General features: G+C 70.1%; 69 protein-coding genes and 1 pseudogene (2 of these 70 only partly in view). 12 read left to right on the forward strand and 58 right to left on the reverse strand.

What is annotated here, in order from left to right; genetic code table 11:
* A protein-coding gene (locus ACIRDU_RS17005) for an ester cyclase (RefSeq protein WP_403579906.1) crosses the window boundary here: on the forward strand, nt 1-534 show its 3' portion. Its footprint begins 174 nt before the window's first position; only the last 534 of its 708 coding nucleotides appear in the window; the start codon falls outside the window, past its left edge; it ends in the stop codon at nt 532-534.
* A gap of 72 nt (nt 535-606) precedes the next feature.
* On the opposite strand, the gene groL is transcribed toward ACIRDU_RS17005, so the two are convergent.
* The 4 genes from groL to ACIRDU_RS17025 all read right to left on the reverse strand — a co-directional run bounded on the left by groL (nt 607) and on the right by ACIRDU_RS17025 (nt 4511).
* Entirely contained in the window at nt 607-2232 is a 1626-nt protein-coding gene (gene groL / locus ACIRDU_RS17010) for a chaperonin GroEL (RefSeq protein ID WP_403579909.1), read from the reverse strand.
* Between the two features lie 116 nt (nt 2233-2348).
* Nucleotides 2349-2657, reverse strand: coding sequence for a co-chaperone GroES (groES, locus tag ACIRDU_RS17015; RefSeq protein WP_003974211.1), 309 nt, complete (start codon nt 2655-2657; stop codon nt 2349-2351).
* A 169-nt stretch (nt 2658-2826) separates the two neighbouring features.
* Nucleotides 2827-3576 carry a polysaccharide deacetylase family protein gene (locus ACIRDU_RS17020; protein WP_403579912.1) on the reverse strand — a complete coding sequence of 250 codons (750 nt, stop codon included), beginning with the start codon at nt 3574-3576 and terminating at the stop codon, nt 2827-2829.
* Nucleotides 3573-4511, reverse strand: a complete 939-nt coding sequence (locus tag ACIRDU_RS17025; protein WP_403579915.1) for a polysaccharide deacetylase family protein — start codon at nt 4509-4511, stop codon at nt 3573-3575. Before ACIRDU_RS17025 ends, ACIRDU_RS17020 begins: the two co-directional genes overlap by 4 nt.
* 118 nt (nt 4512-4629) lie before the next feature.
* Between ACIRDU_RS17025 and ACIRDU_RS17030 the strand changes: the two genes are divergently transcribed.
* The gene (locus ACIRDU_RS17030) at nt 4630-5793 is read left to right on the forward strand and encodes a methyltransferase domain-containing protein (protein WP_403579917.1); all 1164 of its coding nucleotides are present in this window, start codon (nt 4630-4632) and stop codon (nt 5791-5793) included.
* A gap of 3 nt (nt 5794-5796) precedes the next feature.
* Here ACIRDU_RS17030 and ACIRDU_RS17035 read toward each other — a convergent pair whose 3' ends face one another.
* The 5 genes and pseudogenes from ACIRDU_RS17035 to ACIRDU_RS17055 all read right to left on the reverse strand — a co-directional run bounded on the left by ACIRDU_RS17035 (nt 5797) and on the right by ACIRDU_RS17055 (nt 10400).
* On the reverse strand, nt 5797-7089 hold the full coding sequence (locus ACIRDU_RS17035) for an RNA polymerase sigma factor (RefSeq protein WP_403579920.1): 1293 nt from the start codon (nt 7087-7089) through the stop codon (nt 5797-5799).
* 47 nt (nt 7090-7136) lie between these two features.
* Nucleotides 7137-7493: a YciI family protein gene (locus ACIRDU_RS17040; protein ID WP_161369460.1), complete on the reverse strand. Its 357-nt coding sequence runs from the start codon at nt 7491-7493 to the stop codon at nt 7137-7139.
* 128 nt (nt 7494-7621) lie between these two features.
* Nucleotides 7622-8671: an LCP family protein gene (locus ACIRDU_RS17045; RefSeq protein ID WP_403579922.1), complete on the reverse strand. Its 1050-nt coding sequence runs from the start codon at nt 8669-8671 to the stop codon at nt 7622-7624.
* 73 nt (nt 8672-8744) lie between these two features.
* A pseudogene (locus ACIRDU_RS17050) lies at nt 8745-9216 on the reverse strand (endo-1,4-beta-xylanase); the annotation flags it as partial.
* A 119-nt stretch (nt 9217-9335) separates the two neighbouring features.
* Nucleotides 9336-10400: a LacI family DNA-binding transcriptional regulator gene (locus ACIRDU_RS17055; RefSeq protein ID WP_403579925.1), complete on the reverse strand. Its 1065-nt coding sequence runs from the start codon at nt 10398-10400 to the stop codon at nt 9336-9338.
* 172 nt (nt 10401-10572) lie between these two features.
* Between ACIRDU_RS17055 and ACIRDU_RS17060 the strand changes: the two genes are divergently transcribed.
* Both ACIRDU_RS17060 and ACIRDU_RS17065 read left to right on the forward strand, forming a co-directional pair.
* Nucleotides 10573-12891: a glycoside hydrolase family 3 N-terminal domain-containing protein gene (locus ACIRDU_RS17060; protein WP_403579928.1), complete on the forward strand. Its 2319-nt coding sequence runs from the start codon at nt 10573-10575 to the stop codon at nt 12889-12891.
* Nucleotides 12892-12923: 32 nt separating this feature from the next.
* Nucleotides 12924-13454, forward strand: a complete 531-nt coding sequence (locus tag ACIRDU_RS17065; protein WP_403579931.1) for a hypothetical protein — start codon at nt 12924-12926, stop codon at nt 13452-13454.
* Here the strand turns inward: ACIRDU_RS17065 and ACIRDU_RS17070 are convergent.
* The 4 genes from ACIRDU_RS17070 to tsaB are packed head-to-tail and all read right to left on the reverse strand — an operon-like array spanning nt 13405 to nt 15896.
* Nucleotides 13405-13662 (reverse strand): hypothetical protein, encoded by a 258-nt coding sequence (locus tag ACIRDU_RS17070; RefSeq protein ID WP_403579934.1) that lies wholly within the window; start codon nt 13660-13662, stop codon nt 13405-13407. The genes ACIRDU_RS17065 and ACIRDU_RS17070 overlap by 50 nt on opposite strands.
* On the reverse strand, nt 13659-14747 hold the full coding sequence (gene tsaD, locus ACIRDU_RS17075) for a tRNA (adenosine(37)-N6)-threonylcarbamoyltransferase complex transferase subunit TsaD (RefSeq protein ID WP_403579937.1): 1089 nt from the start codon (nt 14745-14747) through the stop codon (nt 13659-13661). Before tsaD ends, ACIRDU_RS17070 begins: the two co-directional genes overlap by 4 nt.
* Entirely contained in the window at nt 14740-15246 is a 507-nt protein-coding gene (gene rimI, locus ACIRDU_RS17080; protein ID WP_229856459.1) for a ribosomal protein S18-alanine N-acetyltransferase, read from the reverse strand. The genes tsaD and rimI overlap by 8 nt, the downstream gene beginning before the upstream one ends.
* Nucleotides 15243-15896 carry a tRNA (adenosine(37)-N6)-threonylcarbamoyltransferase complex dimerization subunit type 1 TsaB gene (gene tsaB / locus ACIRDU_RS17085; RefSeq protein WP_403579940.1) on the reverse strand — a complete coding sequence of 218 codons (654 nt, stop codon included), beginning with the start codon at nt 15894-15896 and terminating at the stop codon, nt 15243-15245. The genes rimI and tsaB overlap by 4 nt, the downstream gene beginning before the upstream one ends.
* Before the next feature lie 113 nt (nt 15897-16009).
* Here tsaB and ACIRDU_RS17090 point away from each other — a divergent pair, with 113 nt between their 5' ends.
* Nucleotides 16010-16570 (forward strand): hypothetical protein, encoded by a 561-nt coding sequence (locus ACIRDU_RS17090; protein ID WP_403579942.1) that lies wholly within the window; start codon nt 16010-16012, stop codon nt 16568-16570.
* Nucleotides 16571-16593: 23 nt separating this feature from the next.
* Here the strand turns inward: ACIRDU_RS17090 and ACIRDU_RS17095 are convergent, their stop codons facing one another.
* The 4 genes from ACIRDU_RS17095 to alr all read right to left on the reverse strand — a co-directional run bounded on the left by ACIRDU_RS17095 (nt 16594) and on the right by alr (nt 19944).
* Entirely contained in the window at nt 16594-16761 is a 168-nt protein-coding gene (locus ACIRDU_RS17095) for a hypothetical protein (protein WP_403579945.1), read from the reverse strand.
* 144 nt (nt 16762-16905) lie between these two features.
* The gene (tsaE, locus tag ACIRDU_RS17100) at nt 16906-17424 is read right to left on the reverse strand and encodes a tRNA (adenosine(37)-N6)-threonylcarbamoyltransferase complex ATPase subunit type 1 TsaE (protein WP_403579947.1); all 519 of its coding nucleotides are present in this window, start codon (nt 17422-17424) and stop codon (nt 16906-16908) included.
* On the reverse strand, nt 17393-18652 hold the full coding sequence (locus tag ACIRDU_RS17105) for an alpha/beta fold hydrolase (protein ID WP_403579950.1): 1260 nt from the start codon (nt 18650-18652) through the stop codon (nt 17393-17395). The genes tsaE and ACIRDU_RS17105 overlap by 32 nt, the downstream gene beginning before the upstream one ends.
* Before the next feature lie 125 nt (nt 18653-18777).
* Complete coding sequence (gene alr / locus ACIRDU_RS17110; protein ID WP_403579952.1) at nt 18778-19944, reverse strand: alanine racemase; 1167 nt, start codon at nt 19942-19944, stop codon at nt 18778-18780.
* Between the two features lie 86 nt (nt 19945-20030).
* Here alr and ACIRDU_RS17115 point away from each other — a divergent pair, with 86 nt between their 5' ends.
* Nucleotides 20031-20279 carry a hypothetical protein gene (locus ACIRDU_RS17115; RefSeq protein WP_403579955.1) on the forward strand — a complete coding sequence of 83 codons (249 nt, stop codon included), beginning with the start codon at nt 20031-20033 and terminating at the stop codon, nt 20277-20279.
* 154 nt (nt 20280-20433) lie between these two features.
* Here ACIRDU_RS17115 and ACIRDU_RS17120 read toward each other — a convergent pair whose 3' ends face one another.
* Nucleotides 20434-21864 (reverse strand): NAD(P)H-hydrate dehydratase, encoded by a 1431-nt coding sequence (locus ACIRDU_RS17120; RefSeq protein ID WP_403579958.1) that lies wholly within the window; start codon nt 21862-21864, stop codon nt 20434-20436.
* A 167-nt stretch (nt 21865-22031) separates the two neighbouring features.
* Between ACIRDU_RS17120 and ACIRDU_RS17125 the strand changes: the two genes are divergently transcribed.
* The gene (locus tag ACIRDU_RS17125; RefSeq protein WP_403579961.1) at nt 22032-23186 is read left to right on the forward strand and encodes a hypothetical protein; all 1155 of its coding nucleotides are present in this window, start codon (nt 22032-22034) and stop codon (nt 23184-23186) included.
* A gap of 100 nt (nt 23187-23286) precedes the next feature.
* A complete protein-coding gene (locus ACIRDU_RS17130) occupies nt 23287-23472 on the forward strand; it encodes a hypothetical protein (protein ID WP_403579963.1) in 186 nt (61 codons plus the stop codon).
* A 25-nt stretch (nt 23473-23497) separates the two neighbouring features.
* On the opposite strand, the gene ACIRDU_RS17135 is transcribed toward ACIRDU_RS17130, so the two are convergent.
* Entirely contained in the window at nt 23498-23869 is a 372-nt protein-coding gene (locus ACIRDU_RS17135; RefSeq protein WP_403579966.1) for a holo-ACP synthase, read from the reverse strand.
* A gap of 155 nt (nt 23870-24024) precedes the next feature.
* On the opposite strand from ACIRDU_RS17135, the gene ACIRDU_RS17140 reads away from it, so the two are divergent.
* Nucleotides 24025-24384, forward strand: coding sequence for a hypothetical protein (locus ACIRDU_RS17140; protein ID WP_403579968.1), 360 nt, complete (start codon nt 24025-24027; stop codon nt 24382-24384).
* A gap of 106 nt (nt 24385-24490) precedes the next feature.
* On the opposite strand, the gene glmS is transcribed toward ACIRDU_RS17140, so the two are convergent.
* The 3 genes from glmS to ACIRDU_RS17155 form a co-directional block, all read right to left on the reverse strand.
* Nucleotides 24491-26338, reverse strand: coding sequence for a glutamine--fructose-6-phosphate transaminase (isomerizing) (gene glmS, locus ACIRDU_RS17145; protein WP_403579971.1), 1848 nt, complete (start codon nt 26336-26338; stop codon nt 24491-24493).
* Nucleotides 26339-26435: 97 nt separating this feature from the next.
* Nucleotides 26436-27245: an ABC transporter permease gene (locus ACIRDU_RS17150; protein ID WP_403579974.1), complete on the reverse strand. Its 810-nt coding sequence runs from the start codon at nt 27243-27245 to the stop codon at nt 26436-26438.
* Nucleotides 27242-28249, reverse strand: coding sequence for an ATP-binding cassette domain-containing protein (locus tag ACIRDU_RS17155; RefSeq protein WP_403579977.1), 1008 nt, complete (start codon nt 28247-28249; stop codon nt 27242-27244). Before ACIRDU_RS17155 ends, ACIRDU_RS17150 begins: the two co-directional genes overlap by 4 nt.
* A 194-nt stretch (nt 28250-28443) precedes the next feature.
* Here ACIRDU_RS17155 and coaA point away from each other — a divergent pair, with 194 nt between their 5' ends.
* Nucleotides 28444-29412, forward strand: a complete 969-nt coding sequence (gene coaA, locus ACIRDU_RS17160) for a type I pantothenate kinase (protein WP_403579980.1) — start codon at nt 28444-28446, stop codon at nt 29410-29412.
* Between the two features lie 32 nt (nt 29413-29444).
* Nucleotides 29445-30365 carry a DUF389 domain-containing protein gene (locus ACIRDU_RS17165; protein WP_403579982.1) on the forward strand — a complete coding sequence of 307 codons (921 nt, stop codon included), beginning with the start codon at nt 29445-29447 and terminating at the stop codon, nt 30363-30365.
* Nucleotides 30366-30444: 79 nt separating this feature from the next.
* On the opposite strand, the gene glmM is transcribed toward ACIRDU_RS17165, so the two are convergent.
* The 4 genes from glmM to ACIRDU_RS17185 form a co-directional block, all read right to left on the reverse strand.
* Complete coding sequence (gene glmM, locus ACIRDU_RS17170) at nt 30445-31803, reverse strand: phosphoglucosamine mutase (RefSeq protein ID WP_403579985.1); 1359 nt, start codon at nt 31801-31803, stop codon at nt 30445-30447.
* A 165-nt stretch (nt 31804-31968) separates the two neighbouring features.
* A complete protein-coding gene (gene rpsI / locus ACIRDU_RS17175; protein WP_030854572.1) occupies nt 31969-32481 on the reverse strand; it encodes a 30S ribosomal protein S9 in 513 nt (170 codons plus the stop codon).
* 42 nt (nt 32482-32523) lie between these two features.
* The gene (rplM, locus tag ACIRDU_RS17180) at nt 32524-32967 is read right to left on the reverse strand and encodes a 50S ribosomal protein L13 (RefSeq protein ID WP_010036634.1); all 444 of its coding nucleotides are present in this window, start codon (nt 32965-32967) and stop codon (nt 32524-32526) included.
* A 217-nt stretch (nt 32968-33184) separates the two neighbouring features.
* Nucleotides 33185-33496: a hypothetical protein gene (locus ACIRDU_RS17185; protein ID WP_403579989.1), complete on the reverse strand. Its 312-nt coding sequence runs from the start codon at nt 33494-33496 to the stop codon at nt 33185-33187.
* A gap of 74 nt (nt 33497-33570) precedes the next feature.
* Between ACIRDU_RS17185 and ACIRDU_RS17190 the strand changes: the two genes are divergently transcribed.
* A complete protein-coding gene (locus ACIRDU_RS17190) occupies nt 33571-34440 on the forward strand; it encodes a hypothetical protein (protein WP_403579992.1) in 870 nt (289 codons plus the stop codon).
* Nucleotides 34441-34447: 7 nt separating this feature from the next.
* Here ACIRDU_RS17190 and truA read toward each other — a convergent pair whose 3' ends face one another.
* The 32 genes from truA to ACIRDU_RS17350 form a co-directional block, all read right to left on the reverse strand.
* Entirely contained in the window at nt 34448-35302 is an 855-nt protein-coding gene (truA, locus tag ACIRDU_RS17195; RefSeq protein WP_403579995.1) for a tRNA pseudouridine(38-40) synthase TruA, read from the reverse strand.
* Nucleotides 35303-35445: 143 nt separating this feature from the next.
* The gene (gene rplQ / locus ACIRDU_RS17200) at nt 35446-35934 is read right to left on the reverse strand and encodes a 50S ribosomal protein L17 (RefSeq protein WP_403579999.1); all 489 of its coding nucleotides are present in this window, start codon (nt 35932-35934) and stop codon (nt 35446-35448) included.
* Nucleotides 35935-36119: 185 nt separating this feature from the next.
* The gene (locus ACIRDU_RS17205; RefSeq protein ID WP_003966937.1) at nt 36120-37142 is read right to left on the reverse strand and encodes a DNA-directed RNA polymerase subunit alpha; all 1023 of its coding nucleotides are present in this window, start codon (nt 37140-37142) and stop codon (nt 36120-36122) included.
* 157 nt (nt 37143-37299) lie between these two features.
* Nucleotides 37300-37704, reverse strand: a complete 405-nt coding sequence (gene rpsK, locus ACIRDU_RS17210) for a 30S ribosomal protein S11 (RefSeq protein ID WP_003956432.1) — start codon at nt 37702-37704, stop codon at nt 37300-37302.
* Between the two features lie 64 nt (nt 37705-37768).
* Nucleotides 37769-38149, reverse strand: coding sequence for a 30S ribosomal protein S13 (gene rpsM / locus ACIRDU_RS17215; RefSeq protein ID WP_004984507.1), 381 nt, complete (start codon nt 38147-38149; stop codon nt 37769-37771).
* 192 nt (nt 38150-38341) lie between these two features.
* Nucleotides 38342-38455, reverse strand: a complete 114-nt coding sequence (rpmJ, locus tag ACIRDU_RS17220; protein WP_003974245.1) for a 50S ribosomal protein L36 — start codon at nt 38453-38455, stop codon at nt 38342-38344.
* A 64-nt stretch (nt 38456-38519) separates the two neighbouring features.
* On the reverse strand, nt 38520-38741 hold the full coding sequence (gene infA, locus ACIRDU_RS17225) for a translation initiation factor IF-1 (RefSeq protein ID WP_003948620.1): 222 nt from the start codon (nt 38739-38741) through the stop codon (nt 38520-38522).
* Nucleotides 38742-38982: 241 nt separating this feature from the next.
* Complete coding sequence (map, locus tag ACIRDU_RS17230; RefSeq protein ID WP_403580002.1) at nt 38983-39819, reverse strand: type I methionyl aminopeptidase; 837 nt, start codon at nt 39817-39819, stop codon at nt 38983-38985.
* Nucleotides 39820-39950: 131 nt separating this feature from the next.
* On the reverse strand, nt 39951-40613 hold the full coding sequence (locus ACIRDU_RS17235; protein ID WP_403580005.1) for an adenylate kinase: 663 nt from the start codon (nt 40611-40613) through the stop codon (nt 39951-39953).
* The gene (gene secY / locus ACIRDU_RS17240; protein WP_403580008.1) at nt 40613-41926 is read right to left on the reverse strand and encodes a preprotein translocase subunit SecY; all 1314 of its coding nucleotides are present in this window, start codon (nt 41924-41926) and stop codon (nt 40613-40615) included. The genes ACIRDU_RS17235 and secY overlap by 1 nt, the downstream gene beginning before the upstream one ends.
* A 235-nt stretch (nt 41927-42161) precedes the next feature.
* Nucleotides 42162-42617, reverse strand: coding sequence for a 50S ribosomal protein L15 (gene rplO, locus ACIRDU_RS17245; RefSeq protein ID WP_003974249.1), 456 nt, complete (start codon nt 42615-42617; stop codon nt 42162-42164).
* Between the two features lie 2 nt (nt 42618-42619).
* Nucleotides 42620-42802: a 50S ribosomal protein L30 gene (rpmD, locus tag ACIRDU_RS17250; RefSeq protein ID WP_003974250.1), complete on the reverse strand. Its 183-nt coding sequence runs from the start codon at nt 42800-42802 to the stop codon at nt 42620-42622.
* 2 nt (nt 42803-42804) lie between these two features.
* Entirely contained in the window at nt 42805-43410 is a 606-nt protein-coding gene (gene rpsE / locus ACIRDU_RS17255) for a 30S ribosomal protein S5 (protein WP_009190144.1), read from the reverse strand.
* A 43-nt stretch (nt 43411-43453) separates the two neighbouring features.
* The gene (gene rplR / locus ACIRDU_RS17260; RefSeq protein WP_403580011.1) at nt 43454-43837 is read right to left on the reverse strand and encodes a 50S ribosomal protein L18; all 384 of its coding nucleotides are present in this window, start codon (nt 43835-43837) and stop codon (nt 43454-43456) included.
* Nucleotides 43838-43840: 3 nt separating this feature from the next.
* Nucleotides 43841-44380: a 50S ribosomal protein L6 gene (gene rplF / locus ACIRDU_RS17265; protein ID WP_003992368.1), complete on the reverse strand. Its 540-nt coding sequence runs from the start codon at nt 44378-44380 to the stop codon at nt 43841-43843.
* A gap of 24 nt (nt 44381-44404) precedes the next feature.
* The gene (gene rpsH, locus ACIRDU_RS17270; RefSeq protein WP_030839654.1) at nt 44405-44803 is read right to left on the reverse strand and encodes a 30S ribosomal protein S8; all 399 of its coding nucleotides are present in this window, start codon (nt 44801-44803) and stop codon (nt 44405-44407) included.
* A gap of 213 nt (nt 44804-45016) precedes the next feature.
* Nucleotides 45017-45202: a type Z 30S ribosomal protein S14 gene (locus tag ACIRDU_RS17275; protein ID WP_003948630.1), complete on the reverse strand. Its 186-nt coding sequence runs from the start codon at nt 45200-45202 to the stop codon at nt 45017-45019.
* A gap of 5 nt (nt 45203-45207) precedes the next feature.
* Nucleotides 45208-45765, reverse strand: a complete 558-nt coding sequence (rplE, locus tag ACIRDU_RS17280; RefSeq protein ID WP_030839657.1) for a 50S ribosomal protein L5 — start codon at nt 45763-45765, stop codon at nt 45208-45210.
* Complete coding sequence (gene rplX / locus ACIRDU_RS17285; RefSeq protein WP_003992365.1) at nt 45765-46088, reverse strand: 50S ribosomal protein L24; 324 nt, start codon at nt 46086-46088, stop codon at nt 45765-45767. Before rplX ends, rplE begins: the two co-directional genes overlap by 1 nt.
* 2 nt (nt 46089-46090) lie before the next feature.
* Nucleotides 46091-46459, reverse strand: a complete 369-nt coding sequence (gene rplN / locus ACIRDU_RS17290) for a 50S ribosomal protein L14 (RefSeq protein ID WP_003992364.1) — start codon at nt 46457-46459, stop codon at nt 46091-46093.
* Between the two features lie 101 nt (nt 46460-46560).
* Entirely contained in the window at nt 46561-46848 is a 288-nt protein-coding gene (rpsQ, locus tag ACIRDU_RS17295; RefSeq protein ID WP_010036717.1) for a 30S ribosomal protein S17, read from the reverse strand.
* Entirely contained in the window at nt 46845-47069 is a 225-nt protein-coding gene (rpmC, locus tag ACIRDU_RS17300; protein WP_010036720.1) for a 50S ribosomal protein L29, read from the reverse strand. Before rpmC ends, rpsQ begins: the two co-directional genes overlap by 4 nt.
* The gene (rplP, locus tag ACIRDU_RS17305) at nt 47069-47488 is read right to left on the reverse strand and encodes a 50S ribosomal protein L16 (protein WP_062928590.1); all 420 of its coding nucleotides are present in this window, start codon (nt 47486-47488) and stop codon (nt 47069-47071) included. The genes rpmC and rplP overlap by 1 nt, the downstream gene beginning before the upstream one ends.
* 5 nt (nt 47489-47493) lie before the next feature.
* The gene (gene rpsC, locus ACIRDU_RS17310) at nt 47494-48324 is read right to left on the reverse strand and encodes a 30S ribosomal protein S3 (RefSeq protein ID WP_030317320.1); all 831 of its coding nucleotides are present in this window, start codon (nt 48322-48324) and stop codon (nt 47494-47496) included.
* On the reverse strand, nt 48324-48671 hold the full coding sequence (rplV, locus tag ACIRDU_RS17315) for a 50S ribosomal protein L22 (protein ID WP_010036727.1): 348 nt from the start codon (nt 48669-48671) through the stop codon (nt 48324-48326). The genes rpsC and rplV overlap by 1 nt, the downstream gene beginning before the upstream one ends.
* A gap of 42 nt (nt 48672-48713) precedes the next feature.
* A complete protein-coding gene (gene rpsS, locus ACIRDU_RS17320) occupies nt 48714-48995 on the reverse strand; it encodes a 30S ribosomal protein S19 (RefSeq protein ID WP_003992359.1) in 282 nt (93 codons plus the stop codon).
* A 12-nt stretch (nt 48996-49007) separates the two neighbouring features.
* A complete protein-coding gene (gene rplB / locus ACIRDU_RS17325) occupies nt 49008-49844 on the reverse strand; it encodes a 50S ribosomal protein L2 (RefSeq protein ID WP_031141294.1) in 837 nt (278 codons plus the stop codon).
* A gap of 40 nt (nt 49845-49884) precedes the next feature.
* Nucleotides 49885-50304, reverse strand: a complete 420-nt coding sequence (rplW, locus tag ACIRDU_RS17330; RefSeq protein WP_031105224.1) for a 50S ribosomal protein L23 — start codon at nt 50302-50304, stop codon at nt 49885-49887.
* Nucleotides 50304-50960: a 50S ribosomal protein L4 gene (gene rplD, locus ACIRDU_RS17335; RefSeq protein ID WP_403580019.1), complete on the reverse strand. Its 657-nt coding sequence runs from the start codon at nt 50958-50960 to the stop codon at nt 50304-50306. The genes rplW and rplD overlap by 1 nt, the downstream gene beginning before the upstream one ends.
* A gap of 7 nt (nt 50961-50967) precedes the next feature.
* Complete coding sequence (gene rplC / locus ACIRDU_RS17340; RefSeq protein WP_033308969.1) at nt 50968-51612, reverse strand: 50S ribosomal protein L3; 645 nt, start codon at nt 51610-51612, stop codon at nt 50968-50970.
* A 17-nt stretch (nt 51613-51629) separates the two neighbouring features.
* The gene (gene rpsJ, locus ACIRDU_RS17345; protein ID WP_003948644.1) at nt 51630-51938 is read right to left on the reverse strand and encodes a 30S ribosomal protein S10; all 309 of its coding nucleotides are present in this window, start codon (nt 51936-51938) and stop codon (nt 51630-51632) included.
* 649 nt (nt 51939-52587) lie between these two features.
* Nucleotides 52588-52607 carry the end of an SMI1/KNR4 family protein gene (locus tag ACIRDU_RS17350; RefSeq protein WP_403580022.1) on the reverse strand. The gene runs 517 nt beyond the window's last position, so the window shows 20 of its 537 coding nt (coding positions 518-537); its start codon lies off the right edge, out of view; its stop codon occupies nt 52588-52590.

Here is a 52607-nt window from a genome sequence, read left to right on the forward strand (position 1 = left end):
GAGGAGGCGATGCGGAACTCCGGGCTGCCGGAGACCGACCGGATCTTCCAGGACATGGTGGCGCTCTGCGACGAGACGCCGACCTTCACGGACCTGGACGTGGTGCGGGACGAGCAGCTCTACGCGGCCACGGCGCGCAGGTTCTTCGAGCTCGCGCCCGGCCAGGGGGACGCGCCACCGTTCAACGACGTGTTCATCGAGGACTACCACGACCACGATCCCGCCAATGTGCAGGACGTCATCGGGCTGGACGCGGTCCGGCGCGAGGTGGAGGTGTGGCGGGGCGGGTTCGACTTCTCGTTCACCATCGAGGACCAGATGGCGCAGGGGGACCGGGTGTGCACCCGGTGGACCTTCCACGGGCGCCACACGGGCGACTTCCTCGGGATCCCGCCGACCGGGCAGGACGTCACCGTGACCGGGACGACCGTCCACCGCTGCACACCCGACGGGAAGATCGCCGAGGGCTGGTGGCAGTACGACCGGCTGGGGCTGATGCAGCAGCTCGGGGTGCTCGATCCGCTGGAGTTGTGACAGCGGCCGGGAACGCGGGAAGCCCCCGTGCCGCGCGAGGCGGTACGGGGGCTTCCGTGCGAGGTCGGTGCCTCAGTGGGAGTGGCCGTGGCCGTGGCCCGCGGCGGCCGGCTCCTCCTCTTCCTTCTTCTCGACGACCAGGGTCTCGGTCGTGAGGAGGAGGGAGGCGATGGAGGCGGCGTTCTCCAGGGCGGAACGGGTGACCTTGACCGGGTCGATGACGCCGGCCTTGACCAGGTCGCCGTACTCGCCGGTGGCGGCGTTGAAGCCCTGGCCCTTGTCGAGCTCGGCGACCTTGGAGGTGATGACGTAGCCCTCGAGGCCGGCGTTCTCGGCGATCCAGCGCAGCGGCTCGACGGCGGCCTTGCGGACGACCGCGACACCCGTGGCCTCGTCGCCGGTCTTGCCGAGGTTGCCCTCGAGGACCTTGACGGCGTGGACGAGCGCGGAGCCACCACCGGAGACGATGCCCTCCTCGACCGCGGCGCGGGTCGCGGAGATGGCGTCCTCCAGACGGTGCTTGCGCTCCTTCAGCTCGACCTCGGTGGCGGCACCCACGCGGATGACGCACACGCCGCCGGCCAGCTTCGCGAGGCGCTCCTGGAGCTTCTCGCGGTCCCAGTCGGAGTCGGTGGTCTCGATCTCGGCCTTGATCTGGGCGACGCGGCCCTGCACGTCGTCCTTGTTGCCGGCGCCGTCGACGACCGTGGTGTCGTCCTTGGTGACGGTGACGCGGCGGGCGGAGCCGAGGACGTCCAGGCCGACCTGGTCGAGCTTGAGGCCGACCTCCTCGGAGACGACCGTGGCGCCGGTGAGGATCGCCAGGTCCTGCAGCATCGCCTTGCGACGGTCGCCGAAGCCGGGGGCCTTCACGGCGACGGCGTTGAAGGTGCCGCGGATCTTGTTCACGACGAGGGTCGACAGGGCCTCGCCCTCGACGTCCTCGGCGATGATCAGCAGCGGCTTGGAGGCGTTGGACTGGATGACCTTCTCCAGCAGCGGCAGCAGGTCCGCGATGGCGGAGATCTTGCCCTGCGTGATGAGGATGTACGGGTCGTCCAGGACGGCTTCCATGCGCTCCTGGTCCGTCACGAAGTACGGCGACAGGTAGCCCTTGTCGAAGGCCATGCCCTCGGTGAAGTCCAGCTCCAGGCCGAAGGTGTTGGACTCCTCGACGGTGATGACACCGTCCTTGCCGACCTTGTCCATGGCCTCGGCGATGAGCTCGCCGACCTGCGTGTCCTGGGCGGACAGACCGGCGACGGCGGCGATGTCGGACTTCTCGTCGATCGGCCGGGCGGTCGCGAGGAGCTCCTCGGAGACCGCGGCGACGGCGGCGTCGATGCCCTTCTTCAGGGCGGCCGGGGAGGCACCGGCGGCGACGTTCTTCAGGCCCTCGCGCACGAGCGCCTGGGCGAGCACGGTCGCGGTGGTCGTACCGTCACCCGCGATGTCGTTGGTCTTGGTCGCCACCTCCTTGACCAGCTGGGCACCGAGGTTCTCGAACGGGTCCTCGACCTCGACCTCGCGGGCGATGGTCACACCGTCGTTGGTGATGGTGGGAGCGCCGAACTTCTTGTCGATGACGACGTTGCGGCCCTTGGGGCCGATCGTCACCTTGACCGTGTCGGCAAGCTTGTTGACGCCGCGCTCGAGGGCGCGACGGGCGTCCTCGTCGAACTTCAGGATCTTCGCCATGGGAGCGTGAGCCCTCTTCCGGAATCAGGGGTAACGGCAACTGCGCCCCGGGCGCCCGGCTCAATAGCGATCGCGGGGGCCAGGGGCGCAGTTCAAAGCAATGTGCTTGGGGTGAATTACTTCTCGACGATCGCGAGCACGTCGCGGGCCGAGAGGACGAGGTACTCCTCGCCGTTGTACTTCACCTCGGTGCCGCCGTACTTGCTGTAGAGCACGACGTCGCCGACGGAGACGTCGAGCGGAAGACGGTTACCGTCCTCGAAGCGGCCCGGGCCCACGGCCAGGACGACGCCCTCCTGGGGCTTCTCCTTGGCGGTGTCCGGGATGACCAGGCCAGAGGCGGTGGTCTGCTCGGCGTCGAGCGGCTGGACCACGATGCGGTCCTCGAGCGGCTTGATGGCAACCTTGGAGCTGGTGGTCGTCACGATCCGACCTCCCCCTTCGGAGATCTCACGGGGTTAACTGTCTGAGGTGGCGACCAGGTGGATCCGTCGTCGCGGGTGCCGGACCTGCCCGTCGCTGTGTTGGCACTCTCCAGGGGGGAGTGCCAGAGCCGAGACTATGACTGCGATTAGCACTCGGTCAAGCGGACTGCTAATCGGCCGCGTCGCGTCGGCCGGGTGCTCTCTCCAGGTAGTCCTCCAGCCGCCCCACCCGCAGCCCCCTCCGCTCGATCTCCCGCAGCAGCCGCACGGTCCGTTCCGTCAGGGTCGGGGAGGCCGTCTCACCCGACGGCACCGAGACGATGTCGCCGGCCCGCAGGCCCGAGCGGCCGCGGGTGTACGTCAGGTCGCCCTCGGCGGTCAGGGACGCCCGCCACAGGACGACCGCCCGGATGCCGCAGTCGGCGGCGGCGCGCAGGGTCACCCGGTCGTAGGTGCCGTAGGGCGGGCGGAAGAGGCGAGGGCTGATGCCGAAGCGGGAGCGGAGTTTGTGCTGCTGCCCGCAGATCTCGGCGCGCTGGCCGGCATAGGGCAGGCCGCGCAGGGCGGGGTGGTCGAGCGTGTGGTTCTGGATGGACGCGCCGACCGCGCGCAGCCGGGCGAAGTGGCCGTAGCCGGGGCCCACGACACTGTCCGTGAGGAACATGCTGACCGGGAGCCGCCGTTCGCGCACGAGGCCGACGAAGCGGGGGTCGCGTTCGGCGCCGTCGTCGTAGGTGAGGAAGACGACCGGGTCGCGGGTGGGGACGTGGTCCACCACGGGCGGCAGGTGGCGGGTGTCGCTCACCGGGCGTGTCGGGTTCCGGGCCCGGCCGTCGGCGCTGCCCGGCCGTTCCCCCGCCGCCCCGGCGCAGCCGGCCAGCAGGGCCGCGCACAGCAGGGCGGCGGCCTGGCGCCTCACAGGTAGTCCTCCAGCCGCCCGACCGCGTACCCCTGGGCCGTGACCTTGTTCAGGAAGCGGCGGATCATGTCGGTCATCGTGCCCTTCCACTGGTCGCGGCCCCGGAAGTGCGTGAGCACGATGTCGCCCGGGCTCAGCTTCCCGTCCGAGTCGCGGTACTCCCAGTGGTCGACGAAGACCTCCGCGTTCCACAGGGGCGCGTACGCGATGCCGCAGGCCTTGGCGGCGCGCAGGGTCGCCCGGTCGTAGCTGCCGAAGGGCGGGCGGAAGAGGGCGGGGCGTTTGCCGAAGCGCCTCTCCATGTAGCGCTGCATGCCGCAGATCTCGCGCTTCTGCGCGCGGTACGACAGGCCCCGCAGGTCGGGGTGGTGGAGGGTGTGGTTGTTCAGGACCACGCCCCGGGACTGCATCCTGCGGAAGTAGCGGGTGTCGTCCTTGACGAGGTAGCCGCTGAGGAAGGCGCTGTACGGGACGTCCAGGTCGCTCATCATCCGCAGGAACGCCGGGTCCTTCTCGACACCGTCGTCGATGGTGAGGAAGACGACCTTGTCCCGGGTGGGGACCGTGGTGAAGACGGGCGGGAGATTCCGCTCCCGGTGGCCGTCCACCTCGAAGCCCTTGCGGGTCCTGATCCTCGGCTTGTCCGCGGGAGGCGGCGGGGCGGCCAGTGGGACCTTGCGCAGACCCCAGCGGTGCGCGGCGGCGACCCGGGCGGCGTGCACGGCGTGCAGCCTGGTGGCGTAGGAGTCGAGCGCGCGGGCCGGGGGCGCGTCGAGGGGCTGCTGGCCGCCGGCCGGGGTGACCTGGTCGTCGGCGCCGCCCTGCGCGCAGCCGGAGGCGATGGCGGCGAGGACGAGCACGGCCAGGACGATCCGTACGCCGGCGGACGCCCGCCCCGACGCCCGACTTTTGTCATTTTGTACGACTGCTCGCATGATGCCGGATCCTCGCAGCCCACCCCCGTGAACCCGCCCCGACACCGCGGCCGGCGCCCCACCGTCCACCGACTGGCCCACACACCTCCCGCCTGCCGCCGTGGCCGACAATGATCCCGTGAACGACCTCGCTCCCCTCCTCACCCCCGAAGGCCGCGCCCTCCTCGACGAGGTGCGGGACACCGACCCGGCGCAGGAGCTGGCCGTCGCGACCCGGCTGCGCCGCGAGCATCCCGCCGAACTGGTGTCGGCGGCGCTGGGCCAGGCGCGACTGCGGCAGCGGGCGGCGGTGAAGTTCGGGGCCGAGGACGCGGGCCGGATGTTCTTCACGCCGAACGGGGTCGAGCAGTCGACCCGGGCGAGCGTGGCGGCCTACCGGGCCCGGCGCATGGCCGGCCTGGGCATCACGTCGGTCGCCGACCTGTGCTGCGGCATCGGCGGCGACGCGATCGCGCTGGCCCGCGCCGGGATCCGGGTGCTGGCCGTGGACCGGGACCCGCGGACGGCCGCGGCGGCGCGGGCCAACGCCGACGCGCTGGGCCTGGCCGACCTCGTCGAGGTACGCGAGGCGGACGTCACGGACGTGGACACGGCCGGATTCGACGCCGTGTTCGTCGACCCCGCCCGGCGCGGCGGCCGCGGCCGGATCTTCGACCCCGAGGCCTACTCACCGCCCCTGTCCTGGGCGGTCTCCGCCGCCCGCCGGGCCCCCCGGGCCGCCGCGCTGAAGATCGCCCCCGGCATCCCGCACGAGGCGGTCCCCGAGGACGCCGAGGCCGAGTGGATCTCCGACGGCGGGGACGTCAAGGAGGCGGTGCTGTGGTTCGGCACCGAGCCCGGGGCGGTCCGGGCGACGCTGCTGCCGGGCCCCCGCACCCTGCTCTCCCGCGGCCTGCCCGACCCGGAGGTCCGCCCGCCCGGCCGGTACCTGTACGAGCCCGACGGCGCCGTCATCCGGGCCCACCTGGTCGCGGAGGTGGCCGACCGGGTCGACGGCGGGCTGCTCGACGCGACCATCGCGTACGTCACGGCCGACGCCCTGCACCCGACCCCGTACGCCACGGCCTACGAGATCACCGACCATCTGCCCTTCAACCTCAAGAAGCTGAAGGCACTGCTGCGGGAGCGGCGGGTCGGCACGCTGACCGTCAAGAAGCGGGGCTCGGCGGTGGAGCCGGAGGAGCTCCGCAGGAAGGTCAAGCCGCAGGGCCCGCACGCGGCCACGGTGTTCCTGACCCGGGTCGCGGGGGCACCGGCGATGCTCATCGGGCACCCGGCCTGACCGCTACGGCTGTTCCGCGGCGCGGCGCAGCAGCAGCTCCCGTTCCCGCTCGTTCCGGGTCAGGGCCGCCGCCCGTTCGAACTCGGCCCGGGCCTGAGCCGTACGGCCGAGGCGGGCGAGGAGGTCGCCGCGGACGCTGGGCAGCAGGTGGTAGTCCCGCAGCACGGGGTCGCCGGCCAGGGCGTCGACGAGGGCGAGGGCCGGGCCCGGGCCCTCGGACATCGAGACGGCCACCGCGCGGTTCAGCTCCACGACCGGGGACGGGGAGCGGGCGGCCAGGAGGCCGTAGAGGGTGGCGATGCGGGACCAGTCGGTCTCCTCGTACGTGTACGCGTGCGCATGGCAGGCGGCGATGGCCGCCTGGAGGGTGTACGGGCCCGGGGCGCCGCAGGAGGTGGCCCCGGCCCGGCCCAGCGCCGCGATGCCGCGGGCGATGAGCATGCGGTTCCAGCGGGAGCGGTTCTGGTCCTCGAGGAGGACCGGTTCGCCGGAGGGGCCGGTGCGGGCCGCCGTACGGGAGGCCTGCAGCTCCAGGAGCGCGGTCAGGCCGTGCACCTCGGGTTCCTTCGGCATCAGGGCCGAGAGCACGCGGGCCAGGCGCAGGGCGTCCTCGCACAGCGACGGGCGGAGCCAGTCGTCACCGGCCGTGGCGGCGTACCCCTCGTTGAAGATCAGGTAGATGACGTCGAGGACCGAGCCGAGGCGGGCCTCGCGGTCGGGGCCGTGGGGCACCTCGAAGGCGATGTCCTTCGTCGCGAGGGTGCGTTTGGCGCGGACGATGCGCTGCGCGACCGTCGGCTCGGGGACCAGGAAGGCGCGGGCGATCTCGGCCGTGGTCAGGCCTCCGAGGAGGCGCAGGGTGAGGGCGGTGCGGGCCTCGGTGGACAGGACCGGGTGGCAGGCCGTGAAGACCAGGCGGAGCAGGTCGTCGTCGATGTCCTCGGGGTCGGCGGGCTCCTCCGGCGGGGCCGCGTCCGGCAGGGTCCGGCCGATCTCCGCCAGCTTGCGGGCGTAGTTCTCGCGGCGGCGGACCAGGTCGACGGCACGGTGGCGGGCGGTGGTCATGAGCCAGGCGCCCGGGTTGTCGGGCACGCCGTCCCGCGGCCACTGCTCCAGCGCGGCGACCAGCGCGTCCTGCGCGAGTTCCTCGGCGATGCCGACGTCCCGGACGATGCGGGTGACACCGGCGATGATCCGGGGCGACTCCATGCGGAAGACGGTCTCGATGGCCTCGTCGGTCCGGTCGGGCCGGGGCGCCGGGGCGGGCTGCGAGGCCGGAGTGGGCTGCGGGGTCACAGCCCACCATCAGACACCCGTGGCGCCGCCCGGCCAAGCCGGACCGGTCAGTCCTCGGCGATCTGCCGGACCTCGGCGGTGATCGTCCAGTAGTCCTCGTGCAGGGACAGGAACCGCTTGGTCCACTCGATCGCCTCGGCCTTGTCCTTGCACTGGCTGATCGAGTAGCCGCCGATGACCTCCTTGGACTCGGTGAACGGCCCGTCGGTGACGGACAGCTGCCCGCCCTCCCAGGTCACCCGGCTGCCGTCCGAGGTCGGCGTGAGCCCGGCCGTGTCGAGCATGACCCCGGCCTTGGTGATCTCCTCCAGCAGCTTGCCCATCCGCTCCATGAGCTCCGGGCTCGGTCCTTCGGCGGGGGCGTTCTTCTCGTCGACGCGGATCAGGGTGAGAAAGCGCGGCATGGTGACTCCTCGGGCTCTGCGGAGCGGGACTCCTCCCCGCTCTCACCCGTGCGTCGATCGGGCAATCGCCGGATCGACACGCTCGCCGGATTTCTTCGAAGATTTTTTCCGAGGCGTGTTGTTGCAGGTCAGCGCAGGGACTTCCACAGCTTCCCCGCCTCCGGTTCCTCGGCCACCACCCGGTTGGGGTCCGACGGCGCCCGCACGACGGGCATCATCACCGTCCGCACCCCGCTCGCCGAGAGGCCCTTCAGGCTCTGTCCGAGCCGGGTCAGTTCGGCGAGGGAGTCCAGGCCCGTGTCGGTGGTGAGGCCCGCGGTCACCGCGTCCGCGACGCGGTAGAGCTTGGCCGGGTCGGTCAGCAGGTCCTGGGAGGCGATCTGCTCCAGCAGCGCCTTCACCAGCTTCTGCTGGAGGCCTATGCGGCCGAGGTCGCTGCCGTCGCCTATGCCGTGCCGCGTGCGGGCCAGGGCGAGGGCCTGGGTGCCGTCCAGGTGGTGGGTGCCCGCCTTCAGCCGCAGATGGCTGTCCTCGTCGGCGATGTCCTCGTCCGTCGTGACGGTGACGCCGCCGAGCGCGTCCACGAGCTTGGCGAAGCCGGAGAAGTCGATCTCGAGGTAGTGGTCCATACGGATGCCGGTGAGCGACTCGACCGTCTTCACCGCGCACACCGGACCGCCCACCTCGTACGCGCTGTTGAACATGGAGTGGTGGGCGACCGCCGTGGAGCCACCGGACGGGCGCGGGCAGGACGGGCGGGTGACCAGGGTGTCGCGCGGGATGCTCACCACCGTCGCACCGGTCCGCCCGGCGTCGAGATGGACGACCATCGCCGTGTCGGAACGGGCGCCGGAGCTGTCCCCGCCGCCGAGCCTGCGGTTCTCCGCGCCGCTGCGCGAGTCCGAGCCGAGGACCAGGATGGTGAGGGGCTCGCTCGGCGGGGCCGGGGCCGAGGATGCCGGTGTCGTCACCGGCTTCGGCGGCCGGTCGTCGCCCAGCGCGTTGTCGATGTCGACGCTGTTGATGTTGTCGTTGAGATGCCAGTAGGCCCAGCCCGCCGCTCCGGCGCCCAGGACCAGTGTCCCTGCCAGGGTGAGGCCGGCGATCTTCAGCGCTCTCGACCGCCGGCCCGCTTCTTTGCCCTCGTCCCCGTCGTGTCCCGTCACGAGCAGGAACATAAGTCCGAATTATTACGGGCAGGGAGTTCAGGACGCGCTTTCTTCGGAAATTCTCAGATTTCGGGGCCCGGGCTCACCCCAGGGTCACCACCGGCACCGGATTGCTCCGCTCCACGAGCCGTTGAACCCGAACGTCAGCGAACCGCCGTCCGGTACGGAGCCGTTGCAGGGGGCGTTCGCGCAACTGGCCGTCGCGCCCGACTGCGTGCAGTTCGCGTTCCAGGCCTGGGTGATCCGCTGCCCGGCGCCGAACGTCCAGTTCGCCTTCCAGGCCGACAGCGAAGCGCCCGAGCAGTCGGTGAAGCCCCGGACAGTGACGCCGGTGCAACGCGCCACCGCGGCACAGGCGTTCACGACGGCCGTGTAGTCGGCGGCCTGCCGGGTCAGCTTCGCCTGGGTCGCCGGCAGTTGCATCCGGATGTCCAGCTCGGTGATCGCCACGTCGACGCCCAGGTCGGCGAAGCGCTGGATGTTCTGCCGCAGCGTCGAGGGCAGCCGACGACGAGATGGGCCTGGAGCCCGACCCCGTCGATGGGAACCCCGCGCTTGTCGGGTAAGCCCGATCTCGGGGACCTCATGGCGGGTGCCTCCGAAAGTTTCGGTGGTGCAACCGACTGGCTTCGGCGCAGTGTGGAGGCGTCCGGAACACCCGTCAATACAGCACCTACATCCCCGCAGGTCCCGCCGTGCTGCTGCGCACCACCAGGCTCGTCGCCAGTTCCACGCGGGTCGCCGCCGGAGTCCCCTCGTCCCGCCCGAGGTCGAGGACCAGCTTGGCCGCCGCCTCGGCCATCTCCGTCAGCGGCTGCCGTACGGTCGTCAGCGGCGGCCCGACCCAGGGCGCCACCGGCAGATCGTCGAACCCGACCACGCTCAGGTCCTCGGGGATGCGCAGCCCCAGTTCACGCGCGGCCTCGTACAGCCCGAGCGCCTGGAGGTCGTTCCCGGCGAAGACGGCGGTCGGCCGGTCCGGGCGGCGCAGCAGCTCCAGGCCTCTCCGGTAGCCGGCCTCGTGGTGGAAGTCGCCGGTCGCGATCAGTGCGGGATCCACGGGCAGCCCGGCCGTCTCCAGCGCGGCCCGGTAGCCGTCGATCCGGGCCCGGCTGCACATCATCTGCGAGGGCCCGCTGATCGCACCGATCCTGCGGTGCCCCAGCTCGACCAGATGCCGGGTGGCCGCGAGACCGCCCTGCCAGTTGGTCGCGCCGATCGACGGCACGTCGGCGCCCGGGTCGCCGGCCGGGTCCATCACCACGAACGGGATGGAGCGGCTGGTCAGCAGGGCCCGCTGCGACTCGTCGAGCCCGGACAGGACGAGGATCACGCCGTGCGGCCGGCGCGCGGCCACCTGGTCGGCCCAGGTCCGCCCGGGGGTGAGCCGCCCCGCGCTCTCGGACAGCACGACACTGAGCCCGGCGTCCCGGGCCACGTTCTCCACGCCCCGGATGACCTCCATCGCCCAGGCGCTCTCCAGCTCGTGGAAGACCAGGTCGATCAGGGGCGAGCGGGTCGCCTCGGCACGGCGGCGCCGGTAGCCGTGGGCGCGCAGCAGGTCCTCGACGCGGGACCGGGTGGCCGGGGCGACGTCGGCCCGGCCGTTGAGGACCTTCGAAACAGTCGGTGCCGACACACCCGCCTCACGGGCGATCTCGGCGAGCGTCGCGGTCTGCGCGGTGCGCCCCTGCGTCCGGGTCTGCGTCCGGCTTTCAACGGGCTCCGGGGATGTCATGGCGGCGATCGTAACCCTCCGGGCCCCCTTGACGAAGTCCTCATGGCGCCATAGGTTCCCGGAACATTCGACGTGCATATCGAAACATTCGTAGAAGCGGGCGCGGGAACCGATCGGCAGGAGCTTCCACGCGCTCGTGAGAGGGCCGTCCCGTCCATCCGACAGGAGCTTCATGACCACCGCGCCCTGGCGTGACCCCGCGCTGCCCGCCGCCGCCCGCGTCGACGACCTGCTTGCGCGGATGACCCTGGAGGAGAAGACCGCCCAGTTGTACGGCGTGTGGGTGGGTGCCGCGACGGACGGCGACGGAGTCGCTCCGCACCAGCACGACATGACCGCGGAGCCCTCCGACGAGGAATGGGCCGAGCTGATCACCCACGGCCTGGGCCAGCTCACCCGCTCCTTCGGCACCGCACCCGTGGACCCGGCGCTCGGTGCGCAGGCCCTGGCCCGCGCCCAGCGCCGTATCGCCGAGGCCGGCCGCTTCGGCATCCCGGCGATCGCGCACGAGGAATGCCTGGCCGGCTTCACCGCCTGGCAGGCCACGGCCTATCCGGTCCCGCTCGCCTGGGGCGCGACCTGGGATCCGCCGCTGGTCGAGGAGATGGCCCGCCGCATCGGCGACGACCTGCGCTCGGCCGGCGTCCACCAGGGTCTCGCGCCCGTGCTGGACGTCGTCCGCGATCCACGCTGGGGCCGCGTGGAGGAGACGATCGGCGAGGACCCGTACCTGGTCGGCACGGTCGGCACCGCGTATGTGCGCGGCCTGGAGTCGGCCGGTGTCATCGCCACGCTCAAGCACTTCGCCGGGTACGCCGCCTCGGCCGGCGCCCGCAACCTCGCCCCGGTGCGGGCCGGCGTCCGCGAGTTCGCCGACGTCACCCTCCCGCCCTTCGAGATGGCCCTGCGCGAGGGCGGCGCCCGTTCGGTGATGGCCGCCTACACCGAGACGGACGGCGTCCCGGCCTCCGCGGACCCCGGGCTGCTGACCCGTCTCCTGCGCGAGGAATGGGGCTTCACCGGCACGGTCGTCGCCGACTACTTCGGCATCGGCTTCCTCCAGACCCTCCACCGCGTCGCCGGTACCCCCGCCGAAGCGGCCCACGCGGCCCTCACCGCCGGCATCGACGTCGAACTCCCCACCGTCAGGTGCTACGGCCGGCCGCTGCTGGAGGCGGTCCGCTCGGGCGAGGTCCCCGAGGAGCTCGTGGACCGCGCGGCCCGCCACGTCCTGCTCCAGAAGTGCGAACTGGGCCTGCTGGACGAGGACTGGACCCCCGAGCCGGCCACCGGGATCGACCTCGACTCGACGGGCAACCGCGTCCTGGCCCGCCGTATGGCCGAGGAATCGGTGGTCCTGCTCGACAACCCCGACGGCCTGCTCCCGCTGGCCCCCGGCACCCGCATCGCGGTGGTCGGGCCCCGGGCGGCCGACGCCCTGGCCATGCTGGGCTGCTACTCCTTCCCGTCCCACGTCCTCACCCACCACCCCGAGGTGCCGGCCGGCATCGACATCCCGACCGTCCTGGACGCCCTGCGCACCGAACTCCCCGACGCCAAGGTGACCTTCGCGCAGGGCTGCGACGTGACGGACCCGGACACCACGGGCTTCGAGGAGGCGATCGCCCGCACCGCCGAGGCGGACGTGTGCGTGGCGGTCCTCGGCGACCGGGCGGGCCTGTTCGGCCGCGGCACCTCGGGCGAGGGCTGCGACGCCACGGACCTCGGCCTGCCGGGCGCCCAGGGCGAGCTGCTGGACGCGCTGGTCGCCACCGGCGTCCCCGTGGTGCTGGTGCTGCTGACCGGCCGCCCCTACGCCCTGGGCCGCTGGCACGGCCGCCTCGGCGCGGTCGTCCAGGCGTTCTTCCCGGGTGAGGAGGGCGGCCCCGCGGTCGCGGGCGTCCTGTCGGGCCGCGTGAACCCCACGGGCCGCCTCCCCGTGAGCGTCCCGCAGGTCCCTGGCGGGCAGCCCTGGACCTACCTCCAGCCGCCCCTGGGCCTCGCGGGCGAGGTCAGCAACCTCGACCCGACCCCGCTGTACGCCTTCGGCCACGGCCGCTCGTACACGTCGTTCGCCTGGGAGGACTGCTCCGCGACCGAACCGGCCGAGCTCGGCACGGACGACTCCTACGAGGTGTCGGTGACCGTCCGGAACACGGGCGAGCGCGAGGGTGCCGAGGTCGTGCAGCTGTACCTGCACGACCCGGTGGCCTCGGTGACCCGCCCCGACGTCCGGCTGATCGGCTACCAGCGGGTGGAGCTGGCCCCGGGCGAGGCGGCCCGGGTGACCTTCCGTTTCCACACGGACCTTTCGGCGTTCACCGACCGTTCGGGGCGCAGGGTGGTCGAACCGGGCGCCCTGGAACTACGGTTGGCGGCGTCCAGCACGGACGTACGCCACACGGCGCACCTCACACTCACGGGTCCGGTCCGCGAGGCGGGAGCCGACCGGCGGCTGCGGTGCGAGACGGAGGTGTCGGGGGTGGGGTGACCCTCCGTGCGAGGCGCTACCGGGGGGTCGCGATGGACAGGCTGGTGCACCACGAGCTGCGGGCCGCCGTGTCGGTCCTGGCCGCCACGGCCGTCGCCCTGACGACCGCGGGCCTGCTCCACGGCTTCTCCGCGCCGTCCGAACCCGGCCGGCTCGGCATGTACATCGCCGGCGTGCTCGCCTTCCTGCTGCTGTGGACGCTCCTCAAGGCGACCAGGCTCGAGTGGGTCGGCGAGGTACGGGACTACGAGAAGGCGATCCCCGTCGCGGACACCGGCCCGGCCCTGCACGCCGAACGCTTCCTGCGCGACCAGCCGTTCAGCCCGCGGCTCTTCGTGCTGTACCTGCTGTTCACGGTGCCCTTGTCCGTGTGGGAACCATGGGCAGCCGTACTGCCCCTGTGGTCGGCTCTCGACTGGCTGGGCCAGGCCGCGATCGCCGCCCGCTGGGAGCGCAGGCACGGCGTGCTGTTGTGGCGGGGACGGGTCGAGAGCAGGCCCTGGGAGCTTTCGGTCAGCCGTCGCCCACCGACTCGAACCGCCACCGGTGCACAGCCCGCGTGACCAGGTCCCCGTCCGGCTCCGGCAGTTCGGGCAGCTCGGCGTCGTAGGGGGCGTCCCACCAGGTGATGACGAGGACCCGGTCCTGGGGTGCCCGGAAGGTCTCCCGGCGCAGGGGCTCACGGGGAAGCTCCTGGGCGCGCGCCCAGGCCAGCAGCTCCTCGCCCCGCCCGTCGGACGCCCGGGCCTCCCACATCAACGCGACCGTCACGAGTAGAGGTTCTCCTTGCTGACCTCGTGCACATGGTCGTGGTTGCCCGGGACGTGCGGTTCCGTCACCGGCAGGGACGAGTCGGCCGACAGGTCCCAGGACGAGGCCGCCCGGCCCCGGGCGACCATCTCGGCGCCGAGGGCGGCGACCATCGCGCCGTTGTCCGTGCACAGCTTGGGCCGCGGCACGCGCAGCCGGATCCCGGCGGCCTCGCAGCGCTCCTGGGCGAGGACGCGCAGCCGGGAGTTGGCGGCCACGCCACCGCCGATCATCAGGTGGTCGACGCCCTCGTCCTTGCAGGCCCGCACGGCCTTGCGGGTCAGCACGTCCACGACCGCCTCCTGGAAGGAGGCCGCCACGTCCCGCACCGGGACCTCCTCCCCCGCCGCCCGCTTGGCCTCGATCCAGCGCGCCACGGCGGTCTTCAGCCCCGAGAAGGAGAAGTCGTAGGCCGGGTCGCGCGGGCCGGTCAGACCGCGGGGGAAGGCGATCGCGTCCGGGTCGCCCTCCTTCGCGTACCGGTCGATGACCGGGCCGCCCGGGAAGCCGAGGTTCAGCACGCGGGCGATCTTGTCGAAGGCCTCGCCGGCCGCGTCGTCGATGGTGGCGCCCATCGGGCGGACGTCGGAGGTGATGTCCGAGGACAGCAGCAGCGAGGAGTGGCCGCCGGAGACCAGCAGGGCCATGGTCGGCTCGGGCAGCGCTCCGTGCTCCAGCTGGTCCACGCAGATGTGCGAGGCGAGGTGGTTGACGCCGTAGAGGGGCTTGCCGAGTGCGTACGCGTAGGCCTTCGCCGCGGAGACGCCGACCAGCAGGGCACCGGCGAGACCGGGCCCGGCGGTGACGGCGATGCCGTCGAGGTCGCGGGCGCTGACGCCCGCCTCCTTCAGGGCGCGGTCGATGGTGGGGACCATCGCCTCCAGGTGGGCGCGGCTCGCCACCTCCGGGACGACGCCGCCGAAGCGGGCGTGCTCGTCGACGCTGGAGGCGACGGCGTCGGCCAGCAGGGTGGTGCCCCGGACGATGCCGACGCCGGTCTCGTCGCAGGAGGTCTCGATTCCCAGTACGAGCGGTTCGTCAGCCATTGATCTCAGTTCCTTGTACGGAGTTCTCGGGGGCGGTCAGGCGCATCACCAGGGCGTCCACGTTTCCCGGCTGGTAGTAGCCGCGCCGGAAACCGATGGGCTCGAAGCCGAAGCGCTCGTACAGCTTCTGTGCGCGGACGTTGTCGACCCGGCACTCCAGCAGCACCTCGGCGCACTCGAAGGTGGTGGCCGCCCTCAGCAGTTCGGCCAGCAGCCGTCCGCCGAGGCCGGTGCCCCACAGCTCGCGGGAGACGGCGATGGTCTGGACGTCGGCCTGCTCACCGGTGGCGACCAGACCGGCGTACCCGACGATCCGGGAGCCGGCCTCGGCGACCACGTACCGGCGGTTGGCCTCGGGCCCCCGGGCATGGGCGAGTTCGGACCAGAACATGCCCCGGGACCAGGCGTCCTCGGGGAACAGGTCCCGCTCCAGTTCCAGCACGGCGTCGATGTCCCACCAGCGCATCTCGCGCAGCGCGCACGTCACGGGTTCGGTCACTTGGGGGTGACCACCTTGTAGTTCTTGGGGACCTGGGCGTCGGGGCGGCGCAGGTACAGCGGCCGGGGCGCGGGGAGTTCCTCGCCGGCCGCCAGCCTCTCGGCGGCCAGCCGGGCGAGGGCGGCGGCGGACACGTGCTCCGGCTCGTGCGCCTTGGGGAAGGTGTCGGGGTACAGCAGCGCGCCCGCGCCGACCGCGGGCAGGCCGTTGACCTGGTCGGCGATGTCGGCGGGCCGGTCGACGGCCGGGTCGGTGACCCGGGTGCGGGAGTCGCCGTAGCGGGCCCAGTACACCTCCTTGCGGCGGGCGTCGGTCGCGACGACGAACGGTCCCTCCAGGTCGGAGGCGTAGGCGAGGCCGTCCAGCGTGCACACGCCGTGCACGGGGACACCGAGCGCGAGCCCGAAGGTTTCCGCGGTCATCAGGCCGACGCGCAGCCCGGTGTACGGTCCCGGACCGATCCCGGCGACGACCCCGGTGACGGCGTCGAGCCGCAGACCGGCCTCGGCGAGCACCCGGTCGATCGCCGGCAGCAGCAGTTCCCCGTGCCGCCGCGCGTCCACCTGACTCGACGAGGCGATGACATCGCGTCCGTCGTGCAGCGCGACGGTGACAGCGGGCGTGGCGGTATCCAGAGCGAGCAAGAGCACGCAAACAGCCTACGGCTCTCCGGGGCCCGGCACGGTCGCGCCTGTCGGGTCGTCACGTGCTGCTACCGTCACCTACCGTCACGACAGGGACGTACGACGTGAGGTGGACGCCGGTGGCAGCTAGCAGCTCGGGAATCGTGGCCGGGCTCACCGCCGCGGCCCTCGCGACGGTCGGCTACCTCGCCCACGAGGCGGCCCGGACCGTGCCGGCCGGACTGGGCAGGGCGGCGCAGCCCGGCGCCGCACCGGCGGCCGGCACGTCGAAGGCGCCCCCGGTCAGGAAGGACCCCGCCGCGCTGCCCGACGGCTCCGGCAAGGGCGCCCGGGTCGTGTACTCACTGCGCCGCGACCGGGTGTGGCTGGTCGCCGCCGACGAGGCGATCAGCCGTACGTTCAAGGTCGAGCCGAGCGCGGTGGACCCGGCCCCGGGCAGCTACTCGGTAACGTCCCGCTCGAACGCGGTCACCGGCTCCGACGGCGTCCCCGTCGAGCACGTGGTGCGCTTCGCCACCGTGGACGGCGTGGTCATCGGCTTCAGCGCGGCCGTGGGCGGCCCGACCGCCCCGGCCCCCGACCCGAAGGTCCGCACGGGCGGCATCCGCGAGTCCCGCGTGGACGGCGACGCGATGTGGACGTTCGCGACCATCGGCCGCAGGGTCGTGGTCGTCCGCTGAGGCCGCATGCGAACGACGGCTCTCTAGGCCGCCTCGCGGTGTGCGGGGGCCCGCTCGGAGAGCTCCGGGTCGGGGGCGCGCGGGGGCGTGGAGATCAGCGCCGCCGCCTCACCGGCCGCCAGCAGGTCACGCATGGACACCCCGGCGACCGCGAACCGCTGCGGCTGCCCCTTGCTCTCTGTAGTCGACATGGACGCCTCCCGAAGGGCCGGGGCAAACGAAGTTAGGTACACCTAACTACGGACTGGATACCATGTGACCACGCACAAGACGCCGAACGCAACATCTTGCCGACGTCTTGTCGGAACGTCCATCGAATGCCCGCACACCAAGGCTCACGCGGCGAGCACGCTCAGGTCCGCCGAGGCCCAGCGTTCCCCCACACCGGTGACGGTCATCTGACGGACCTCGTCGGTCGTGTCGCCCACCGCCCGGTGGATCACGACCTGGAGCCGGTCCTCGGTCAGCTCCTCGACCTTGCCCTCGCCCCACTCCACGACGACCACGGACTCGGGCAGCGAGACGTCGAGGTCGAGGTCCTCCATCTCGTCGAGACCTCCGGAGAGCCGGTAGGCGTCGACATGGACGAGCGGCGGCCCGGCGCCCAGCGCGGGGTGCACCCGGGCGATCACGAACGTCGGCGAGGTGACGGCTCCGCGCACGCCGAGCCCCTCGCCCAGGCCGCGGGTCAGCGTCGTCTTGCCCGCGCCGAGCTCCCCGCTGAGCATCACCAGGTCACCCGCGCGGAGCAGTTTCGCGAGCCGGCGGCCCAGCTCCCGCATCTGCTCGGGGGACGTGACGACGATCTGGACGGATCCGGGCTCAGCCGGGCTGTGCGGTGCTGGTGCTTCCATAGCCCTTCACGGTAGCCCCTGCCGGCACGGCACCCGTGCGGGTGAGCAGGTCGGCGAGGCGGTCGGTGACCACTTCCGGGTGTTCCAGCATCACCAGGTGCCCCGCGTCCGGCACCAGCACCAGCTCGGCTTCCGGCAGCAGATCGGCGATCGCCTCACTGTGCTCACTCGGCGTGACCAGGTCCTGCACTCCGGCCAGGACGAGCACCGGCAGGTCGGCGAAGTGGACGAGCGCCTCGGTCTTGTCGTGGTCGTTGAACGCCGGGTAGTACTCGGCGACCACGTCGATCGGCGTGCTCTCGATCATCCGCTCGGCGAACCGGGCGACGGCCGGGTCGACGTCCCGGGACGCGAACGAGTACCGCTTGATGATCCCGGCGAACAGGTCGGCCGTGGCCCGGCGCCCCTTCTCCACCAGCTCGGCCCGCTGCCCCAGGACCTTCAGCACCCCGGGCAGCACCCGCCGCACCGCGTTGACGCCGGCGACGGGCAGGCCGTAGTTGACCTCGCCGAGCCGCCCCGACGACGTCCCCACGAAGGCGACCCCGACGACCCGCTCGCGGACCAGCTCCGGGTACTGGTCGGCCAGCGCCATCACCGTCATGCCGCCCATGGAGTGCCCCACGAGCACGAGCGGCCCCTCGGGGGCGGCCGCGTCTATGACGGCCTTCAGGTCCCGGCCCAGCTGCTCGATGGTGACCGGCTCGTCGTCCCGCGTCTGGGCCACGCCCCGCCCGGACCGGCCGTGGCTGCGCTGGTCCCAGTGCACGGTCCGTACGACGCCCCGCAGGGCCGCCCGCTGGAAGTGCCAGGAGTCCTGGCTGAGGCAGTAGCCGTGGCTGAAGACGACCGTGACGGGGGCGGGGGACTTGCGGCCGAAGAGCCTGCGGCGGCGCGGGCCGATGGCCGCCGGGGCGGCCTCCGAATCGACGTCGTCGACCTCGTAGTACAGCTCCGTGCCGTCGTCCGCGAACGCCTTGCCGGGCATGCCGCGCAGCGAGCCGTAGGGTCCCGCGGAGTCCAGGGCGAGCCGGGCCTTCTGCCGCATGCCGCGGCCGACCGTCATCCGCTCCAGGGCGACACCGGCGGCCGCGCCCGCGGCCACCACGCCTATCGCCACGCCGGCGAGACCGGTCGCCCGGCGCCAGCTTCCCGCCGCCCCCGCGGCGGAGGCCGCGACGGCCGCGGAGGCGACGTCCGCGACGACCTCCGCACTGCTCTCGCTCACGTACCGCTCCTCTTCGCCGGGCTGCTGATCGGAGGACTCACCGGATCGGGTGAATCACTGGGCCGGATGATGCTGCTGTTGTCAGGGTGCCTGTTGTTCCTCGCGTGACGGGTTACCTGTGCGAGTTACCCGTCCTGTTCCTCATTCACATAGACGCGAGGAACACGCGTTCCGATCCGGGTCACGATCTCGTAGGCGATGGTTCCGGCCGCCTGGGCCCAGTCCTCCGCGGTGGGTTCGCCGCGGTCCCCCGGGCCGAAGAGGAGCGCCTCGGCCCCCGCCGCGGGCTCGTCGCCGCCCAGATCCACCACGAACTGGTCCATGGCGACCCGCCCGGCGACCGTGCGCCACTTGCCCTCGACCAGGACCGGCCCGGCCGAGGAGGCGTGCCGCGGGATGCCGTCCGCGTAGCCCAGCGGAACCAGGCCGAGAGTGGTGTCCCCGAGGGTCACGTACCGGTGGCCGTAGCTGACGCCGTGCCCGCCCGGGACCTGCTTGACCAGGGCCAGCGAGGCGGACAGCGTCATGACGGGGCGCAGCCCGAAGTCGGCCGGGGTGCCGAGCTCGGGGCTGGGCGAGATGCCGTAGGTGGCGATGCCGGTGCGGACCAGGTCGAAGTGGCTCTCGGGGAGCGTGAGGGTGGCCGGCGAGTTGGCGATGTGCCGGACCTCGGGCCGTACGCCCTGCGCCTCGGCGTACGCGACCATCTCGCGGAACACGCCGAGCTGGGCGGCGATGGAGGGATGCCCGGGCTCGTCGGCGCAGGCGAAGTGCGACCACAGGCCCGTGACGCGCAGCAGCCCCTCGGCCTCGGCCCGCAGCGCCTCGCGGACCAGCGCGGCCCAGTCGTCCCCGGGCGGGCAGCCGTTGCGCCCCAGCCCGGTGTCGGCCTTGAGCTGCACACGAGCGGGCCGGTCGGCTCCCCTGGCCGCCTCGACGGCCTCCTTCAGGGCCCACATCCCGCTGACGGACACGTCCAGCTCGGCCTCGATCGCCTCGCGCCAGGGCCCGCCCGGCGTCCACAGCCAGCACAGGATGCGGCCCGGCAGCCCGGCGGCCCGCAGGGCGAGGGCCTCCTCGGGCGTGGCCGTGCCCAGCCAGCTCGCCCCCGCGGCGACGGCCGCGCGGGCGCACGGCACAGCCCCGTGGCCGTACGCCTCGGACTTCACCACGGTCATCACGGCCGCGCCCGGCGCATGGGCACGCAGGGCCCGCACATTGGCCCGCAGGGCGGCCAGATCGATCTCGGCACGGGCCCGCAGGGGCGCGGTCGGGGCTGTTCTCTCGCTCATCGCGCCCAGTGTCTCAGAGGGCCGCAGCGGCAGGTCGGCTACGTCCCCGGCCGTCACGGCGTGGGCGTGTTGTGCGGCGTCGGCCCGTGCCTGCCGCTGATACGGCCCCGTCCTTCGCGGTGCGGCTCACCTGCGCCACCGCCTCCTCCGACGGCACGCACTCGACGCGCGCGTACGTCCCGGCCACCGCACCCCACGGCTCGACGGCGTCCTCGTCGCGGGACGGCGGGTACTCCACGGGGTGGCAGAGCCTGGTCGGGCCTGTTGAGCGACCGGGGCCGCGCGGGCCCGGCGACGCCCTCGGGCAGCAGGGTCACCACGAGCGGCCGGGGTGACCCGGAGCCACGAGCGGCGCACTCGATGACACCGTTCAGCCACGCGTCAGCCCGTCCGGGCGCTCGTCGAGGGGGGACGAGGCCGTCCCGCCCCCACGCAACCCCACCGACCCGCACTTTCACCCAGTCCTCACCCCGGCCCGGCACCCGGCCCTCAGTCCAGAACGTTCCGCCAGGCCTCCGGAACCGCCGCGGCCACATCATGCGCCCCGACCGGCGCCCCCTCCGCCGCCAGCCGCCCGGCCAGCCCGTGCACGTACGCCCCCACACTCCCCGCATCCACCGCGGACAGCCCTGCCGCCAGCAACGACCCGGCCAGCCCCGACAGCACGTCCCCGCTCCCGGCCGTGGCCAGCCACCCCGTGCCCGTCGGATTCACCCGCACCGCCCCGCCCCCCGAGTCGGCCACCAAGGTCGTGGACCCCTTCAGCAGCACGGTCGCCCCGTACCGCCGTGCCAGCTCCCGCACCGCGGCCAACCGGCCCCCCTCGACCTCCCCCCGATCCACCCCCAGCAGCGCCGCCGCCTCCCCCGCGTGCGGTGTCATCAGCGTCGGTGCCCGCCGCCCCCGCACGACCTCCGCATCCGCCAGCCGCAGCCCGTCCGCGTCGATCAGCACCGGCACCTCGGCCCCCAGCACCTCCGCCACCGTCGCCGCGTCGTCCCCGGCCCCCGGCCCGACGACCCACGCCTGCACCCGGCCGGCATGCTTCGGCCCCTGATCCGACACGAGCGTCTCGGGAAACCGCGCGACGACCGCGTCCCCGGCCGGCCCGACGTACCGAACCGCCCCGGCCCCACCCCGCAGGGCGCCCGCGACGGCCAGCACAGCGGCCCCCGGATAGCGCGCCGACCCGGCGGCGATGCCGACCACGCCCCGCCGGTACTTGTCGCTCTCCGCCCGCGGCACCGGCAGCAACCGAGCCGCGTCCACGTGCTGCAACGCCTCCAGCTCCGCCTCGGCCGGCAGCTCCAGCCCGATGCCGACCAGCCGCACCGACCCGGCGTACTCCCGCGCCGGATCGATCAGGAGCCCCGGCTTGTGCGTCCCGAAGGTCACGGTCAGGTCGGCCCGCACGGCAACCCCGTGCACCTCCCCGGTGTCGGCATCGACGCCGCTCGGCAGATCGACGGCGACCACGGCCCCCCGCGACCGGCCGGCGGCAGCGGCCAACGGCACGGCGTCCGGCCGCAGCCCGCCCTTCCCCCCGATCCCGACGATCCCGTCGACGACGAGGTCCGCGCCCTCGACCAGCGCCTCACCCTCACCGGTCCCCACGACCCGCCCCCCGGCCCGCCGCAGCGCCGCGAGCCCCGCCGCGTGCGCCCGATCCGGCGCGAGCAGCACCGCCGTGACCCCGGCCCCCCGCCGGGCCAGCCGGGCCCCGGCGTACAGGGCGTCGCCCCCGTTGTCGCCGCTGCCGACCAGCAGCACGACCCTGCTCCCGTACACCCGCCCCAGCAGGTCGGCGCAGGCCGCGGCGAGCCCGGCGGCGGCGCGTTGCATCAGCGCCCCCTCCGGCAGCCGCGCCATCAGCTCCCGTTCGGCGTTCCGGACCGTCTCCACGCTGTACGCAGTACGCATGCGGTCGAGTTTCCCGTACGACCGCCGGGCCACTCCCCCTCACACGCATCTCCCGCATCGGCGAACCGTGTCGCTTCCATTGACGCTCTGCCGTCCCTTTGCCAGACTCCCGGCCGCGCAGAAAGCGCTTGCACACTCCCCCACGTTCGACGAAACCGAGGCCCCCCATGGGACGCAGAGCCGCATTACTGGCCGCCGCCGGCGCCACCGCCCTCCTCACCGCCACCGGCACCCTGACCGCCCCCGCCACGGCCGCCCCCACGCGAGCACTGGCCTGCGGAGACGGCTCCTACCAGGCCGAGGCCGTGCAGAGCGGCAGCACCTGGACCGCCCGGCGCGGCGGCAGCACCGTCCACACCGGCACCGACATGCGCGCGGCCGTCCAGGCGGCCGTCAACAGCCTCACCTCCGGGCGCACCTCGAAGGAACGGGTCGTGGTCCGCGGCTCGGGTTCGGTCTCTGCGGGCTCCCGCATCTCGCTGCCGAGCTACACCGTCCTCGACGTCTGCGGCACGATCAACGTCACCGGCAGCGGCTCGGGCGACCAGGCGCCGGTCTACTCGCGCGGCACCCGCGACGTCGAGGTCCAGAACCTCAAGCTCACCGGCACCCCGCTGTACGGCGTCTTCCTGCGCAACGTCCAGAACGTGGTGCTCGGCCAGATCGACATGCGCCTCTCGCGCGGCCTGGGCGTCCGCATCGACAACCACGGCGACACCAGCCAGTGGACGCGCAACGTCCGCATCGACAACGTCTACGTCTCCGGCGCGTCCAGCCACGCGGTCGAGACCTATGGCGTCGACGGCCTCACCATCGGCACGGTCACGGCACGCAACGTGGGCGAGTCCGGCCTGCTGCTCAACCAGACCATCAACGCCCGGGTCACCAAGGTCGACGCGGAGAACGCGGGCACGGGCACCGGCTACGCCGCCTTCCGCATGGCCAACCGCAACGGCCGGGTCGGCAGCGGCTACCCCACCAACATCCGGGTCGGCGAGGTCATCGCCCGCGGCGGCGGACGCGGCGTGTTCTGCGTCTCGGAGAGCGGCGGGGCCGTCATCGACAAGGTGACGCTGTCCGGCACCGGCAACAACTCGGTCCTGATCGAGAACTGTTACAACGTCAATCTCGCGGCCCAGAGCGGCACGATCACCGGCGGCGGCGAACTGCGCCTGGCCGCGCGCTCGGAGTTCCCCAACAACAAGGACATCACCATCCAGAACCTGACGGTCACCAACTCGGCCATCAGGGAGAGCCCGTGCGGCGAGAACACCACGTTCCGCAACATCACACGGGTGAACAGCAGCCAGTCGATCTGCTGACCGGAACCCCCTGCTCCGAAGTCCCCGGCCTCCACGCCCGGCGGGGGCTTCGGGGTCCTTTTCCCCCGGACCACGCCTGGTTCTCGGCGCCTTCTCGGCCGTGGGCGCCTGGGCGTTCCTGATCCCGTGGACGGTACTGGCCGGGGTGCTCGGGGTGGCCTTCGGGGCGATGGGCCTCCACTACGCCCACAGGGGAACGGGCCGACCGGGGCCGACGGCGGCCGGTACGACACCGGGCGCGCTCGGCATCATCGGCACGGCCACGCTGATCCGGTCCCTGTCCTAGGGGTATCGACCCGGGTGACGACGTCTCATCCCTCGGCGATGACCACGGCCGAGGCGACGCCCGCGTCATGGCTCAGCGACACATGCCAGGACCGCACCCCGAGCTCGGCGGCCCGCGCGGCCACGGTCCCGGTCACCCGCAGCCAGGGCTGCCCGCTGTCCTCCACACACACCTCGGCGTCCGTCCAGAGCAGCCCGGGCGGCGCTCCGAGCGCCTTGGCCAACGCCTCCTTGGCCGCGAACCGCGCGGCGAGCGAGGCGACCCCCCGCCGCTCCCCGCTGGGCAGCAGCAACTCCCGCTCCACGAACAGCCGCGCGGCCAACGCGGGCGTACGCTCCAGTGAAGCCGCGAACCGCTCGATCTCGGCAACGTCGATGCCGACCCCGATGATGCTCATGCGCAGCACCCTACGGTGACGGGCGGGATCCTGCGGCAACGGCACCCGCTGCGCCCCCGAGCGACCCCATGATCCTCAACTTCACCTGGCCGCTATAGAGTTCGCGCTGACCGCGATGAGCAAACGGCATCGCGCCAAACGGGAGGACACCGACCATGAAGTTCAAGTCGCTGGGGACCGCGGCCAGTGCCATGGCCCTCTTCGCCACGGCCCTCACCGGCACCGTCGCCACCGCCGGCACCGCCGCCGCGGCGTCGAAGCCGGACTGCAGCAGCGCGCTGGTCAACGTGAAGCCCAAGGCGACCGTCAACCTCCGCAGCTCGCCCAAGACGAGCGCCACGGCTCTCGGCACCTGGGGCAAGGGCCAGAAGGGCGGCGTCTGCTTCGGCGACCGCAAGCCCGCCACGGGCGGCAGCTACACGGCCTGCGGCAAGACGAGCAACAAGTGGTACTTCGGCGGCCCCAACAGCACCAGCAAGGAAGGCTGGGTCCCGGCGACCTGCCTGCCCATCTGAGCTGAGCACCTGACGGCCTGACCGGCTGACCGAGGGGGCGAACGGAAGACAGCCGTTCGCCCCTTCTCACACGGCCGGGCAACGCGGCCCGCTCACTCCCCCACCCTCACTCCACCGTCACCGACTTGGCCAAGTTGCGAGGCTGATCCACCTCGTTCCCCCGAGCCGTCGCCAGCTCACACGCGAACACCTGAAGCGGCACCGTCGCGACGAGCGGCTGCAGCAGAGTCGGCGTGGCGGGAATCCGGATCAGGTGATCCGCGTACGGCACGACCGCCTCGTCGCCCTCCTCCGCGATGACGATCGTCCGCGCCCCCCGCGCCCGGATCTCCTGGATGTTGGACACGATCTTGTCGTGCAGCACCGACCGTCCACGCGGCGACGGCACCACCACGACGACCGGCAGGTCCTCCTCGATCAGCGCGATCGGCCCGTGTTTGAGCTCACCGGCCGCGAACCCCTCCGCGTGCATGTAGGCGAGTTCCTTGAGCTTCAGCGCGCCTTCGAGCGCCACCGGATAGCCCACGTGCCGCCCGAGGAACAGCACCGTCTTCTTCGAGGCCAGCGTGCGCGCCAGCTCCCGCACCGGTTCCATCGTGCCCAGCACCTGGTCCACCGCACCGGCGATCGAGGACAGGTCGCGGATCACCGCCCGGATCTCGTCGCCCCACTTGGTGCCGCGCACCTGACCCAGGTACAGGGCGACCAGGTAGCACGCCACGAGCTGCGTCAGGAACGCCTTCGTCGAGGCGACGGCCACCTCCGGCCCGGCGTGCGTGTACAGCACCGCGTCCGACTCGCGCGGAATGGTCGAGCCGTTGGTGTTGCAGATCGCCAGCACCCTGGAGCCCTGCTCGCGGGCGTGCCGCAGCGCCATCAGCGTGTCCATGGTCTCGCCGGACTGGGAGATGGCGATGACGAGCGTCTGCGCGTCCAGGATCGGGTCCCGGTAGCGGAACTCGCTCGCCAGCTCCACCTCGCAGGGGAGCCGCGTCCAGTGCTCGATCGCGTACTTGGCGATCATCCCGGCGTGGAAGGCCGTACCGCACGCGACGATGACGACCTTGTCGATCTCCCGCAGCACCCGCGGAGGGATCCGCACCTCGTCCAGCGTCAGCGAACCGGAACCGTCGATCCGGCCCAGGAGCGTGTCGGCGACCGCCTTGGGCTGCTCGGCGATCTCCTTGAGCATGAAGTAGTCGTAGCCGCCCTTCTCGGCGGCCGACGCGTCCCAGTCGACGTGGTACGAGCGCACGTCGGCCGGGCGGCCGTCGAAGCCCGTCACCGTCACGCCGTCCCGGCGCAGCTCCACCACCTGGTCCTGCCCGAGCTCGATCGCCGCACGCGTGTGGGCGATGAACGCGGCGACGTCCGAGGCGAGGAAGGCCTCGCCCTCACCGACGCCGACCACCAGGGGCGAGTTCCGACGGGCGCCCACCACCACGTCCGGCTCGTCGGCGTGCACCGCGACCAGCGTGAACGCGCCCTCCAGCCGCCGGCACACCAGCCGCATCGCCTCGGCGAGATCCGCGCAGGAGGAGAACTCCTCGGCGAGCAGATGCGCCACGACCTCGGTGTCCGTCTCGGAGGCCAAGTCGTGGCCGCGCTCCGCCAGCTCGGCCCGCAGCAGGGCGAAGTTCTCGATGATGCCGTTGTGCACCACCGCGACCCGTCCCGCGTTGTCGATGTGCGGGTGGGCGTTGGTGTCCGTCGGCCCGCCGTGCGTGGCCCAACGGGTGTGCCCGATGCCCGTCGCGCCGGTCGGCAGCGGCCTGCCGTCCAGTTCCTTCTCCAGGTTGAGGAGCTTGCCGGCCTTCTTCGCCGTCGCCAGCCCGCCGTCGGCCAGGACGGCGACGCCCGCCGAGTCGTACCCCCGGTACTCCAGCCGCTTCAGCCCGGCCATCACGACCTCGAGCGCGGACTGCGGCCCCACGTATCCCACGATTCCACACATGAGCGGCAGCTTAGGGTCGATTCCCGCGCCGAACCGGCCGTTGCGTGCCCGAAATCGGAAATTCCCACCGTGGTACGAACAGCCCGGACCCCGGCTGTCAGACCTTCGCGCGATACGCCCTCATGGCCAGCGGATAGAAGACGAGCGCGATCCCCGCCGCCCACACCAGCGACCACAGCACCGGCTGCGCCACCGGCCCGCCGAGCAGCAGCCCGCGGAACGCGTCGGACAGATGCGTCACCGGATTGACGTCGCTCCAGGCCTGGAGCCAGCCCGGCATGGTGTCGACCATGACGAACGCGCTGCTGGTGAAGGTGATCGGGAAGATGAGGGTGAAGGCGAACGCCTGCACCTTCTCCGCGTCGCCGGCCAGCATCCCGATCAGTACCGCGCTCCACGACACGGCCGCCGCGAACACCACCACCAGCAGCACGCCGAGCAGGAACCCTCCGAACCCGCCGGTGACGCGGAAGCCGAGTGCCAGTCCGAGGCCGATCATCAGCAGCATCGCCCACACGTGCTTCGCGAGGTCGGCGGTGATGCGTCCGATGAGCGGGGCGGAGCGGGCGATGGGCAGGCTGCGCAGCCGGTCGAAGACGCCCTTGGTGAGGTCGGTGTTGAGCGCCATCGCCGTGTACATCGTCATGAACAGGGTGTTCTGCACGATGATCCCGGGCAGCGCGTACTTCAGGTACGCGTCGGGCGATCCGGCCATCTGCCCGCCCAGCACGTAGGTGAACAGGAACACGAACATGATCGGCGTGATGCTGTAGTCGACCAGTTCGAGCGGGTTGTGCTTGACGGCGACCAGACTCCGCCAGGCCATCGTGAAGGTCTGCCGCAGCCCGGCGAGGGCCGGCACCCGGCCCGACGTGGTGACGGGCGCGGGCATGGTGGTGGCGGTCATGACCGGCTCACCGCCCTCTCCAGCTCCTCGTCCTCCCGGACGGCGTCGTCGCCGTCCTCCTCGGGTTCGCCCGGCTCGGCACGGTGACCGGTCAGCGAGAGGAAGACCTCGTCGAGCGAGGAGCGGCGCAGCGCCAGCTCGCCCACCGCGATCCCCTCCCGGTCCAGCGCGCGCACGACGGTCGGCATCAGCTCGGGGTCCTTCACGGGAGCGGTGATCATCTCGCCCTCGATCCGGGCCTCGGGACCGGCGGCCCCGGCCACCAGCGCGTGCGCCCGCGCGAGGTCCTGCCCCAGGATCGGCCGGAGCTCCAGCACCTGCCCGCCGACCTGGGCCTTCAGCCGGTCCGGTGTGCCTTCGGCGATCACCCGCCCCTTGTCGATCACCACGATGTCGTCGGCCAGGACATCGGCCTCGTTCAGGTACTGCGTGGTCAGCAGGGCGGTCGCACCGTCCGCGACCAGGCCGCGGAGCAGGTCCCACAGCTCACCGCGGCTGTGCGGGTCGAGGCCGGTGGTCGGTTCGTCGAGGAAGAGGATGCTGGGCCGGCCGACCAGGCTGGCCGCGAGGTCCAGGCGCCGGCGCATGCCGCCCGAGAAGGTCTTCGCGGCCCGTCCGGCCGCGTGCGTCAGCTGGAACCGCTCCAGCAGCTCACCCGCCCTCGCCTTCGCCTCCCGCCTCGGCAGCCCCAGCAGCCGGCCGATGAGCAGCAGGTTCTCGGTGCCGGTCAGGTTCTCGTCGACCGCCGCGTACTGCCCGGTCAGCCCGACCATGCTCCGTACGACCCCGGCCTCCCGGACCACGTCGTGGCCGGCCACGCGGGCCGTGCCCCGGTCGGGCCGGAGCAGCGTGGCGAAGATCCGCACCGCGGTCGTCTTCCCCGCGCCATTGGGGCCCAGCAGCCCGAGCACCGTGCCCTTGCGGGCCCCCAGGTCGACACCGGCCAGGGCCTCGGTCTCCCTGAACCGTTTGACCAGGCCTTCCGCCTCTATCGCATACGTCATGGGTCACCCCTCGGCGTTCGTGAACCCCGGCCTGGGCCCACCTCTCCCACAACTGTGACCCACACCACTGACATTCCTCCCTTTGGTTTCTTTTCTCCCGAATGGGAGGGCCGTGGCCCCCTGCGTGACGGATCCCACCTCACGGTCCGTTCGTACGCCCGTAACAATGGACTGTGATCTCTCCGGTCTCCCCGATGCCCCGGAGCGCCCACCGGACCCGCCCGGAGGCGACTCCCTACGTCGATCTCACCCGAGCCGAATGGAGCGCGCTGCGTGACAAGACGCCGCTGCCGCTGACGGCGGAGGAGGTCGAGAAGCTGCGCGGTCTCGGCGACGTGATCGACCTCGACGAGGTGCGCGACATCTACCTCCCGTTGTCGCGCCTCCTCAATCTCTACGTCGGCGCCACCGACGGCCTCAGAGGCGCGCTGAACACGTTCCTGGGCGAACAGGGCTCCCAGTCGGGCACCCCGTTCGTCATAGGTGTGGCCGGCTCGGTCGCCGTCGGCAAGTCGACGGTCGCCCGCCTCCTCCAGGCCCTGCTCTCACGCTGGCCCGAGCACCCGCGCGTCGAACTGGTCACCACCGACGGCTTCCTCCTCCCCACCCAGGAGCTCCAGGCCCGCGGCCTGATGTCCCGCAAGGGTTTCCCGGAGTCCTACGACCGCCGCGCCCTGACCCGCTTCGTCGCCGACATCAAGGCCGGCAAGGACGAGGTCACCGCGCCCGTCTACTCCCACCTGATCTACGACATCGTCCCCGACAGGAGGCTCACGGTCCGCCGCCCCGACATCCTGATCGTCGAGGGCCTGAACGTCCTCCAGCCGGCCCTGCCCGGCAAGGACGGCCGCACCCGCGTCGGTCTCGCCGACTACTTCGACTTCAGCGTGTACGTCGACGCCCGCGTCGAGGACATCGAGACCTGGTATCTCAACCGCTTCCGCAAGCTGCGCGCGACCGCCTTCCAGGACCCGTCCTCGTACTTCCGCAAGTACACCCAGGTCTCGGAGGAGGAGGCCCTGGACTACGCCCGGACGATGTGGCGCACGATCAACCGGCCCAACCTGGTCGAGAACATCGCCCCCACCCGGGGCCGCGCCGCCCTCGTCGTGCGCAAGGGCCCGGACCACAAGGTGCAGCGGCTCAGTCTGCGCAAGCTGTGACGCCCGGTGAAAAGCCCGGTTAGATGGGCGCCATGCTCCATCTGCGCCTGATCACACCATCCGACAGGACCGACGAGGTGGTCCTGCTGATCGAGAAGACGGTCGGCACCACGCACCTGGTCGTGCTGCCGGGCGCCGCCCGCGACCCCGCCGGGGACGTGGTGATGTGCGACGTGGCCCGCGAGGCGGGCGACGAACTGGTCGCCGGGCTGCGGGAACTGGGCATCGACACCACCGGTTCCATCGCCGTCGAGTCCATAGACCTGTCCCTGTCGGAGCGGGCCGACAAGGCGGAGGCGGACGCCCCGGGGGAGGGCGCGGACGCCGTCCTGTGGGAGCACCTGAGCGAGGCGACGCATGAGGAGTCCACCCTCTCCGTCACATACCTCGCGTTCCTCACGCTGGCCACGATGATCGCGGCCTGCGGTGTGGTCCTGGACAACGCGATCCTGATCGTGGGTGCCATGGCGGTGGGCCCCGAGTTCGGCCCTCTCGCCGGCATCTGCACCGCGATCGTCCAGCGGGGACCGCGCCTGGCCCTGCGCTCGCTGATCGCGCTCCTGGTGGGCTTCGCCGCGGCGATGGCGACGACGGTCGCCTTCAGCCTGTTCATGGACGCGGTCGGCCTGTTCACCGAGGCACAACTGGAGGCCGACCGCCCCAACACCGGCTTCATCTACGCCCCCGACTGGTTCTCCTTCGTCGTGGCGGTCCTGGCCGGCATCGCCGGCACCCTCTCCCTGACCTCGGCCAAGTCGGGCGCGCTGGTGGGGGTGGCCATCTCCGTCACCACGGTCCCGGCCGCCGCGAACGCGGCCGTGGCCCTGAGCTACGGCGACACGAGCCAGACCTGGGGCTCCACCCAGCAACTCCTGCTGAACCTGCTGGGCATCGTCGTGGCCGGCACAGCGACCCTGCTGACCCAGAAATGGCTCTGGTCGAGGCGGCCTTGAGGGGCGCGGGGAACTGCGCGACAAGCCACGTAGCACCCGCAGCCCGCCTACAACAGAACCCCCGCCCCCTGCCCGGTCATCAACCGAGCGCGGACTTCACCGCATCGGCCAGCCGCCCCGCAACCGACCGAGCCTGCTCGATATCGGCCGCCTCGACCATCACCCGAACCAACGGCTCGGTCCCGGAGGGCCGAAGCAGCACCCGCCCCGTCTCGCCGAGCTCCCGCTCCGCGTCCGCAACGGCCGCCGAAAGCTCCGCAGACGTCCCCACCCGCGTCCTGTCGACATCCGGCACATTGATCAGCACCTGCGGCAACCGCTCCATGACAGCGGCGAGCTCCCGCAACGTACGCCCGCTCTGAGCCACCCGAGCCGCCAGCAGCAGCCCGGTCAGCGTCCCGTCCCCGGTCGTCGCGTGGTCGAGGATGATCACGTGCCCGGACTGCTCGCCCCCGAGGGCGAACCCGTGCTCCTTCATCTCCTCGAGCACGTACCGGTCACCGACAGCGGTCTGCACCAGCCGGATGCCCTCGCGCTCCATGGCCAGCTTGAACCCGAGGTTGGACATCACGGTGGCCACGACCGTCTCGGCCCGCAGCGCGGAGCGCTCCCGCATCGCCAGCGCGAGCACGGCGAGGATCTGGTCCCCGTCGACCTCTTCACCGGTGTGGTCGACGGCGAGGCACCGGTCGGCGTCACCGTCGTGCGCGATGCCCAGATCGGCTCCGTGCTCGACGACCGCGGCCTTGATCTTGTCCAGGTGCGTAGAACCGCACCCGTCGTTGATGTTGAGCCCGTCCGGCTCGGCCCCGATCGTGACGACCTCGGCACCGGCCCGCTGGAACGCCTCCGGGGAGACCCGGGCGGCGGCGCCGTGCGCCTCGTCGAGGACGACCTTCAGCCCGTCGAGCCGGTTCGGCAGGGCACCCAGCAGATGCGCGACGTACCGGTCGAAGCCCTCCTCGTAGTCGCGCACGCGGCCCACGCCGGAGCCGGTCGGCCGGTCCCACGGGGCGCCGGTGCGGTGCTCCTCGTAGACGGACTCGATCCGGTCCTCCAGCTCGTCGGCGAGCTTGTGCCCACCGCGGGCGAAGAACTTGATGCCGTTGTCGGGCATGGCGTTGTGGCTCGCGGAGAGCATCACACCGAGGTCGGCGCCGAGCTCCCCGGTGAGGAACGCCACGGCGGGCGTCGGCAGCACGCCGACCCGCAGGACGTCCACGCCCGCGCTGGCGAGGCCCGCGACCACGGCGGCTTCCAGGAACTCCCCGGACGCACGGGGGTCACGCCCGACCACGGCCCTCGGCCGGTGTCCTTCGAACGTGCCCGCCTCGGCCAGTACGTGTGCCGCGGCCACGGAGAGGCCGAGGGCCATCTCCGCCGTCAGATCCGCGTTGGCGACACCGCGCACGCCGTCCGTGCCGAAGAGTCGTCCCACAGTGGTGTCCTCCGAATTGCTGAAGAGAATGCGGCTCACATCCCCCAGTACACCCCCTGAGACTGTCCGGGAGCTGTAGGGGTTGTGTAAACGAACCGCCCCGGCAGCACGTCCGTGCCGCCGGGGCGATCGTTGCGAAGCCAGTCGCAAGGACAGGCGACGCGATTAGCGCTTGCTGTACTGCGGAGCCTTGCGGGCCTTCTTCAGACCGGCCTTCTTGCGCTCGACCGCACGGTCGTCGCGCTTGAGGAAGCCGGCCTTCTTCAGCGGGCCGCGGTTGTTGTCGACGTCCGCCTCGTTCAGCGCACGGGCGACACCGAGACGGAGCGCACCGGCCTGGCCGGAGACGCCGCCACCGGAGATGCGGGCGACGACGTCGTAGCGGTCGTCGAGCTCGAGCACCTTGAAGGGCTCGTTGACTTCCTGCTGGTGCACCTTGTTCGGGAAGTAGTCCTCGAGGGTGCGACCGTTGATCTTCCACTTGCCGGTGCCCGGGACGATCCGGACGCGGGCGATGGCGTTCTTGCGACGGCCCAGGCCGGCGGCCGGCTGGGGCTCGCCGAAGCGGGAAGCCATCGACTCCGAGGTGTACTCACCCTCGACGGGGACCTCGGACTCGGTGGTGTAGCTGTCGATGTCAAGCTCTTCGAGCGGCTGCTCGGCAGTGGTCTCGGCCACGATTCTCCTCAGATTCTCTTCAGGCTTAGGGGGTGGCCGGACTTACTGCGCGACCTGGGTGATCTCGTACGGCTGCGGCTGCTGCGCGCCGTGCGGGTGCTGGTCACCCTTGTAGACCTTCAGCTTCGAGAGCATCTGACGGCCCAGCGTGTTCTTGGGGAGCATGCCCTTGACGGCCTTCTCGATGGCCTTCTCGGGGTTCTTGTCCAGCAGCTCGTCGTAGCGGACGGAGCGCAGACCACCCGGGTAGCCGGAGTGGCGGTACGCCATCTTCTGGGTCCGCTTGTTGCCGGACAGGTGCACCTTGTCGGCGTTGATGATGATGACGAAGTCACCAGCGTCGACGTGCGGCGCGTAGATCGGCTTGTGCTTGCCCCGGAGGAGCGTCGCGGCAGTGGTGGCGAGACGGCCCAGGACAACGTCCTGAGCGTCGATGACGTGCCACTGGCGCGTCACATCGCCGGGCTTGGGGCTGTACGTACGCACGGTTCGTAGCCTTCGCTTCGAGTGAATGGTCCATAACTGGTCACCGAAACGATCACGACAGCCTGGACCGCACTGCGGCGACGCATACCGCGTACGTGGGGTCGCTGGTCATCGGCCCGGTGGACCGGTGTAAGGGCCCGTCCCGTGAGAATGAGCAAGCCAATACACAACGAACAAGCAGAATACCGGGGTACACCACAAGGGTCAAAACGCGGTATCACCGAAGCCGCTCGGTCACGGAAACGCACAGCACGGCACAGAACGTGACGGCCCTCCGCAGCGTCCGCCGCCGCAGCGGCCGTACATACGGAACCACCGACGAGACAGCGACGTCGAAGGCGACCGCGGCGCCCCACCGCACCACGGATCCACCACGGCGCGGACGACGGTACGCCCCCAGCACCCCCGCCACGACCGACGGCCACACCCCGGCCGCGAGGCCCGGCCACGACAGCAGACACACCAGCAGCACCGCGGTCGGCAGCAGTCGCCCCAACCACCCGGAGATGTCGCCTTTGCCCGTGCGCATGGGAGGAACGCTAGGGGCTGGAGAGCCGATCCGGGCGGACCAGCACACCCCTTGTCCCGTCTAAGATGCGGCCCATGAGCTTTGGGCAGCAGGGGGGACCTCAGTCCCAGTGGGATCCCTGGAAACCGCAGTCGCAGCAGCCCTGGAACAGCGGGGGCGGCCAGTCTCCGGACTGGGCCGCGCTCGCCGAGGCCTCCGAGGCCCGCAACAAGCGACGCCGGCTGCTGCTGATCGGCGGCGGCGCGTTCGCCACCGTCGCGATCGGCACCGCCGTCGCGGTGGCCGTCGTCTCGGCGGGCGGCGACAACCAGGGCAACCCGACCTCGCTGCCGTCGACCGACATCCCGAGCCAGTCCGCCTCGGCCCCGTCGTTCGCCCCGACCAGCGCCCCTCCCCCGCTGGACCCCAAGGACTTCATCGCCAGCGCGAAGAAGGACAAGGCCCCGCTCAGCCCGGCCGTCCTCTTCCCGGGCACCCAGCTCACCATGGGCGAGACGGTCTACAAGAAGGGCCCCACGGCGGACACGAGGAACTGCGCCTCGGCGGCCGGAGGCACCCTCCCCAAGATCCTCACCGCGAACGACTGCACCCGCCTGATACGCGTGACCTACGTCAAGGACGACATCGCGGTGACGGTGGGCGTGGCCGTCTTCGACACCGAGGCACAGGCCGTCAAGGCCAAGGGCCAGACCACCAAGCAGAGCTTCGTGAAGTCGCTCTCCGGCGGCGGCGTGAAGCCCTTCTGCGAGTCCGGGTTCTGCCGCACGACCAGCAACTCCTACGGGCGTTACGCCTATTTCACCAACGCCGGCTTCACCAACGGCAAGGACGTGACGCCCAAGGACACCCCGGTCTACAAGACCGGCGACGACCTGGCCCAGTTCACGTTCAACCAGATCCGCCGCCGCGGCGAGGTCCAGGCCTCGGCCGCGGCCGACGAATAGCCGGACGTCAGCAGCAGCCCGCCGACGGCAACGACCTCTTGTTCCGCGCCTCCTTGCTGCGCGCGGCCAGCAGTTCGTCGGCCGGGTAGCCGACCTCCTCCAGCGTCAGCCCGTGCGGCCGTACGACGTGCACGGCCGAGTCCCGCACGCCGGCCGCCAGCACCTTCCCCGGCCAGTCGGCCGGCCGGTGCCCGTCGCCCACGAACAGCAGCGCCCCGATCAGCGAGCGCACCATGTTGTGGCAGAAGGCGTCGGCCCGCACGGTGGCGGTGATGATCCCGTCGTCACCCCGCACCAGGCTCAGCTCCTGGAGCGTGCGGATGGTGGTGGCACCCTCCCGCTTCTTGCAGTAGGCGGCGAAGTCGTGCTCCCCCAGCAGCCCCCCGGCGGCCTCGTTCATGGCGTCCACGTCGAGGGGCCAGTCGTGCCACAGCACATGGCTGCGCAGCAGCGGGTCGACGCCCCCGGGGTTGTCGGTGACCCGGTACGCGTACCGCCTCCACACCGCCGAGAACCGGGCGTTGAAGCCACTGGGCGCCTCCCTGAGGGCCCAGACCCGCACGTCCCGGGGCAGCCGGCCGGCGAGCCGCTTGAGCAGCTTCTGGTGGTGCTCGGCCCACACCTCACGCGGCAGATCGACATGAGCGACCTGCCCGCGCGCATGCACGCCGGCGTCGGTACGCCCCGCGACGGTCAGCTCGTACGTCTCCCGTGACCGCGTCACGGTCCGCAGGGCGTCCTCGATCTCCCCCTGCACGGTCCGCCGTCCGCCGGCCTGCTTGGCCCATCCGGAGAACTCGCTCCCGTCGTACGACAGATCGAGCCGGACCCGGACGCAGCCGTCCGCTACTTCGTCACTCACCCCAGGATCCTCTCACCAACACAAAGGCGGGCCCGCCCCCCGCAAAGGGAACGGGCCCGCCAACGCCCTGAAGGGGCGCGGGGAACTGCGCGAACGACCACGACGAAGCCGCAGCCGCCGACGCACAGTCCCCGGCAGAACGCTTACGCGTCCTTCGACTCCTCGGCGGCCTCGTCGGACTTGGCCTCGGGGGCCTCGTCCTTCTTGAGGGCGTCTTCCTTGACCGCACGCTTCGTCGCGGCCTCGGCCTCGCCCGTCGCCTCCTGCGCCACCGTCAGCGCCTCGACCAGCTCGATGACAGCCATGGGCGCGTTGTCGCCACGGCGGTTACCGATCTTGGTGATGCGGGTGTAGCCACCCGGACGGTTCTCGTAGCGCGGGCCGATCTCGGTGAAGAGCGTGTGCACGATGCTCTTGTCCGTGATGACCTGGAGCACCTGACGGCGGTTGTGAAGGTCGCCCTTCTTCGCCTTGGTGACCAGACGCTCGGCGTACGGACGCAGCTTGCGCGCCTTCGCCTCGGTGGTGGTGATGCGGCCGTGCTCGAAGAGCGACTTCGCGAGGTTCGCGAGGAGCAGCTTCTCGTGCGCGGCGCTGCCGCCCATACGGGCACCCTTGGTGGGCTTCGGCATGGTGTTTCTCCTAGGTGTCTGCCCCGGCCGTATCAGGTACCGGGGTCAGTATCTGAGCAGGCGGTCGCCTGTCAGAGATCCGGACGACGAGCCCTGGAGGGGCTGTCGTCCGGAAGGGGCGCGGGGAACTGCGCGATCAAGCGCAGCGCACCCGCACCCGAGTACGGACGGGAAGGCCCGAGCTCTCAGTACTGCTCGGTCTCCACGAAGCCGGCGTCGGCGTCGTCGTCCGCGCCGAAGGCGTCCGCGGCGGCGGTCGGGTCGAATCCGGGCGGGCTGTCCTTCAGGGCCAGGCCCATGCCGGCCAGCTTCGCCTTGACCTCGTCGATCGACTTCGCACCGAAGTTGCGGATGTCGAGCAGGTCCGCCTCGGAGCGGGCCACGAGCTCACCCACGGAGTGGATGCCCTCACGCTTGAGGCAGTTGTAGGAGCGGACCGTGAGCTCCAGCTCCTCGATCGGCAGCGCGAGGTCGGCGGCGAGGGCGGCGTCCGTGGGGGACGGGCCCATGTCGATGCCCTCGGCGTCGATGTTGAGCTCGCGGGCCAGACCGAACAGCTCGACCAGGGTCTTACCGGCGGACGCCATGGCGTCACGCGGGCGCATGGCCTGCTTGGTCTCGACGTCGACGATCAGCTTGTCGAAGTCGGTGCGCTGCTCGACACGCGTGGCCTCGACCTTGTACGTGACCTTCAGCACCGGCGAGTAGATCGAGTCGACCGGGATCCGGCCGATCTCCTGGCCGACCTGCTTGTTCTGCACGGCAGAGACGTAACCGCGGCCACGCTCGACCGTCAGCTCCATCTCCAGCTTGCCCTTGCCGTTGAGCGTGGCGAGGACCAGGTCGGGGTTGTGCACCTCGACACCGGCCGGGGGCGCGATGTCGGCGGCGGTGACCAGACCCGGACCCTGCTTGCGCAGGTACATCACGACCGGCTCGTCGTGCTCCGAGGAGACGACCAGCTGCTTGATGTTGAGGATCAGGTCGGTGACGTCCTCCTTGACGCCCGGCACGGTGGTGAACTCGTGCAGCACGCCGTCGATGCGGATGGACGTGACCGCCGCACCCGGGATCGAGGAGAGGAGGGTCCGGCGCAGGGAGTTGCCGAGGGTGTAGCCGAAGCCCGGCTCCAGCGGCTCGATCACGAACCGGGAGCGGAACTCGTCGACGACCTCTTCGGTCAACGAGGGACGCTGAGCGATCAGCATGAAGTGAATCCTTCAGTCATGGGCACCCACTATTTGATGCCCTTGCCACGGGCGGTAGCCCGATATGTGGTGCGGTTACAAGGGTACGGGCGATATGGCCCCGAAGAGCCATACCGCCCGAAATCCTCGAACCAAGCAGCCCGTCCGACCCGAGGGGTCAGACGCGGCGGCGCTTGGGCGGACGGCAGCCGTTGTGCGGGGTCGGCGTGACGTCCTGGATCGAGCCGACCTCGAGGCCGGTCGCCTGCAGGGAGCGGATCGCGGTCTCACGACCGGAGCCCGGGCCCTTGACGAAGACGTCGACCTTGCGCATGCCGTGCTCCTGGGCGCGGCGGGCAGCCGACTCGGCGGCCATCTGCGCGGCGAACGGCGTGGACTTCCGGGAGCCCTTGAAGCCGACGTGGCCGGCGGAGGCCCAGGAGATCACGTTGCCGGACGGGTCCGTGATCGAGACGATCGTGTTGTTGAACGTGCTCTTGATGTGCGCGTGGCCGTGAGCGACGTTCTTCTTTTCCTTGCGGCGCACCTTCTTGGCAGCGCCCTGACGACCCTTGGGGGGCATCTATAACTCCTACGGGAGGTGGTCGGTCCTACAGCGAAGACCGTGGACAGGCGTCCGCTGTGGACTACTTCTTGCCCGGCTTCTTCTTGCCGGCGATGGCGCGACGCGGTCCCTTGCGGGTACGAGCGTTGGTGCTGGTGCGCTGACCGCGGACGGGCAGACCACGACGGTGACGCAGACCCTGGTAGGTACCGATCTCGACCTTGCGGCGGATGTCGGCCTGGATCTCGCGACGGAGGTCACCCTCGGTCTTGATGTTGTTGTCGACGTACTCGCGGATCGCGACCAGCTGCTCCTCGGAGAGGTCCCGAACACGGGTGTTCGGGTCCACGCCGGTGGCGGCCAGCGTCTGCTGGGAGAGGGTCCGGCCGATGCCGAACACGTAGGTGAGGGCGATCTCCACGCGCTTTTCGCGCGGGATGTCAACACCGGAAACGCGTGCCATTCAATGGCTCCAGTTGCTTGTCGGAGGTCTTCCGCAGAACCGACTCCCAGCCGCCGTACCAGGTACGAACTGGGTCCCCAGCCTCCGAACCGGGGGTGTCAGACGAACGGGTCCGCCTGGGTCCTGCGTATGAACAAATTCAGCTTGCGTCGCGCGAAACTCTGCGATGGATGCAGAGGGATCGGTCGTGCGTCAGCCCTGGCGCTGCTTGTGGCGCGGGTTGTCGCAGATGACCATGACCCGGCCGTGACGGCGGATCACCCTGCACTTGTCGCAGATCTTCTTGACGCTCGGCTTGACCTTCATGTTGAGGTTCTCCGGGTCAGTGCCGGCAGCTCCGCCGCACGCGGCGGCGGGGCACAGGCAAGATCTACTTGTAGCGGTAGACGATCCGGCCACGCGTCAGGTCGTACGGAGACAGCTCCACCACGACCCGGTCGTCAGGGAGGATGCGGATGTAGTGCATGCGCATCTTGCCGCTGATGTGTGCCAGGACCTGGTGGCCGTTCTGGAGCTCGACCTTGAACATGGCGTTCGGAAGAGACTCGACGACAGTGCCCTCGATCTCGATGGCACCTTGCTTCTTGGCCACGCTTCGCCCTTCGAATCGACTACCTTGATCGACCCTGTGCGAGCGCATGCAGACATGCGGGAACACAAGAGCCGACGAGTCAGTCTACGACAGGGCCCCCGGAAACACGAATCGAGAGAGTCTGCCCCAGCGGGCAGGGCTTTAAGCGCCCTCAGAAGGGGCGCGGGGAACTGCGCGAACACCCACAACGAACCCGCGGCCGCCGGACGACTGGACCGCCCACCCCGGAGGGCGTCCGCGATCAGCCCAGCGGATCCGGCGCGGCGACGATCCCCAGCTCGGCGAGCTTCGCCTTACCCCCGTCGGGAGACGTCAGCACCAGCGGGCCCTCCTCGGTCAGCGCGACCGAGTGCTCCCAGTGCGACGACCAGGTGCCGTCCGTCGTGATGACGGTCCAGTCGTCCTGGAGGACCTCCGTCTTCGGCGTGCCGAGAGACACCATCGGCTCGATCGCGAGGCAGAACCCGGGCACCAGCTTCGGGCCCTTGCCGCGCCGCCGGTCGACGTAGTTCAGCAGGTGCGGGTCCATGTGCATCTCGGTGCCGATGCCGTGGCCGCCGTAGTCCTCGATGATCCCGTACTTGCCGCCGCCGGGCTTGGGCTGGCGGCGGATGTAGGTCTCGATGGCCCGGGAGACGTCGACCAGGCGGTTGCCCTGCTTCATGGCGGCGATGCCGGCCCACATCGACTCCTCGGTCACCCGGGACAGCTCGACGAGCTCCGGAGCGTGACCGGAGCCGACGAAGGCCGTGAAGGCGGCGTCGCCGTGCCAGCCGTCGATGATCGCACCGCAGTCGATGGAGATGACGTCCCCGTCCTTCAGGACGACGTCGTCGGAGGGGATGCCGTGGACGACGACCTCGTTCACGGACGTGCAGATCGTCGCCGGGAAGCCGCCGTAGCCGAGGAAGTTCGGCTTGGCGTTGTGCTCGGCGAGGACCTTGCGGGCGACCTGGTCCAGATCCTTCGTCGTGGCCCCGGGCACGGCGGCCTCACGGGTCGCCGCGTGAATGGCGGCGACGACCAGCCCCGCCTCACGCATCTTGGCGATCTGCTCGGGGGTCTTGATCTGCACCATGGGGGCTACGGCCTTTCTGGACCTTCGGCGACTGCGAACGCCTTCAACGATACGGGGCCGCGCGCCCGACCCCGTCCACACAGCAGCCGCGGCCCCCGAGGGGAACCGCGGCCGTAGCTGCGTACGGACGACTACTTGTCGTCCTCGCCACGCTTCAGCGCCTCCATGGCGCGCGTCGTGACGTCCTCCACCTTGCCGAGCGCCGAGATCGTGACCACCAGGCCCTGGGCCTTGTAGTAGTCGATGATCGGCTCGGTCTGGGTGTGGTAGACCTCCAGCCGCGTCCGGACCGTCTCCTCGGAGTCGTCGTCCCGCTGGTACAGCTCGCCTCCGCAGACGTCGCAGACGCCTTCCTTGGCCGACTGCTTGTACGTCACATGGAAGACGTGCGAGGAGTCGGCGCGGCAGATGCGCCGGCCGGCGATCCGCTTGACGACCTCGTCCTCCGGGACCTCCAGGTCCAGCACCGCGTCGAGCTGCATGTTCTCGGTCTCGAGCAGCTCGTCGAGTGCCTCGGCCTGCGACACGTTGCGGGGGAAGCCGTCCAGCAGGAAACCGTTCTCGGCGTCCGGCTGCTCCATCCGGTCCTTCGCCATCGCGATGGTGACCTCGTCGGGCACCAGGTTGCCCGCGTCCATGTAGGACTTCGCCAGTTTGCCGAGTTCCGTCTGCCGGCTGATGTTGGCCCGGAACAGGTCGCCCGTGGAGATGTGCGGGATCGACAGGTTCTTGGCCAGGAACGCGGCCTGCGTTCCCTTACCGGCGCCCGGCGGCCCGACGAGGACGATACGCATCAGCGGAGGAACCCTTCGTAATTGCGCTGCTGGAGCTGGCTCTCGATCTGCTTCACCGTCTCGAGACCGACACCCACGATGATCAGGATGCTGGTCCCACCGAACGGGAAGTTCTGGTTTGCCCCGAAACCAACCAACGCCATCGTCGGTACGAGAGCGATCAGACCCAGATACAGCGAACCCGGCCAGGTGATCCGGTTGAGTACGTAGCTCAGGTACTCAGCGGTCGGTCGGCCAGCCCGGATGCCCGGGATGAAGCCACCATACTTCTTCATGTTGTCGGCGACTTCCTCGGGGTTGAAGGAGATCGCCACGTAGAAGAACGCGAAGAAAACGATCAGCAGGAAGTACGTAGCGATGTAATACGGGTGGTCTCCCTTGACGAAGTGTTGCTCGATCCAGGTCTTCCAGCCCGAGGTGCCTCCGGCGAACTGAGCGATCAGCGCCGGGATGTAGAGCAGCGACGAGGCGAAGATGACGGGGATCACACCCGCCTGGTTCACCTTCAACGGGATGTACGTGGACGTACCGCCGTAGGAGCGGCGGCCGATCATGCGCTTGGCGTACTGCACCGGGATGCGGCGCTGGGCCTGCTCGACGAAGACGACCAGGCCGACCATGACCAGGCCGACGAGGATGACGGTGCCGAACTCGATCCAGCCGTCGGCCAGGGAGCCCTGCTCCTTGATGGCCCACAGGGCGGACGGGAAGGTGGCGGCGATCGAGATGAACATCAGGATCGACATGCCGTTGCCGATGCCGCGGTCGGTGATGAGCTCACCGAGCCACATCACGGCCGCCGTACCGGCGGTCATCGTGATGACCATGGTGATGGTGACGAAGATCGACTGGTCCGGGACGATCTGGCTGGCCACCGGGCAGCCCGAGAACAGGGCGCCGCTCCGGGCGGTGGCGACGAGGCCGGTGCCCTGGAGGATGGCGAGGGCGATCGTCAGATAACGGGTGTACTGCGTGATCTTCGCCGTACCGGCCTGGCCCTCCTTCTTCAGGGCTTCCAGACGCGGGATCACCACGGTCAGCAGCTGCAGAATGATGCTCGCCGTGATGTACGGCATGATGCCCAGCGCGAAGATCGTGATCTGCAGCAGCGCGCCGCCACTGAACATGTTGACCAGGCCGAAGAGGCCCTGGTTGGTCTGGGCGTTGTCGATACAGGTCTGGACGTTCCGGTAGTCGACGCCTGGAATCGGGATGTGTGTACCGACCCGGTAGACCACGATGATGCCGAGCGTGAAGAGCAGCTTCTTGCGCAGGTCGGGCGTCTTGAACGCCCGGGCGAACGCGGTGAGCACGGTGCCTCCTGCGACCCCCGCGCAACTGCGTCAAGGGTGACGGTCTTGAGGTTCGACGAATAGGTAACGGTCAACTGCCGCTCAGAGTGCCCGAAGTGAAGCACCCCGTGAAAAGAGGGCAGTGCAGGCCACCTTACCGGCGGGACTGCCGCCCTAGGAACGACCAACCGGGGATACCCCATATGTGGGGTATCCCCGGTCGGGATCGCTCAGGTCATCGAGACGCCTGTGAAGTTCAGACGAGCTCGGTGACGGTACCGCCGGCGGCGGTGATCTTCTCCTTGGCGGAGCCGGAGACGGCGTCGACCGTCACCTGCAGCGCCACGGAGATCTCGCCCTGGCCGAGCACCTTGACGAGGCTGTTCTTGCGAACGGCACCCTTGGCCACCAGACCCTCGACGGTGACCTCGCCACCCTCGGGGTAGAGCGCGGCCAGCTTGTCGAGGTTCACGACCTGGAACTCGGTCTTGAACGGGTTCTTGAAGCCCTTCAGCTTCGGGAGGCGCATGTGGAGGGGCATCTGCCCACCCTCGAAGCGCTCCGGAACCTGGTAACGGGCCTTCGTGCCCTTGGTACCACGACCGGCCGTCTTACCCTTCGACGCCTCACCACGACCGACACGGGTCTTCGCGGTCTTGGCGCCCGGGGCGGGACGGAGGTTGTGGATCTTGAGCGGGTTGTTCTCCGCCATGATCAGTCGACCTCCTCGACCGTCACGAGGTGGCGGACGGTGTGCACCATGCCGCGGAACTCGGGGCGGTCCTCCTTGACGACCTGCGTGTTGATGCCCTTGAGACCAAGGGAACGCAGGGTGTCGCGGTGGTTCTGCTTGCTGCCGATGTAGGACTTGACCTGCGTAATCTTGAGCTGCGCCATGATTACGCACCCGCCCCGGCACGCGCACGCAGGAGAGCCGCGGGGGCGACGTCCTCGAGGGGCAGACCACGGCGGGCCGCGATCTCCTCGGGACGCTGCAGACCCTTCAGGGCCTCCACGGTCGCGTGCACGATGTTGATCGCGTTGTCGGAGCCGAGCGACTTCGACAGCACGTCGTGGATACCGGCGCACTCGAGCACGGCACGCACCGGACCACCGGCGATAACACCGGTACCGGGCGACGCGGGCTTGAGCAGCACGACGCCGGCAGCCTTCTCACCCTGGATGGGGTGCGGGATGGTGCCCTGGATGCGGGGGACCTTGAAGAAGTGCTTCTTGGCCTCCTCAACGCCCTTGGCGATGGCGGCCGGCACCTCCTTGGCCTTGCCGTATCCGACACCCACGGTGCCGTCACCGTCGCCCACCACGACCAGCGCGGTGAAGCTGAAGCGACGACCACCCTTCACAACCTTGGCGACGCGGTTGATCGCGACGACGCGCTCAACGTACGCGGTCTTCTCGGCGGCAGCTGCGCCGCCGTCACGGCCCTTCCGGTCCCGCCGCTCGCCGCCACCGGCACCGCCACCGCGGCGCTGGGGTCCAGCCATTGGAATTACCTCTCTCTGTCTCCGCTAGCTACGGAACCAGGACTCAGAACTTGAGTCCGGCCTCGCGGGCGGCGTCCGCCAGGGCGGCGATGCGCCCCGCGTACTGGTTACCACCACGGTCGAACACGACGGCCTCGACACCGGCGGCCTTGGCGCGCTCGGCGACCAGGGCGCCGACCTGCTTGGCCTGCGAGGACTTGTCGCCCTCGCCACCGCGGATCGAGCTGTCCAGGGTGGACGCCGACGCAAGGGTGTGACCCTTGATGTCGTCGATCACCTGGGCAACGATGTGGCGGTTCGAGCGGGTGACGACCAGACGCGGACGCTCCGCCGTACCGTTGATGTGCTTACGGATCCGGATGTGGCGGCGCTTGATCGCGGCGCGCTTGTAGGCGTCGCCCTTAAGGATCTTCTGCCCGTATGCCATGGCTTACTTACCCGCCTTTCCGACCTTGCGGCGGATGACTTCGCCCTCGTACTTGACGCCCTTGGCCTTGTACGGGTCGGGCTTGCGCAGCTTGCGGATGTTGGCCGCAACCTCGCCGACCTTCTGCTTGTCGATGCCCTCGACCGAGAAACGGGTCGGGGACTCGACCTTGAAGGTGATGCCCTCGGGGGCCTCGACCAGGATCGGGTGGCTGTAGCCCAGGGAGAACTCCAGGTTGGAGCCCTTGGCCACGACACGGTAACCGACACCGCTGATTTCGAGCTTCTTGACGTATCCCTGGGTCACACCGGTGATCATGTTCGCCACCAGCGTGCGGGACAGGCCGTGCAGGGCCTTGCTCTGCCGCTCGTCGTTGGGCCGGAGCACCTGAAGGGTGCCGTCCTCGGCCTTCGCGATGTCGATCGGCGCGATGACGGTGTGGGTCAGTTCGCCCTTGGGGCCCTTGACCGCGACCGTACGGCCGTCGATGGTGACGTCCACGCCGGCGGGAACCGGGATGGGGAGCTTGCCGATACGCGACATTGCTGTCTCTCCTCCGTTCCCGAATTACCAGACGTAGGCGAGGACTTCCCCACCCACGCCCTTCTTCTGCGCCTGCTTGTCGGTCAGGAGACCGTGGGACGTGGAGATGATGGCCACGCCCAGGCCGCCGAGGACCTTCGGCAGGTTGGTGGACTTCGCGTACACCCGGAGACCGGGCTTGGAGATCCGCTTGATGCCCGCGATGGAGCGCTCACGGTTGGGGCCGAACTTCAGCTCCAGGACGAGGTTCTTGCCGACCTCGGCGTCCTCGACCTTCCAGCCCGTGATGAAGCCCTCCTGCTGGAGGATCTCCGCGATGTGCGACTTGATCTTGGACGCCGGCATCGTCACAGAGTCGTGGTACGCCGAGTTCGCGTTCCGCAGACGCGTCAGCATGTCTGCGATCGGATCAGTCATGGTCATGAATTGGCCTGTGGCCTCTCTCGCCGGGGTTTCCTGGTGCGCCATCCCTCTCCCCGATCCGAGACGGGACGGGTGCGGCGCGGTGGACCTACGGCGTAGTAAGTCGTAAGGGCGGCGGCAGACGCCCAACCCCACAAGCCTAAGGCATGTGGGCTGGGCGTCCTGCCGCCCCAGATGCTTACCGAGAGCCCTGCAAATCCCCTATTTGGGGGATTACCAGGAGCTCTTGGTCACGCCCGGCAGCTCGCCACGGTGAGCCATCTCACGAAGGCACACGCGGCACAGGCCGAACTTGCGGTACACGGAGTGCGGGCGGCCGCAGCGCTGGCAGCGGGTGTAGCCACGCACACCGAACTTGGGCTTGCGAGCAGCCTTAGCGATCAGAGCCTTCTTCGCCATCTCGCTCACGCCTCCTTGAAGGGGAAGCCGAGGTGACGAAGGAGCGCGCGGCCCTCAGCGTCGTTGGTCGCCGTGGTCACCACGGTGATGTCCATACCCCGGGTGCGGTCGATCTTGTCCTGGTCGATCTCGTGGAACATGACCTGCTCCGTGAGACCGAAGGTGTAGTTGCCACGGCCGTCGAACTGCTTGGGGGACAGGCCGCGGAAGTCGCGGATGCGCGGCAGCGCGAGCGACAGGGTGCGGTCCAGGAACTCCCACATGCGGTCGCCACGGAGCGTGACGTGGGCACCGATCGGCTGGCCCTCACGCAGCTTGAACTGCGCGATGGACTTGCGGGCCTTGGTGACGGCCGGCTTCTGACCGGTGATCGTGGTGAGGTCGCGGATGGCGCCCTCGATCAGCTTGGAGTCGCGGGCGGCGTCGCCCACACCCATGTTGACCACGATCTTGACGAGACCGGGGATCTGCATGACGTTCTCGTACTTGAACTCGTCACGCAGCTTGCCCGTGATCTCCTCACGGTACTTCTGCTTCAGGCGCGGGCTGGTGGTGGTCGTCATCAGATGTCCTCACCCGTCCGCTTGGCAACGCGGATCTTGTTGCCTTCGTCGTCGAAGCGGTAACCGACGCGGGTCACGACCTTGTTGCCGTCCTTCTCCACGACCAGCTGGACGTTGGAGACGTGGATGGGGGCCTCGGTGGTGACGATGCCGCCGGCCTGCGAACCGCGAGCCGTCGGACCGGCCTTGGTGTGCTTCTTGACCCGGTTGACACCCTCGACCAGGACACGGTCCTCGCGGGGGAAGGCCGCGATGACCTTGCCCTGCTTGCCCTTGTCCTTACCGGTGATGACCTGGACCAGGTCGCCCTTCTTGATCTTCATGCTTACAGCACCTCCGGCGCGAGCGAGATGATCTTCATGAACTTCTTCTCGCGCAGCTCCCGGCCGACCGGGCCGAAGATACGGGTGCCACGAGGGTCGCCGTCGTTCTTGAGAATGACGGCGGCGTTCTCGTCGAAGCGGATGTACGAGCCGTCCGGACGGCGGCGCTCCTTGACGGTGCGAACGATGACCGCCTTGATGACGTCACCCTTCTTCACGTTGCCGCCGGGGATCGCGTCCTTGACGGTGGCGACGATGACGTCACCGATACCCGCGTAGCGGCGACCGGAGCCACCGAGCACACGGATGCAAAGGATCTCCTTCGCACCAGTGTTGTCGGCGACACGCAGTCGCGACTCCTGCTGGATCACGTCTATCTCCTGATTGTCTGCCGGTTCCCGGGGCGGAGTGCATGGCGGCACTCCGCCCCGAGCCTGGCGGAACGATGCCTAGGGGGTCCCCCTAGGAGGGATTACTTGGCCTTCTCGAGGATCTCGACGACGCGCCAGCGCTTGGTCGCGGACAGCGGCCGGGTCTCCATGAGGAGGACGCGGTCGCCGACACCCGCGGCGTTCTGCTCGTCGTGGGCCTTGAGCTTGTTCGTACGGCGGATGACCTTGCCGTACAGCGCGTGCTTGACGCGGTCCTCGACGGCGACGACGACGGTCTTGTCCATCTTGTCGCTGACGACCAGGCCCTCACGGGTCTTGCGGAAACCGCGGTCCGTCTTGGTCTCTTCAGTCACGTTGCTCTCGCTCATGCGCTCTCCACCGTCTCGATGCCCAGCTCGCGCTCACGCATCAGGGTGTAGATCCGCGCGATGTCCTTGCGGACGGCCTTGAGCCGACCGTGGTTCTCGAGCTGACCCGTCGCCGCCTGGAAGCGGAGGTTGAACAGCTCTTCCTTGGCCTCGCGGAGCTTGTTGAGGAGCTCCTCGTTGCCCAGCTCGCGCAGCTCGGACGCCTTGGTACCGGCCGACATCACGCTTCACCTGCCTCGCGCTTGACGATCTTGCACTTCATCGGCAGCTTGTGAGCCGCACGGGTCAGGGCCTCGCGCGCGATCTTCTCGTTGGGGTACGACAGCTCGAACATCACGCGTCCGGGCTTGACGTTGGCGATCCACCACTCAGGAGAACCCTTACCGGAACCCATGCGGGTCTCGGCGGGCTTCTTGGTGAGGGGGCGGTCCGGGTAGATGTTGATCCAGACCTTGCCGCCACGCTTGATGTGGCGGGTCATGGCGATACGAGCGGCCTCGATCTGGCGGTTCGTCACATACGCCGGGGTCAGCGCCTGGATGCCGTACTCGCCGAACGCGACCTGCGTGCCACCCTTGGCCATACCGTTGCGCTTCGGGTGGTGCTGCTTGCGGTGCTTGACCCTACGGGGGATCAGCATGTCGGTCAGGCCTCCGTTCCGGTGCTCTCAGCCGGAGCGGCGGCAGCGGGAGCCTCGGCCTTGGGGGCCTCGGCGCCGGCAGCCTGCTGCGGCTTACGACCGCGCCCGCCACGCTCGCCACCGCGGCCACCACGGGCCGGGCGGTCGGCGCCACCACGCGCCGGGCGGTTACCCGCACGGGCAGCGGCGTTCTCGGCGCGGACCTCGGCGATGTTCTTGACGTCGCCCTTGTAGATCCAGACCTTCACACCGATGCGGCCGAAGGTCGTCTTGGCCTCGAAGAAGCCGTAGTCCACGTTCGCGCGGAGCGTGTGCAGGGGCACACGGCCCTCGCGGTAGAACTCCGAGCGGGACATCTCGGCGCCACCGAGGCGGCCGCCGCACTGGATCTTGATGCCCTTGGCGCCGGCCTTCATCGCCGACTGCATGCTCTTACGCATGGCGCGGCGGAAGGAGACGCGGGAGGAGAGCTGCTCGGCGACGGCCTGGGCAACCAGCTGAGCGTCGGTCTCGGGGTTCTTGACCTCGAGGATGTTCAGCTGGACCTGCTTGCCCGTGAGCTTCTCGAGGTCACCGCGGATGCGGTCGGCCTCGGCGCCACGGCGGCCGATGACGATGCCCGGACGAGCGGTGTGGATGTCCACACGCACGCGGTCACGGGTGCGCTCGATCTCGACCTTGGAGATGCCGGCGCGCTCCATGCCGGACGTCATCATCCGACGGATGGCGACGTCTTCCTTGACGTAGTCCTTGTACAGCTTGTCGGCGTACCAACGCGACTTGAAGTCGGTCGTGACACCGAGCCGGAACCCGTGCGGGTTTACCTTCTGGCCCATTACCGGGTTCCTTCCTTGCTGCTGACGACCACGGTGATGTGGCTGGTCCGCTTGCGGATCCGGTAGGCACGGCCCTGGGCGCGCGGCCGGAACCGCTTCAGGGTCGGGCCCTCGTCGACGTAGGCCTCGGAGATGTAGAGGCTGTCGACATCGGTGTGGTCGTAGTTGTGCGCGGCGTTGGCGATGGCGCTGTCCAGCACCTTGCCGACCGGCACGCTCGCGGCCTGCGGGGCGAAACGCAGGACCGCCTGAGCCTCCGTGGCGTTGAGGCCACGGATGAGGTCCACCACACGGCGGGCCTTCATGGGCGTGACGCGGATGTACCGCGCCTGGGCCCTGGCTTCCATGGTTGTCCTTCCAGTGTCTGTCATGGTCATTCCACCCCGCGCTTAGCGGCGCTTCGACTTCCGGTCGTCCTTGACGTGACCCCGGAAGGTGCGGGTCGGCGAGAACTCGCCGAGCTTGTGGCCGACCATCGACTCGGTGACGAACACCGGAATGTGGGTCTTGCCGTTGTGCACCGCGAGCGTGTGGCCGAGCATGGCCGGCACGATCATCGAGCGACGGGACCAGGTCTTGATGACGTTCTTGGTGCCGGCTTCGTTCTGGGCGTCCACCTTCTTGATCAGGTGGTCGTCGACGAAGGGCCCCTTCTTCAAGCTACGAGGCATCTCAACCCGTCCTTAGCGCTTCTTGTTCGTCTTGCGGCGGCGGACGATGTACTTGTTCGACGCCTTCTTGGGCGAACGAGTACGGCCTTCCTTCTTGCCCCAGGGGGACACCGGGTGACGACCACCCGAGGTACGGCCTTCGCCACCACCGTGCGGGTGGTCCACCGGGTTCATGACCACACCACGCACGGTCGGGCGAACGCCCAGCCAGCGCTTACGGCCCGCCTTACCCCAGTTGATGTTGCTCTGCTCGGCGTTGCCCACCTCGCCGACCGTGGCGCGGCAGCGCTGGTCGACCAGGCGGATCTCACCGGACGGCATGCGGAGGTGGGCCATCGAGCCCTCCTTCGCGAGCAGCTGCACCGAGGCGCCGGCGGAGCGGGCGAACTTCGCGCCGCCGCCCGGACGCAGCTCGATGGCGTGCAGCGTGGTACCGACCGGGATGTTGCGCAGGGCAAGGTTGTTGCCCGGCTTGATGTCGGCCCCGGGACCGTTCTCGACGCGGTCGCCCTGGCTCAGGCCACGCGGCGCGAGGATGTAGCGCTTCTCGCCGTCCGCGTAGTGCAGGAGCGCGATGCGCGCGGTGCGGTTGGGGTCGTACTCGATGTGCGCGACCTTCGCCGGCACGCCGTCCTTGTCGTGACGACGGAAGTCGATCACGCGGTAGGCGCGCTTGTGGCCACCACCCTGGTGGCGGACGGTCACACGACCGGAGTTGTTACGGCCACCCTTGCTGTGCAGGGGGCGGACCAACGACTTCTCCGGCGTGGACCGCGTGACCTCGACGAAGTCGGCGACGCTGGAGCCACGACGGCCCGGCGTAGTCGGCTTGTACTTGCGGATTCCCATTTCTCAGTCCTCGTCCGATATCGGACGATCCGGACCGCCCTCAGGCGGTCGGACCGCCGAAGATGTCGATACGGTCGCCCTCAGCGAGGGTCACGATCGCGCGCTTGGTGGACGCACGCTGGCCGAAGCCGGTGCGGGTCCGCTTGCGCTTGCCCTGGCGGTTGATCGTGTTGACCCCGGTGACCTTGACCGAGAAGACCGCCTGGACGGCCTGCTTGATCTGGGTCTTGTTGGCGCTCGGGTCCACGACGAACGTGTACTTGCCCTCGTCGAGGAGCGCGTAGCTCTTCTCGGAGACGACCGGCTTGAGCAGCACGTCACGGGGGTCCGTGAAGGACTTGCTCAGCGGGGTCTCGACGGTGTTCTTGCCCTCGGCGGCGTGGCGGCGCGCCTTGGCGACGCGCGCTGCCTTGGCCTTCTTCGCCGCCTTGGAGGCGATAGCGGGGTGACGGATAGCCATCAGACCTCGCTCCCTTCGGTGTCATTGGCCTTCGGGCCGGACACGAAGGACTCGAAGGCGGCCTGGGTGAAGACCACGTCGTCCGAGACGAGAACGTCGTACGTGTTCAGCTGGCCCGGCTCCAGGATGTGGATCTGGGGCAGGTTGCGGGCGGACAGCCACGCGGCCTCGTCGGCGCGGTCGACGACCAGGAGCAGGTTCTTGCGCTCCGAGATCTTGCCGAACAGCGTCTTGGCGGCCTTCGTGGAGGGGGTCTCGCCCTCGACCACGCCGGAGACGACGTGGATGCGGTTGTGGCGGGCCCGGTCGGTGAGGGCGTGACGCAGAGCGGCAGCCTTCATCTTCTTCGGGGTCCGCTGCGAGTAGTCACGCGGCACGGGACCGTGCACGACGCCACCACCGGCGAACTGCGGCGCGCGGGTCGAACCCTGACGGGCGCGACCGGTGCCCTTCTGGCGGTACGGCTTCTTGCCGCCACCACGGACTTCACCGCGACGCTTGGTCTTGTGCGTGCCCTGACGGGCAGCGGCGTTCTGCGCGACGACGACCTGGTGGATCAGCGGAATGCTGATCTTCTCCACGCCGAAGATCTCCGCGGGGAGCTCGACGCTACCGGTCTTCTCGCCTGCAGGCGAAAGGATGTCAACAGTGCTCATCGGTACCTCAGGCCCCCTTGGCCGCGGTGCGGACCAGGACGAGGCCGCCGTTCGGACCGGGAACCGCGCCCTTGATGAGCAGCAGACCCTTCTCCGCGTCAACGGCGTGGACGGTCAGGTTCTGGGTGGTGACCCGCTCGTTGCCCATGCGACCCGCCATGCGGAGCCCCTTGAACACACGGCCCGGGGTGGCGCAGCCACCGATGGAACCGGGGGAGCGGTGCTTGCGCTGGGTGCCGTGTCCGGCGCCGAGGCCCTTGAAGTTGTGACGCTTCATGACACCGGCGAAGCCCTTGCCCTTGCTCTTGCCGGTCACGTCGACCTTGATGCCGGCCTCGAACACCTCAGCGGTGATCTCCTGGCCGAGGGTGTACTCGCTGGCGTCAGCGGTACGGATCTCGACGAGGTGGCGGCGGGGAGTGACGTCGGCCTTGGCGAAGTGGCCCTTGAGGGGCTTGTTCACCTTGCGCGGGTCGATCTCGCCGAACGCGATCTGGACGGACTCGTAGCCGTCGACGTCGTTCGTACGGACCTGGGTGACGACATTGGGGCCGGCCTTGACGACGGTGACCGGAACAACACGGTTGTTCGCGTCCCACACCTGCGTCATGCCGAGCTTCTCGCCCAGGATGCCCTTGATCTGCTTAGCCATTCTCAGATCACCAGCCCTCAGAGCTTGATCTCGATGTCGACACCGGCCGGGAGGTCGAGTCGCATCAGAGAGTCAACGGTCTTGGGGGTCGGGTCGAGGATGTCGATCAGGCGCTTGTGCGTGCGCATCTCGAAGTGCTCGCGCGAGTCCTTGTACTTGTGCGGCGACTTGATGACGCAGTACACGTTCTTCTCAGTGGGCAGCGGCACCGGGCCCGCGACCGACGCACCAGTGCGAGTCACCGTCTCGACGATCTTCTTCGCCGAAGAGTCGATGACCTCGTGGTCGTAGGCCTTGAGCCGGATGCGGATCTTCTGTCCCGCCATGGCTACTCAGTAGTCCTGTCTCTCTTACGCTCTGGCATCCCGGTGGATTCCTGTTGCTGCCTTCGTTCCTCCGACCCACGCGGTCGGGCGTGTCGCACTCCCGCTGACACAGATGCCCCTTGTTCGAACATCCCTGCGGGATTGCACACGGCCCTGCCGGAACCGCGAGCCGGGGGCGAAAGGCCCACCGGGTGCCTGGCCGGTGCCGCACTGACACTTCCCGAAAGATTCCCGTACGTCCGTCCCAGCGCTGCCGTGGTGGCAGTTAGGACGACGAGTACTGTGGGACTCGCTTCCGGTCCTCCCGGCGGGAGGCGCGCAGCATCAACACTCGACCGAGCAACTCGGACAGTCTGCCATATGGGGCAGGGCAGACGCCAATCGAGCCGAGGAGAATACCCCGGGCGTGACGTAGGTCAAACCGGGGCTGGAGTACTCATGGTCGTACCGCACAGGGACGCATGGTCCACGCTGGGCAGGAAGATACTGCGCGAAGAGGTGCAGATCACGGACGCAGCCTGCCCAACTGCGGTGCGTGCGATCTCGCCGTCCGGGAGACGGGGCGTCGCGACAGTCCCACCGGTTACGCCGAGGTCGAGTGCACCACCTGCGGACACGGAATCTACGTGGTAGCGCCACTCTCCGGTGATCAGCGGCGGCGCGGATCCG

Origin of the sequence: Streptomyces sp. NPDC093598, assembly GCF_044764825.1 — a bacterium.
GTDB lineage: Bacteria > Actinomycetota > Actinomycetes > Streptomycetales > Streptomycetaceae > Streptomyces.

What these genes read in the sequence shown, in the direction of transcription:
- groL (WP_403579909.1), bottom strand. Translation starts at nt 2,232, where the DNA reads ATGGCGAAGATCCTGAAGTTCGACGAGGACGCCCGTCGCGCCCTCGAG.
- ACIRDU_RS17025 (WP_403579915.1), bottom strand. Translation starts at nt 4,511, where the DNA reads ATGCGAGCAGTCGTACAAAATGACAAAAGTCGGGCGTCGGGGCGGGCG.
- ACIRDU_RS17040 (WP_161369460.1), bottom strand. Translation starts at nt 7,493, where the DNA reads ATGCCGCGCTTTCTCACCCTGATCCGCGTCGACGAGAAGAACGCCCCC.
- ACIRDU_RS17045 (WP_403579922.1), bottom strand. Translation starts at nt 8,671, where the DNA reads ATGTTCCTGCTCGTGACGGGACACGACGGGGACGAGGGCAAAGAAGCG.
- ACIRDU_RS17055 (WP_403579925.1), bottom strand. Translation starts at nt 10,400, where the DNA reads ATGACATCCCCGGAGCCCGTTGAAAGCCGGACGCAGACCCGGACGCAG.
- ACIRDU_RS17060 (WP_403579928.1), top strand. Translation starts at nt 10,573, where the DNA reads ATGACCACCGCGCCCTGGCGTGACCCCGCGCTGCCCGCCGCCGCCCGC.
- ACIRDU_RS17065 (WP_403579931.1), top strand. Translation starts at nt 12,924, where the DNA reads ATGGACAGGCTGGTGCACCACGAGCTGCGGGCCGCCGTGTCGGTCCTG.
- tsaD (WP_403579937.1), bottom strand. Translation starts at nt 14,747, where the DNA reads ATGGCTGACGAACCGCTCGTACTGGGAATCGAGACCTCCTGCGACGAG.
- ACIRDU_RS17095 (WP_403579945.1), bottom strand. Translation starts at nt 16,761, where the DNA reads ATGTCGACTACAGAGAGCAAGGGGCAGCCGCAGCGGTTCGCGGTCGCC.
- tsaE (WP_403579947.1), bottom strand. Translation starts at nt 17,424, where the DNA reads ATGGAAGCACCAGCACCGCACAGCCCGGCTGAGCCCGGATCCGTCCAG.
- alr (WP_403579952.1), bottom strand. Translation starts at nt 19,944, where the DNA reads ATGAGCGAGAGAACAGCCCCGACCGCGCCCCTGCGGGCCCGTGCCGAG.
- ACIRDU_RS17120 (WP_403579958.1), bottom strand. Translation starts at nt 21,864, where the DNA reads ATGCGTACTGCGTACAGCGTGGAGACGGTCCGGAACGCCGAACGGGAG.
- ACIRDU_RS17125 (WP_403579961.1), top strand. Translation starts at nt 22,032, where the DNA reads ATGGGACGCAGAGCCGCATTACTGGCCGCCGCCGGCGCCACCGCCCTC.
- ACIRDU_RS17135 (WP_403579966.1), bottom strand. Translation starts at nt 23,869, where the DNA reads ATGAGCATCATCGGGGTCGGCATCGACGTTGCCGAGATCGAGCGGTTC.
- ACIRDU_RS17140 (WP_403579968.1), top strand. Translation starts at nt 24,025, where the DNA reads ATGAAGTTCAAGTCGCTGGGGACCGCGGCCAGTGCCATGGCCCTCTTC.
- glmS (WP_403579971.1), bottom strand. Translation starts at nt 26,338, where the DNA reads ATGTGTGGAATCGTGGGATACGTGGGGCCGCAGTCCGCGCTCGAGGTC.
- ACIRDU_RS17150 (WP_403579974.1), bottom strand. Translation starts at nt 27,245, where the DNA reads ATGACCGCCACCACCATGCCCGCGCCCGTCACCACGTCGGGCCGGGTG.
- ACIRDU_RS17155 (WP_403579977.1), bottom strand. Translation starts at nt 28,249, where the DNA reads ATGACGTATGCGATAGAGGCGGAAGGCCTGGTCAAACGGTTCAGGGAG.
- coaA (WP_403579980.1), top strand. Translation starts at nt 28,444, where the DNA reads ATGCCCCGGAGCGCCCACCGGACCCGCCCGGAGGCGACTCCCTACGTC.
- ACIRDU_RS17165 (WP_403579982.1), top strand. Translation starts at nt 29,445, where the DNA reads ATGCTCCATCTGCGCCTGATCACACCATCCGACAGGACCGACGAGGTG.
- ACIRDU_RS17185 (WP_403579989.1), bottom strand. Translation starts at nt 33,496, where the DNA reads ATGCGCACGGGCAAAGGCGACATCTCCGGGTGGTTGGGGCGACTGCTG.
- ACIRDU_RS17190 (WP_403579992.1), top strand. Translation starts at nt 33,571, where the DNA reads ATGAGCTTTGGGCAGCAGGGGGGACCTCAGTCCCAGTGGGATCCCTGG.
- rplQ (WP_403579999.1), bottom strand. Translation starts at nt 35,934, where the DNA reads ATGCCGAAGCCCACCAAGGGTGCCCGTATGGGCGGCAGCGCCGCGCAC.
- ACIRDU_RS17205 (WP_003966937.1), bottom strand. Translation starts at nt 37,142, where the DNA reads ATGCTGATCGCTCAGCGTCCCTCGTTGACCGAAGAGGTCGTCGACGAG.
- rpsK (WP_003956432.1), bottom strand. Translation starts at nt 37,704, where the DNA reads ATGCCCCCCAAGGGTCGTCAGGGCGCTGCCAAGAAGGTGCGCCGCAAG.
- rpsM (WP_004984507.1), bottom strand. Translation starts at nt 38,149, where the DNA reads ATGGCACGCGTTTCCGGTGTTGACATCCCGCGCGAAAAGCGCGTGGAG.
- rpmJ (WP_003974245.1), bottom strand. Translation starts at nt 38,455, where the DNA reads ATGAAGGTCAAGCCGAGCGTCAAGAAGATCTGCGACAAGTGCAGGGTG.
- map (WP_403580002.1), bottom strand. Translation starts at nt 39,819, where the DNA reads ATGGTGCAGATCAAGACCCCCGAGCAGATCGCCAAGATGCGTGAGGCG.
- ACIRDU_RS17235 (WP_403580005.1), bottom strand. Translation starts at nt 40,613, where the DNA reads ATGCGTATCGTCCTCGTCGGGCCGCCGGGCGCCGGTAAGGGAACGCAG.
- rplO (WP_003974249.1), bottom strand. Translation starts at nt 42,617, where the DNA reads ATGGCGGAGAACAACCCGCTCAAGATCCACAACCTCCGTCCCGCCCCG.
- rpmD (WP_003974250.1), bottom strand. Translation starts at nt 42,802, where the DNA reads ATGGCGCAGCTCAAGATTACGCAGGTCAAGTCCTACATCGGCAGCAAG.
- rpsE (WP_009190144.1), bottom strand. Translation starts at nt 43,410, where the DNA reads ATGGCTGGACCCCAGCGCCGCGGTGGCGGTGCCGGTGGCGGCGAGCGG.
- rplR (WP_403580011.1), bottom strand. Translation starts at nt 43,837, where the DNA reads ATGGCATACGGGCAGAAGATCCTTAAGGGCGACGCCTACAAGCGCGCC.
- rplF (WP_003992368.1), bottom strand. Translation starts at nt 44,380, where the DNA reads ATGTCGCGTATCGGCAAGCTCCCCATCCCGGTTCCCGCCGGCGTGGAC.
- rpsH (WP_030839654.1), bottom strand. Translation starts at nt 44,803, where the DNA reads ATGACCATGACTGATCCGATCGCAGACATGCTGACGCGTCTGCGGAAC.
- ACIRDU_RS17275 (WP_003948630.1), bottom strand. Translation starts at nt 45,202, where the DNA reads ATGGCGAAGAAGGCTCTGATCGCTAAGGCTGCTCGCAAGCCCAAGTTC.
- rplE (WP_030839657.1), bottom strand. Translation starts at nt 45,765, where the DNA reads ATGACGACCACCACCAGCCCGCGCCTGAAGCAGAAGTACCGTGAGGAG.
- rplX (WP_003992365.1), bottom strand. Translation starts at nt 46,088, where the DNA reads ATGAAGATCAAGAAGGGCGACCTGGTCCAGGTCATCACCGGTAAGGAC.
- rpsQ (WP_010036717.1), bottom strand. Translation starts at nt 46,848, where the DNA reads ATGAGCGAGAGCAACGTGACTGAAGAGACCAAGACGGACCGCGGTTTC.
- rpmC (WP_010036720.1), bottom strand. Translation starts at nt 47,069, where the DNA reads ATGTCGGCCGGTACCAAGGCGTCCGAGCTGCGCGAGCTGGGCAACGAG.
- rplP (WP_062928590.1), bottom strand. Translation starts at nt 47,488, where the DNA reads ATGCTGATCCCCCGTAGGGTCAAGCACCGCAAGCAGCACCACCCGAAG.
- rpsC (WP_030317320.1), bottom strand. Translation starts at nt 48,324, where the DNA reads ATGGGCCAGAAGGTAAACCCGCACGGGTTCCGGCTCGGTGTCACGACC.
- rplV (WP_010036727.1), bottom strand. Translation starts at nt 48,671, where the DNA reads ATGGAAGCCAGGGCCCAGGCGCGGTACATCCGCGTCACGCCCATGAAG.
- rpsS (WP_003992359.1), bottom strand. Translation starts at nt 48,995, where the DNA reads ATGCCTCGTAGCTTGAAGAAGGGGCCCTTCGTCGACGACCACCTGATC.
- rplB (WP_031141294.1), bottom strand. Translation starts at nt 49,844, where the DNA reads ATGGGAATCCGCAAGTACAAGCCGACTACGCCGGGCCGTCGTGGCTCC.
- rplW (WP_031105224.1), bottom strand. Translation starts at nt 50,304, where the DNA reads ATGGCTATCCGTCACCCCGCTATCGCCTCCAAGGCGGCGAAGAAGGCC.
- rplD (WP_403580019.1), bottom strand. Translation starts at nt 50,960, where the DNA reads ATGAGCACTGTTGACATCCTTTCGCCTGCAGGCGAGAAGACCGGTAGC.
- rplC (WP_033308969.1), bottom strand. Translation starts at nt 51,612, where the DNA reads ATGGCTAAGCAGATCAAGGGCATCCTGGGCGAGAAGCTCGGCATGACG.
- rpsJ (WP_003948644.1), bottom strand. Translation starts at nt 51,938, where the DNA reads ATGGCGGGACAGAAGATCCGCATCCGGCTCAAGGCCTACGACCACGAG.